This is a genomic window from Caldisericia bacterium (genome assembly GCA_026414995.1).
Lineage (GTDB): Bacteria > Caldisericota > Caldisericia > B22-G15 > B22-G15 > JAAYUH01.
The window spans coordinates 65,378-123,048 of record JAOAHY010000002.1 but is presented as its reverse complement, the minus strand read 5'-3'; the positions used below and the strand labels follow the sequence as shown (position 1 = coordinate 123,048).

Sequence of the window (57,671 nt, the reverse complement as noted above, 5' to 3'; positions counted from 1 at the left end):
TTTGCCTCTTCTTTCTTAGGCATTTTAATTTCTAAAATTCCATCTTTAAATTCTGCTTCAACTTTTTCAGGATCAACTTCTGTTGGGAGGGAGATAACTCTTTCAAATTTTCCAAAACAAATTTCTTTTCTTAAATAATTCTCTTTTTTGGTTTCCATCTCTTCTTTTTTTTCTCCTTTTAAGTGAACTTCATCCTCAGTAACAGTTACCTCAATGTTGTCTTTTTTTAGTCCTGGAAGTTCTGCTTTTAGAATGATTTCATTATCTGTTTCAATTAAATCAACACTGGGTCTGAAGGTAATTTCTCTTTCTCTTCTTAAAGGTATAAATTCTTCAAACATTCTATCAATCTCCCTTCTTAATTTTTCAAAATCTGAAAAGATATCAATATCCCATGGTTCCCATCTTCTTATTGCCATATGCATCACCTCCTTTTCAGAAATTTATTATCAATTATTATTATAATAAATAATTAAAATTTGTCAAGAGGTATTATTAATAAAGAAATTTAAAAGATTTTTTTAAGTTATTGAGGAGGATTAATTTTTATATCTTTATTAATATCTTTAAGATTAAAATTGATTGTTGTTTTTACATTTTTCCCTTCTTCATTTACTCCAGTATCCACAAACTCCATTTTTATAACTATATTATCCTTTTTTCTTAAATAGATTTTTCCTTCTGATGTTGAAAAAAGATCTTCCCATTTTGCGCTAAAAATTAGGACATCTTCATTTTCGATTTTTGTTTCTTTTAAAAATGAAAAAGATGATGGGGTAGATTTAATTGAAAATAGTTCAAAAATATCTTTTAAAGTCAAAACTGGTATATTTTCTTGGAATTTTACTTTTTCTATTTTTTCAAAACTCTTTGTTTCACTATCTCTATAATAAATGAAATCATTAAAAATATAAATTTCTAAAAAGGATTCATTTTCTTTTTTAGAAATAAAATGAGTTGCATCAACTCCTTGATATAGTTCCATTACCATTTTTTCTGTTAAACCATCTAATTCGCTTTGAATTTCATATGTATAATGATAACTTTTGATTGTTCCTAATTTGTTTTTAAAATCAGAAAATATTTCATCAAAAGTGTATGGTTTTATTCCTATCTCAATTATTTGAATTCCAAATTTTGCAGGAAAAACTTCCCTAAATGTTTTGTAACCACTTTTTTCAACAGTAATAACTTTGTTTAATGGAGGTGAATATGCTCTAAACTTTCCATCTATATCTGTTTTAAATTTTATTCCATTAATTGTAACTAAAGCGTCTTCTATTCTTTTATTTGTTTGGGCATCATAAACTATACCTTCTATATGAGTCCCTGTGAAAAAAATGAAACCACCAATTAAAATTAAGGCAATTACAACAATTAAAATAATTATACTTTTTTTCATTTAACTACCCTCTAATTTTTTTAAAAAATTATTCATTATATTTATAATTTTATCCCATGTATTTCCAATTTTAATTCTTTTTTTATAAATTTCCCATAAAGATTTATTAAATTCCTTTATTTTTTCATCACTTTTTTGATAAAGTGCGTCAATTTTAACTAACTCCTTTATTTTTTCAAAATAATTTTTAATCTCCACCTCCTTTAGAGACGAAAGATTTTCTGGTACAGAATCTGTAATTTTAAATATATGAAATCCATATTGACTTTTAACAACTTCAGAAATTTCTCCTTTATTTAAAGAAAAAACTACTTTTGATATCTCTGAATCAGAAATTGTACCTTTTCTAAACCAGAAAAGATCTCCACCTTTATCTTTTGTCGACAAATCTTCTGAATACTCTTTTACAAGGTCTTCAAATTTTTTTCCTTTCAAAATTTCTTCTCTTATTTTTTTCATTTTTTCAAATTTAGAATTTATATCATCAATTGTGTCTTTTTGTGTATCAACAACAATAAATATATGAGAAACTCTTCTTGAACCATCATAAAATTTTACTCTTTTAATGAAATATTCCCATAATTCCTCATCACTTATATTTAAATCTTTTATTACTTCGTAATAAACTTTATCAGCAAGAAGAGCACTTCTTACCATTTCATTAATATCTGATTCAAGAAGTTGGTATTTACTTAATGCTTGTTTATAAACTTCATCTTCAGATAGACCTGTATATTCTCTCATTCTTTGTATTTCGTTTTTTATCTCTTCTTCAGTAACTGTTATATTGTGTTCTTTTGCATATGTATCAAGAAGAACATCTTCAATTAGGTCATTTAAAATTTGTTTTCTTATTGCTGCTATTTCAATATCTGTAAGAGTAATTTTATCACTTTGATACTCTTTAATTTTTCTATTAACTGCTGCTTCTACTTCTCCCTTGTAAATTTTTTCACCACAAACAATTGCTGCTATGTCTCTTTTTGAATAAATATCAAAAGTGAAAATTCCAATTATTAAAACTATAGCTATTGGAACAAAAAATTTCATTAAATTAATTTTTAAAATCTTTCTTCTTTTTACTTTCATAATTTTATTTATGGTTTATTCTCTTCACTATTATTAGATTGATTTTGTGTTGAAGTTGTTCCAGTATTTTGTTGTATTGAACTTCTTAATTTTGATATTATATTTTTAAGGGGATCAAAGAAGGTTTTTTTCATATAATTTGTAACTTCTGTCCACATGCTTCCATATTTTACTCCATATTCACTTTTTCTTTCGCTTAACCATTGATTTTTTAATTCATTTCTTTTTTGGCTCTCAAGTGTTTTTATTATATCATCCTTTACATCTTCAAATTTTGCTTTTTTGAATGGAATTTTTTCGTATACATAAACTATTTCAAGACCCTCATCTGTCTCAAAAGGTTTCGAAAAACTTCCCTTTTTTAAATTAAAAACTACATTATCCCAGGTATCTCCTTTCGTACCTTTTGCAACTTCTCCTAAGTCTCCTCCATTATTTTTTGTATTTTCATCTTCAGAATACTCTTTTGCAAGTTTATCAAAGCTTTCACCTTTTAATAATTTGTTATAAATTTCATTAGCTAAATTTTGTTTTTTCTGAATTTCTTCTTGTGCTGCATTTTTATCAACTTTAATTAAAATATGTTTTGCTTTAACTTTTTCAGGTTGATCATAAGACTCTCCTTTTGTTTTTGTTTCAAGAACTTGAATTATGTGAAATCCATATTTTGTCTTTACTAATTCACTAATTTCTCCAGGTTTTAATGAAAATGCTAAATTTTCAAACTCTTGAACCATCTGACCTTTACCAAAGAAACCTAAATCTCCACCTTTATCTTTTGTTCCCTCATCTTCTGAATACTCTTTTGCTAATTTTGCAAAATCTTCTCCCTTTAAAATTCTCTGTCTAATAGACTCTGCAAGATTTTTCTTCTCTTCTACTGTTTTTTCATCAGCATTTTCATCAACTTTAATTAAGATATGTCTAGCTCTTACTTGAGTAACTTCATTGAAATATTTTAAAGCATCTTCATCAGTAATTTTTATTTGTGAATAAACTTCTTGAAGTGCTTTTGCTTCAAGAATGTCTGGTATAACATACTTTTTTAACTCTTCTCTTAAAGCTTCTTCTGTTTTAAATCTTGATTGTTTGACAGCATTTTGATATTCCTCTTCTGACTTGAAACCACTTTTAATATTCTCAATCTCTTTATCAACTCTTGTTTTTATTTCTTCATCTGTTGGTTTAATATTATTTCTTTTTGCATATTCTTCAAAAATTGCTTGATTAATAAGTTCTTCTTTAACGCTCTCTACTACTGATTCAAAAATTGATTTATATTGTTCATCTTCAGGATCTATTCCATAACTTTTATATTGATTTTTTACTGCTTCAATTCTTGAGTTAAGTTCACTATTTTTAATTACAGTTGAACCTACTTTTGCATAAATATCTCTATCTTTGTATGCGATTAAAAATGTTATACCAAATACTGCTATTATAGCAATTAAAAATAGAGCAATAGATTTAAAAATTATATTTTTTATTTTATTTTTATCTAAAACACCTTCTTTTTTAAGTTTTCTTCTCTCTTCCTTAATCTTTTTAAGTCTTCCCATGATCCTAAATACCTCCTTGTCCATAGAATTATATCACATTATTTTTGTTAAAATATTATTATGAAAGGAAAAATAAAGATTATACCTATAATTGATCCACCTTATTTTATTTTAGAAGAAATCAAAGAAAATTTAAAAGAAATTTTTAATTTTGATGTAATTATCAGTAAAAATTTAACTCCTAAAGACATTCAAAAAAATTATATTAGAAATCAATATTATGCTAGTAAATTAATAAATTATTTAAGAGAGAAACATATAAATGAGGGAGATAAAATTTTAGGAGTTATAAGTGAGGATATTTTCGACGAAGGTTATAATTTTTTATTTGGTAGCGCAGAACTTAATGGAAAATATTCAATAATTTCAATTTTTAGATTATATGATAAAGATATTGATAAATTTGTTGAAAGATGTGTAAAAGAGGCAGTTCATGAAATAGGTCACACTTTTGGTTTAAATCACTGTTTAAATAAAAGATGTGTTATGAGTTTCTCTCTTTCTATTTTGGATGTAGATAAAAAAGATAAAAAATTTTGTAATATTTGTGAAATGAAACTTAGTAGGTTGAAATAAGTTAATATTTTGATAAAATATATAAGTTGATTTTATCTTGAAAGGAGTAACTTAAGATGGCAAAAAGAATTAAATCTGGTATAAAGAATGCAAAAAAGAGTTTAAAAAGAGAAGCAAGGAATAGATATTATAAAACAAGAGTTAAGAATTTAATAAAAGAAGCAATGAAAGCCACAACAAAAGAAGAATTTTTAGAGAAATCAAGAGTTGCTATATCTTTTATTGATCATGCTGTAAGTAAAGGAGTTTTACATAAAAATAGTGCTGCAAGAAAAAAAAGTAGATTAATGAAAGAAGTTTCAAGATTTTAAAGTTATCTTTTAATTGAATCAAGTTCAAGTTTTTCTTTAAGATAACCTTTACTTAATTTAATGCTTTTTTCAATTTCAAGTAAATCTTTTAAGAAATCAAAAAGTTCTTCAAAAGAATATTCTTTTGACTCAAGAGTTAAAGATGAAATTTGAAAAGGAGAGAGTTTTAAACTCTCTCTTATATTTTTTTCACTAACACCTTTTATGTTTGCAATTTTTATATCAATTAAATTTATAATTCTATTAAGCAAGAGATAAAAAATTCTCTCAAATGGTTCACCAGTTTGAATTAAATCGTTTAAAAGATTTAAAAATTTTCTTTTCCTTCCCTTAAGATAACTTGCTATTATTTCATAAATGCTTGGTATATTTATTTTATAAGTGAAATAGTCGATATCTTCTTCAGTAATTGTCTCATTTTCAAGAAGAGAAAGTTTTTCTATTTCTGTATACAAAAGATCTAAATTTCCTTGAAGTTCAAAAATCATTTTAGAAGCAATTTTTTCATCAATTTTTTTACCATTTTCATCAAATTTTTTTAAAACCCACTTTTTTAAAACATTCTCTTCAAGTGGTTCATCAAAAACATATTTTACTTTTTCTTCTAAATATAAAGGAGGCTCCGGAATTTTCCCTTCTTTTGATTCAAAAATTATTATTCTATTTTTTCTCGAACTAAAATCCTCCCACTTGAAATCCTCAATTTTGTCAGCATCTTTTATGTAAAATAGAAGAGAAGAGAAAAAAAAGGACGAAGATTCAAGATAATCAAGAATCGTTTTTTTATCAATCTCTCCATCTATTATATTTATTTTCTCAACTTTTAGAGCAACTTTAATTTTTTCTAATAGTTGATTTTTTAAATAAAAATTATCTCCTAATAAAATATAAAAGGGGAAAAGCTCCCCTTTTATAATTTCATTGATTGTTTTTAAATAATTATCCCTGAGAGATACTTTCTTTTTCTTCAATTTTTCTAAAAGTTAATGAATCAGTATCTTTATCTATAAGGATCGTATCTCCATCTTCAAATTCACCTTTAAGTAGCTTTTCAGAGAGTGGGTTTTCAACCTCCTTGAGGATTGTTCTCCATAAATTTCTTGCCCCAAAGTTTCTATCAAACCCTCTTTCAATAATAAAGTCTTTAGCATCATCAGTCAATTGAATTGTTATGCTTCTATCTTTTAATTCATCTTTTATTCTTTTAAGCATAATATCAAGTATCTTTTTAACATCATCCTTTGAGAGATAGTTAAATATAACAATTTCATCAATTCTATTCAAAAACTCTGGTCTGAATGTATTTTTAAGTTCAGAAAGAACTCTTTGCTTCATCTCTTTATAATCTATTTCATCTTCTTTTACAAAACCAAATTTTTTAGCAGAATCATATGATGTTCCAAGATTTGAAGTAAGAATTATTATTGTATTTCTAAAATCTACCACATGACCTTGGCTATCAGTTAATCTCCCTGTATCTAAAATTTGTAAAAGAATATTAAAAACATCAGGATGTGCTTTTTCAATTTCATCAAAAAGTATTATTGAATAAGGTCTTCTTCTAACTGCTTCAGTTAATTGGCCACCTTCTTCATATCCAACATAACCTGGAGGTGAACCTATGAGTCTAGAAACATTAAATTTTTCCATATATTCAGACATATCAAGTCTAATTAAAGCATCTTCGCTATCAAAGAGAATTTCTGCAAGTGCTTTGGAGAGTTCTGTTTTTCCAACACCAGTTGGACCTAAAAATAAGAATGATCCAATTGGTCTATTAGGGTCTTTAAGACCAGCCTTTGCTCTTCTAATTGCTTTAGATACTGCTTCAACCGCTTCATTCTGATCAACAATTCTTTTGTGTAATTCCTCTTCAAGTTTTAATAATCTTTCTTTTTCTTCAACCATTAACCTTTTAACTGGAATTCCTGTCCACATTGAAACGACTTCTGCTACATCCTCAGGTTTAACTTCTGGTCTTTCAATCTCTCTTGATTTTCTTATATTTTCTTTAACCTCTTCAAGTTTTAATCTTAGTTTACTCTCTTCATCTCTATATTTTGCTGCAAGTTCAAATTTCTGTTCGCTTATTGCTTTATTTTTCTTCTCTTTTGCTTCTTTTATTTTATTCTCAAGTTCAATGATTTCTTGTGGTTTTAGTGACAACCTAAGTCTTACTTTTGCACTTGCTTCATCAATTAGGTCAATTGCTTTATCTGGTAAAAATCTTGAAGTTATATACCTTGTTGAAAGTTTTACCGCTTCAATTAATGTTTCGTCTAAAATTTTAACTTTATGATGATCTTCATATTTACTTCTCAATCCTTTTAAGATTTCAATTGTCTGTTCAGGAGTTGGTTCTTCAACAAAAACAGGTTGAAATCTTCTTTCAAGGGCAGAATCTTTTTCAATATATTTTCTATAATCTTTTAATGTTGTTGCTCCAATACATTGAATCTCACCTCTTGCTAACTCTGGTTTTAAAATATTTGATGCATCTATTGCTCCTTCAGCGCTTCCAGCACCAACAAGAGTATGAATTTCATCTATAAATAATATAACTTCACCTTGACTTCTTTTGATTTCTTGTAAAACTCTTTTCATTCTCTCTTCAAACTCACCTCTATATTTTGTTCCTGCAACAAGAGAAGGAAGGTCTAATGCAATAACTCTTTTATTTTTAAGTGGTTCTGGGACTTCAGATTTTACAATTTTTTGTGCAAGACCCTCAACTATTGCTGTTTTTCCAACTCCTGGGTCTCCAATAAGCACAGGATTATTTTTTGTTCTTCTTGATAGAATTTCAATTACTCTGCTTATCTCTTTTTCTCTTCCAATTACAGGATCAAGCTTATTCTGTTGAGCAAGGAGAGTTAAGTCCCTAGAGAATTGATCTAATGTTGGAGTTTTTGTTCTTTCTTTAGTTCTATCTCTTCTGTCTTCAACTCTCTTTCCATATTTTCTTTCTTCAATTAACTCATAAATCTCTTCTTTTAATTTTTCAGTTTCAACACCAAGTTCTTCAAGAACTTTTATAGCCATTCCCTCCCCTTCTTCTATCATTCCTAAAAGTATATGTTCTGTATCAACATAATATTCTCCAATTTCTTGAGCAATCATTTTAGATAACTCAAGAATTCTTTTAACTCTTGGGGTTAAAATTATTCTTTTAGAAGAATAATAATCTTCCTCAGTAGATAGTCCAGAAACCATCTCTCTTATTTTTGATGCAAGAATTGAATAATCTAAATTAAAGCGAGAAAGTGCTTTTGCAGCAGTTGTATTTTCAAGTCTAATTAAGCCAAGTAAAAGATGTTCTGTTCCAATATAATTATTGTTCAATCTTTGGGCTTCCTCTTGAGCAAGGTAGAATACTTGCCTTGAGTTATCTGTTAGATAATCCCAAAATTCCATGTTCACCTCCAGTTCTCAAATTAATTATAACACTAAATAATTTCTAAATGAGCGAAATTTAAAGATGAAAAATTTAAGAATGATATGTTAATTATAAACCTTTTTCAAGGGGATATATTGCAATAATTAAATCTTTATTTACAAGTGAAAAATCCCCTTTCCCAATTAAATTTTGATTTGAATCTAAAATTTCAGGTTCAACAATTGGTATAAATTTTGTCTCTTTTAAAAATTTATTTAAAGCATCAGAAAATCTCATATCTTCAGGGACAGAAATTTTGCCTTTAATTAAAAAGTTTGACGATGTCAAAATCATTACACCAACCCTTCTTACTCTGGGACCAATAGGTATTCCCATTATTCACCTCATATATAAATATTTTTTATTTTATTGTATAATAACATAAAAATAAAAAAAATGAAGGTGGTTAAGTTATGGAACTGAAAGGAGATATTGGAGTTTTAGGAATTTTAGAATTAATTCAGACTCTTTCAAATATGGGTAAAACTGGAAAACTTGAGATTGTTTTACCCACAAGAGAAAAGGGGGAACTTTTTTTCAAAAATGGAAAACTTATTCATGCACACTCAATTGATAATATAGGAAAAGAAGCACTTATTGAAATTTTAAATTGGAATAAAGGATCATTTAGATTTGTTGAGAATATTATCCTTCCTGCACCAACCATTGATGAGGATACTTCAAAATCTGTTCTAGAAGCAATATCTCTTCAAGATGAATTTAAAACAAAAGAGGATTTATTAAATTTAGTTCCTGTTTTAAATGAGAAGGTAGAAGTTGAAAATTTTTCAATAAATGTTGATGAATGGAGATTTTTAAATTTAATTGATGGAAAAAAGAGATGTTGTGATATAATTGAAGAGATGGGAACAGAAAAGATTAAAATTATTAATATTGTTGAAGGTTTGTATAAAAAAGGTATAATTTCGTTTAGAAAGGAGTAGATAATGGCTGAAGGTTTAAGTTCAGTTATAATTTCAGATGAAGATTTAAAAAGAGTAGATGATTATTTAGCACAAACACTTGCTGATTCTCAAGCAAAACATATATTGCTTTCTGATAGATCAGGACAACTGATAACAAAACATGGATCAATTTCTAGAAGAGATGCTTCAAATATTTGTGCACTTTCAGCAGGACTTTTTTCTGCCACAAATGAACTTGCAAAACTTTTAGGTGAAAAAGAGTTTACAGTAACTTTTCATCAGGGAGAAGAAACTAACATTCATATATCTCTTCTTGTTCCTCAGGTTCTATTAATAATTGTTTTTGATAATAACGCTCCTGTAGGTGCCATAAGATTTTGGTCAAAGAAAATACATTCAGAAATTTCTCCATTTTTAAAGAATGTTACAATATCAAAAGAAAGAAAAATAGAAGAAAAAGAGGGACTAGAAGAAGAGATTGAGAATAAACTCGAAAACCTCTTTTAATATTTAATACACATCAATGGCATTAATTAACTATTCCACAAAAGAGATAACTTTTAAAATTGTATATTATGGTCCTGCAATGAGTGGTAAAACAACAAATTTAAGATTTATTTATGAAAAATTACCACAGGACCTTAAGGGTAAATTTACATCTATTGCTACTCAGGATGAAAGAACTCTATTTTTTGATTTTTTACCACTTGATCTAGGAAATATAAAGGGTTATACGATAAAACTTTCGCTATATACAGTACCTGGACAAGCAATTTACTCTTTAACTAGAAAAACAATTCTCAGAGCAACAGATGGAATTGTTTTTGTTGCCGATTCTCAACAGGAAATTTTTGAAAAAAATTTAGAATCATTTAAAGATATGATTGAAAATATGAGAGAATATGGTTTATCCTTAGAGGATACTCCAATTGTTTTTCAATATAACAAAAGAGATTTACCAAATATTGTTTCAGTTGATGATCTAAATAAAGCATTAAATATCAATTCATTTCCCTTTTTTGAAGCAGTTGCAGTTCAAGGAATTGGTGTTATGGATTGTTTGAAACTCATTTCAAAATTGGTTGTAAAAAAGGTTGTTTAATTTTAATCTAAATTTTCAAATTCAATAAAAACTTTATCACCATCTTTAAAATTTCCCTTATCTCTTAACGAAACATCAGATATAATTTCAAGTGTTTTTTTATGTTTTGTTTTTTCTGGTATTACAATATATGCATTAAAATTATTAACTTTACAAGGAATTATATAAATTGCTCCAAATCCATTAAAACCATCAATTTTAATTTTTTCTTTAAATTTTAAGGTTTTTATATCAAATTCTACTTTAATGTTGAGTGTTCCTTCATAAGGGTTTATTCCAATAGCATTTTTTATTTTATCTTTATAAATTTTTACATATTTAGATCCTTCTCTATAACCTGATGTTATAACTCCTTTTATCTTCATAAAGAATCTTTTGTAAAACTTTTAGAAAGGTCAGTACCAAATGGTAGTTTAATTTTTTTACCGTTTATTGATATATTTATTTCCTTAATATTCATTGAATCAAAAAATGTTAAAACAATTTGCTTAATTAATAATTCTTCTTTTTCTTTTGAATCAATTTTTGATGGATCAAAATTTAAATCCAAAGACAAAATTTCATTTTTAATCGTATAAGAATTTAATTTAGCATCTTTAGGAAGGTATGTCAAAAAAGGATTATTAGGTGTAAGAAGTTTTTCAAATATAAGTTTTACTGCGTCTTTTTTGTTTGTAAAAATAACTTGGGGTGATATAAAAGAGACATCTTTTATTTTTAAAATATAATAAACTGGATATCCATACATATTTTCAGGAGGTGGGTTTAAATCATAATACCATCTAGTGATGGGTTTTAATGTTTCAAAGTTTCCTCCAATTGTTTCAACAATTTTTCCATCAACAAGAAATTGTACTTTTTTAATTCCTGGAATTTCAGTCATTGATAAAGTTATAGAATACATAAATGCTATTTCTGATGAAGAGCCAAAACCTTTATATGAAAGAATATCAGGGTTTAAATTTAGAACTAACTTATCTCCTTCTATTTTTATATCTTTTAAGGTTGCAACATCAGGAATAGTTTTAGAAAGGTAGTTTTCATATTTTAATGGAGGTCCACTTTTCAATTTATCAAAAATTAATTTCGCCCATTCAAGTGTATCTTTTGGTTCTTGAATTTCAGATTGAATAAGAATTGGAAATTCTAAATTTTTATCATAATAATAAAGAAAAATTTTTCTCCCTGAAGGGAGTTTTGATGAAAGAAAATTAAGTGGTGAAGAAATAGATATTGAATCCCAATAAAAATTTTCTCTTTTATTTTCAATAAGAATATCAACGCTCCTTAGTGAACTATTGCCAATTATTGTGTTAACAAATGAATAAATAGATGCTGCCTCACCTGAAATTCCATCTAATACTCTATTTTTTATTTCTTTTGAAAAAGAGATTATTGCTCTATCCTTATCAATATCAATTGATATAACCTTAGTATTAGGATCGACAACTCTTTCAAGTGTCTCAGATTTTGGACCCTTTATAACTTCTTCAGCAAGTCTTTTAATTTTTTCAGGCAAATTTCTAAATTTTGGTATTACTCTTTTTTCAAAAACAAGTTCATTTGATTTTTTGTCATAAAAATAAATTTTAACATTTTCATTTTGTGGGTTAAATGAGAAAAATCTTAATGAAAAAAGAAAAATAACAATAAAAATTAAAATAAGTAAAAGCGCCAATCTTCTTTCTTTGTATACCCTTCTTTTAATTACTTTTTTTCTCATCTAATTAATTATAAAACTTTAAAATATAATTCCAAAAGATTTTAAGACAAGATAGAATAGATATCCACTAAGTATAAAGAAAATTATTGACATAATTAATTTAATTTTTCCTACATTTTCTCTCATCAATTTTCCTAATGCTCTTTGTGAGAGACCAAAATAAACCCCAAGAAAGATGAGAATTAAAGGAACAACAAACATAAAATTATAGATTATTAGATACAATATTCCTTTTGTTTTGAGTTCTGGAATTCCAATTATATAAACAATAGTTGGAAGATATGTTTGACCTGTACATAAAAATTCTATAATGGATATTGGAAATGCAACTAAAAATGCTGAAAGTGATATAAAAGAAGTGTTTAAATTCTTTTTAATCATGTTTCTAGCTGTTTTTTTGAAAAAACCTGGAAGTTGTAGAGTTATTTCTTCACCTTTCCCGCTTTTTATTTTTAAGTAATCTGTATATGAAAGAACAGCAAAAGTAAAAACAAGAACTGCTGTTATAAGATACAAAATCTTTGAAAATATCCCAACTATAGAATATTTTTGTATAACTCTAAATATTCCAACTCCAGAAATAAAATATGCAATAAAAACACCAAGAGTAAAAAAGAAGCCTACTTTTAATATATCTTCTCTTTTTCTTCCTGTTGTCAAAAGAAAAGTTATAAAAAATATTAAAACTGCAAATGCGCATGGATTTACTCCATCAATTAATCCTGCAAAAAGAATTACAAAAACACCAAACTTCTCAAAATACTCTTTTATTTTCTCTTTTCCAGAAATATCTTTTGAAAGTGCTTCAAGTAAAAATTCGTTTTCTGAATAGTCAAAACTTTCTATTTTTTTACTTAAATTATCAAATATATCTTTTTCTCTAATATAGAAACTTCTTCCTATAAAAATTGCTGGAACAACTCCTTTTTTATCATCTGGCACATTGTAGTAGTCGTCAAGTTTTGCTCTTAATTCCTGATTTTTGGTTTCAGCAATATTCAATTTTGTTATATTTAAATTATTAAATCTTGCATCAAGTGTTTCAAGAAAAGGTGTAACTCTAGCACATTCAGGACATCCTTCAATATAAAAATAATAAATTATAACCTCACTATTTTTAGTTAGAAGATAATTTATATTAAAAGAGAAAAATGAAATTAAAATCAAAAATATAACTAATAATATTTTTAGTTTCATTTATTTAAGAAATTCAGTTAATTTTTGTTCTATATCTTGAGAATTAGGAAAATTGTGATAAACAACAGTTCCATCAATATCAACTAATAAAACATCAGGTGTAAATTCAATTGTTAATTTTCTTAGAAGTTCCTGAGAAGTATCAATTATTATTTTCATATTTTTGTTTTTTGTTTTTGTTAAATATTCATTAATAGTTTTATCTTTTGCTGTTTCAGATATGAGTATATAGTTAAAATTTTTATTTTTTCCAACTTTATATATAAGTTCATCAAAAGCATGTGTTTTTTCAATACATGAACCACATGTTGCATTTGTTGAAACTATAACTGTTTTTCTACCTTTTATTAATTCACTTGAAATTTTTTCTCCATTTATATCAGTTGCTTCAAAAGATGGAATTTTATCTCCAATCAGTAATCTTTTTGTTTCATTTTCTGTTTGATTTGTTTTTAAAGATGTATATGCTTCAACACCAAACTGATTTATATAAGAAATTGCAGAGCTCTTTACTAACTTATCTTTAAATGTAGTTGCAAGCTCCCCATTTTCAGCAGGTAGTGGTATTGCAGTTGAGAGTAAATCTTTATAATCTTTTCCTATAAATTTTGAGAAAAATTCATTCCAATTTGTTTCTTTTTCTGTTTTTATTTTGCTTAGAGGTTTTATTTTAGAAATTTTACCATTATCATCAAAACACACAACAACCTTTATGCTGTTATCAATGTTTTTTAATGAAAGATCTTTAATTGTAAGTAAAGAATACTTTCCAACAATTGTTCCTTTTGAATTAACTACTGTGTCAATTGAAAGAGCAAAATTAGGATCATCTGGTAAAGTATAACTTTTGGACTCTAAAACTTTATAATCTTTTCCAAAAATTTCTTTAAGTGCTTTATCAAGGGGGATTTCTCTATTAAAGAAAGAAAATATTGAAATTAATATTACAAAAGCAACTATTATTGCACCTGAAATTATAAAATATGTTTTTAATCCACTCTCTTTCTTTTTAATTTCTTTTTTCTTTTCCATTGTAAACCTCCTTTATCTATCTAAAAGAGTTTTTATTTTTATAACTTCTCCATTCTTTATATAAACTCTTGGCACTCTCTTCCCAATTCTTGTTACAATTTCATAATTTATAGTTTTACATTTTTTTGCTATCTCATCTGCAGTAATTTCTTCCCTTCCTTCTTTCCCCATTATTATAACATCATCACCAACTTTAGCATCTTTAAATTTTGTAAGGTCAATCATGACTTGATCCATAGTTACTCTTCCAACTATTTTTGCTCTTCTTCCCTTAAAAACTACCTCACCTTTATTAGATAAAATTCTTGGATAACCATCTGCATAACCAAACGGAAGTGTACCTATTATACTCTCCTTTTTTGTAATATAGGTTCTTCCATAACTAATTGGAGTTCCTGGAGGAACTTTTTTTAAAAAAATAATTTTCGAATGTAAACTCATTACAGGATAAAGTTTTACTTTTTTAACTTCATCTGATGGTCTTAATCCATAAAGAGATATTCCACATCTTACTCCATCTAAAATATATTCTGGAAGGTCAATTACAGTAGCTGAATTACCATGATGTTTTAAAGGAATTTTTATGTTTTCTTTTTCAAGTTCATTTATAACTTTCATAAATCTTTCATATTGAAGTATTGTGAATGTTTTATCTTTTTCATCTGCTGAAGAAAAGTGAGCATATAAACCTTCAATATAAATGTTTTTAAATTTTAAAACTTCTTTTATAAAAGGAACTGCTTCATTCCAGAGAATTCCTACTCTGCCCATTCCAGTATCAATTTTTATATGTACATTAACTTTTTCTTTTGTTATTTCACAAATATTATTAAGTTCTTTTGCAAAATCAAGTGAATATAAAGTTGGAGTTAATGAAAAATTCACTATATAATCAGCTTGTTTTGGAAAAATATATCCAAAAATAAGTATAGGTTTTGATATTCCTCTTGTTCTTAATTCAATTCCTTCTTCAAGTGTAGCAACAGCAAAATAGTCACTTCCTAAAATTTCAAGCTCACCTGCTATTTCAGGTGCTCCATGACCATATGCATCTGCTTTAACAACAGAAATTAACTTTTTATCTTTAACAATGCTTCTTAGAAAAAGGTAATTTTTCTTTAAATTATCGAGATTAATTTCTGCCCAAAAGGGCCGTAATAAAACATTTTCGTCACTCATGGTTTTACAACATATGTATATTCATCAAAATATAATTCTCTTCCCAAATTAACACTATCAATATATTTCGGTTTCTTTGTTCCAACAACTTCAACCCTATATAGATGAGAGTTATACCAGTAAAATTTTGGATTTTGTATATTGAATGGATTTTCTTTAACAATTAAAAGGTCACTTTTTAAAATATCATCACTTAATTCATAAAATGAGAAATTTCTAACTATATCTGTTATTACAAGATTCATATCATTTAATCCTCTCTGTATCTTTAACCACTTTTCTCCATTTGATTCTATTGATGTAAGCCCAAAATAACCTGCATTGCCATTTCCTTTAAGACCTGCTAAAGTTCTGGAGACAAAAATTAAAAGACCTTCTACTGTTTCAACTGGGTCAGTGAAGAATGTATCAAATTTATCAACAAAATTTTCAGGAAGTTTTTCTCTTGCATCATATTCATAAGCGGTCAAATTATTTAATTTATAATCTTTTTTAATTTCGTTTATAAAATTTACTAATCTTTTGTCTATTTCAAGAACAACAATTTCATCAGTTATATTTGATAATGAAAATAAAATTCCCATTAAATCATCATCACCTAATATCAAAATTTTCTTTTTGTAAACATCTCCCCTTGTTAACATATATAAAAATCTTCCAATTGCAGTTTCAGAATCAATTACCCCTTGATCATAAACTTGAACTGGTTTTGGTCTTAATTTAGCAATTTCTTCATATTTCTTTTTTAGATTTTTCCATAACCCCTCTTTATCATAAACTCTTCTCCCTTTACATTTATCACAAACAAAATCAGTTGAGATTTTAATCTCTATTTTATTTTTTAATTCAAATACTCCATTTTTCTCTTCTATCAAACCCTCATCTTTCATTTTTTTAAGTTCATCCATAACTTCTTTTGCTGTAAAATTACTTTTTGATATTATTTCAAAAAAATCTCCATTTTTTCTTGAGAGTATGAAAAGAATCTCTTCTCTTAATCTATCCATCTCTCACCTCCTTTTCTTTTAGTTTAAATACTACTTTCTATATTTTAACCTATTAAAGCCTTTGATAAAATAGATATTGTTAATGAAGAAAAAATTGTTGTTATTCCAACTGCTTTTGCAATAATTTTTTTATTTAATCCAATTTGTGAACCAAATATAATTGTTGCCATCATAGTTGGCATCATTGATTGAAGAAGTGATACATTTTTTATAATCTCTTCTACTTTAAAAAAATTTGTAACAAAAAAAGTTATATATGGAAGAAGTATAAGTTTTAATATTATTACTGGAATAAGATATGTTAAATCTTTTTTTGTTATATTTAAATCAAGATTTATACCAAGATATAAAAGAACAAGAGGAGTGACTGATTGTTTTAAAACATTGAGGGATTCAATAACAATTTGAGGCATTGTAAAATTTCTTAAGATAAGAGATATAAGAAAAGATATAACAGGAGGTGTTATAAAAGAAGATTTTATGCCTCTATTTTCACTTCTAGAAATATAAGATATAAGAGGATATATGATAATTAAAAAAGTATAAAAGTGAACTTGATCATAGAAAATTCCAAATGGAAGATTTTTTGTACCAAAAAACATTTCAACAAGAGGATATCCTAAAAAAGCAGTATTTCCCATAACACAAATTAAAATTAATGTTGCAAGTTCTTTTTTATCTTTAAAGTAAATTGAACCTAAAATAAATGTTATAAAGAATTGTATTATCATTGAAACTGGAACAATAAAGAAAAGTTTATAAAAACTGCCAGAAAAATTTGAAGTCAATATTGAAAAAATCACAAGAGATGGAAGCGAAACATTGAATAATATTTTTCTTAATAACTCTCCTTCATTTTCATTTAAAAATTTAATCTTTTTTAAAAAAAATCCAAGAAAAATCAAAATTAAAAAAGAAATTATTTTCGTTATCAACTCATTTTACCTCTTTAATTTTTAGGTTTTTTAAGATAAATTCTGAAATATCATTTAAATTTAATTCTACTAAGTTAACTATTTCCAAATCCTTATACTTCATCTTAATTAGATTAATTTCATCTTGAATTTTAAGTAATTCAATTTTTTTAAGAATTAATTTTGTTGAAAAAAGATAAATCTTTTTGTAGTTATAATTTATTGCATTTTCAATTGAAGTTTGTAAATCTGGTTCACAATAATCTAAAAAAGCGAAGAATGTTTTTATTTTAAATTTATTAAAAATTAAATTAGTTAAATCAAATAATGTATGATAATATTCATCATTTCTAAAGTTTCTTTTCCAATTTTTAATTTTTATTTTAAGTTCTTCAAATCTTTTTCTTTCAAATTCATTTAATTCAAAATTAGAATCTATTTTTGATTTTAATGACAAAAACTCTTTGAGTTCAAATTTTGGAAAATCTGAAGGAATGTCTCCTTCACCAATTATAATTAAACAATAATTTTCATCCATTTTTTATTATTTTCAAATACACCTTTCTTTCTCTTGGACCATCAAATTCTAATAAAAATATTCCTTGCCATGTGCCAAGCAAAACTTTTCCATTTTCTATTAAAAGTTGATGAGATATGCCAAAAATAGCTGATTTTATGTGAGAGTCTGAATTTCCTTCAAAATGCTTATAATTTGATACTCTGGGAATAAGTTCACTAGTTTTATTTAAAATATCTTCTATTACACTTGGATCTGCATTTTCATTAATTGTTAAACCGCAAGTTGTGTGAGGAACATAAACTATTAAAATACCATTTTGAATACCGCTTTCCTTAACAAAATTCAAAATTGACTCAGTTATATCAATTGCTTCGACTCTTTTTCTTGTTTTAATATATAATACTTGCACCGTCTTCCTCTATTATTTTTAAAACTTCAATTGCTTTATTTACTATTTCTTCATTAAATTTTGTACCTTTAAGTGATTCTAAATCTCTAATTAATTCTGATATTGTTTTTCTTTTTGTATAATTTCTTCCTTGAAGATTTGCTTCAATATAATCAGAAACTGATACAATTTTCGCTTCTATTGGAATTTTATCTCCTTTTAGTCCAAAAGGATAACCCATTCCATTTTCCCATTCATGATGTAAAAGAATAAAATTAGCAACATCCTTTAAGACATCGCTTTTTGAAACAATTTTATATCCAATTTCTGGATGTTTTTTTATCTCTTCAAATTCATCTTCCCTTAAACTTGATGGTTTAAACAAAATTTGTTCTTTAATAGAAATTTTTCCAATATCATGAAGAAGTGCTGCTATTTCAATATCTTTTATTTTATTTTCATCATTAAAAAATTTTGATGATATCAATTTTGAATAATAAGCGACTCCTTTTGAATGCTCATATGTTTCCTGGTCTTTTACTTTTATCGTTTCAATTAAAATTTTGACAAGTTCATCTTTTAATGTTATATTACTTTGATTTATATAATTTAAAAATCCATTCACTTTATAATAATTATGGTTCTCGTTATCCATTAAATTTAAATATCCTTCCTTTAAATATGTATCAAAGGTAATTTTTACAAAAAAATTTAAAACAGAAATTTCTTTTTCATCAAAATCTTCATTTCTTGCTACTTCAAAAGTTGTATTTTCGTCAATTTTAATTTTATATTTGATAAATCCATTGGATTTTTCTCCAATATAAATTTCTCCATTTTTTGTTTTTAAAGAAATATAATTAAGTTCTAAAAAATCTTTTAAAGAACCTATCTGCTTTTTTAGTATATCTATCATATCCTTCATATTAAACATAAAAAAACAATTTAATATTATAGCATAAATTTTATAAAATGAATTTAGAGAAATGAATGAAGGGATCAATTTAGATGATATAAAACTTACTTATAAACTACTTAATCATAAAGGTCCAACTGAATTAAGGATTCTTAAAGAAGGAGTATATCCTATTGTTAAGTTTGTCAATAATGAGAGTGATTTTTTAAAAGAATGCATTTTATTTAACGGAAAAAGAAATATTTATGCTGGTATTAGAGATAGAAAAATAGACATTAAATTTGCTGCAAGAAAAGAAGATATTGTTGGACTAAATTTGACTGTTATCGATATTGATCCAATAAGACCCAAAAATCTACCATCAGATGATGATGAACTTAATAGGGCAATTTTTTTATCAGAAAAAATAAAGGATTTTTTTAATAATAATAGTTTTAAAAAACTATTCAGAGGTATGACTGGAAATGGGGTGTCGTTGTTTTTTGTAATTCCTTATTATGTGATTAATGATGAAAATAGATATGATATTGAAGATTCTCTTCTTTGGTTTGAAAATTTTATAAGAGATAAATTTAAAAAAGAAATTCAAGAACTTAATTTGAAAATTGATAATATGTATGATCTTCCAAGAATAGTTAAAGTTATTGGAACAAAAAGTATAAAAGGAGTTGAAACTAAAGATAGACCCCATAGAGTTTCATATTGGATTGATAAACCAATTAAAATAGAGGAAGATGAAAAACTTTTAAATTTTATTTTAAATAGAGGAAAAGAAAATAAAGAAAAAATAAAACCAGTTTGGCTTATGCAACCAATTCAATATTTTGGAGAGAATTTAAATGGCGATTGGATTGTTGAACCAAAAATTGATGGATGGAGGCTAGAGGTAATAAAAGACAAAGGAAATGTTTTATTTTTTGGAAGAAGATTAGAAAAAAATCCAGATTGGAGTTATAAATTAAAAATTTCAAAAGATATTTTTGAAAATGTTCCAGATGGAACAATTTTAGATTGTGAGTTATATTCTGATAAAGGAAGAAGGTTTATTCCTTCTCTTTTTTCAGAGACAAACAGAGCAAAACCAATAATTTTTGTTTTCGACATAATCTATTATAAAGGGGATTTTTTAGGAAATTTACCTTTAATTAAAAGAAAAGAGATTTTAAATAAAATAAAATTTGGAGAAGGAGTTGAAATTTTAAAATTTAAAGAATTGTCAGATATAGAAAAAGATTTAAAAGAAGCCATTTCTTTGGGACATGAAGGAATTGTTATAAAAGAAATAAATAGTAAATATATTATAGGAAATAATTCTCCAATTGTAACTTTATATTGGAAAAAAATTAAGGGCTTAAGGAGGTAAAAATGGCAATTGGAAGATTTCAAGTTATGGCAACACTTCAAGCAGCAAGAGCATATGTTTTAGGAAAAGAAATAAACACTGCAAAAAGTTTTGGTTTAAATAGAGCAATTTTTTACGCTGCAGCAAAAAAGGGTTTTAAAGGTGCTAAAGAAATAACTCCAAGTGAATTATTTCTAAAAAGGAAAAGATTAAGTGAAGAAAAATTAAAGAAAATTAAAGAATCTTTTAAAATTGAGACAATAGGTGATGAGATGGCATATGCTGTAGAAATAGATGGAAAAATTTACTATACAATTGGTGGGGAGATTCAAACCGAAGAAGATTTTGAAAAAGAAATTGAAAAAAGATTTAAAGGAAAATTTGATAAAGCTTGGAAAGAAGCAATTGAAATTGTCTCATCATATGATAAGGGTGTTCTTTTGTCTCAAAGATACTTTTTTGAAGCAGTTTATAAACCGAGAAGGGATGAGTTGAGTAAAAAATGGAGTGAAATGATTGAAGAGAGTTAATATAGCAATTTAAAATAATATCAAAACTCTTGACAAAAAAATAATCCCTTTTATAATTTTATATTAGATTTAGCACTCTATATATTAAAGTGCTAATAAGGAGGTGAGCATATGAAATTAAAACCAATTGGTGACAAGATTATAGTTGAGCCTGAAAAAGAAGAAGAAAAAACAAAATCTGGAATAGTTTTACCAGATACAGCAAAAGAAAAACCTCAAAAGGGTAAAGTTATTGCAGTAGGTCCTGGTAAAGTTCTTGATAATGGACAAAGAAGTCCAATGGAAGTTAAAGTGGGGGATACTGTGATTTACTCAAAATATGCAGGAACTGAGGTAAAAATTGAAGATAAGGAATATTTGATTTTATCTGATAGGGATATTTTAGCAATAATAGAGTAGGAGGTGAAATATGGCAGCAAAACAAATTTTATACAGTGAAGATGCAAGAAAAAAATTGCTTGATGGAGTTGATGCAGTTGCAAATACTGTAAAGGTTACACTTGGACCAACAGCAAGACATGTTGTTCTTGAAAGAAAATTTGGATCTCCTGTTGTTTCTGATGATGGAGTTTCGATTGCAAAAGAGATCGAACTTAAAGATCCATTTGAAAATTTAGGAGCCCAACTTCTAAAAGAAGTTGCTTCAAAAACTAATGATGTTGCTGGTGATGGTACAACCACAGCAACAGTTTTAGCACAAGAGATGATTCATGAAGGTCTTAAATTAGTATCTGCAGGTGCAAATCCAGTTCTTCTTAAAAGAGGAATGGATGACGCAGTAAAAGAGGTAGTTGAGTATATTAAAAAAGTCGCAATGAAGGTTGATGAGAAAAAGAGAATTGCAGAAGTTGCAACAGTTTCTTCAAAAGATCCAAAAATTGGTGAAGCAATTGCAAATGCAATGGAAAAAGTAGGTAAAGATGGTGTTATTACAGTTGAAGAATGGCAAGGTTTAGATATTAAAGTTGAACTTGTTGAAGGAATGCAATTTGATAGAGGTTATATTTCTCCTTATTTCATTACAGACCCTGAAAAAATGGAGGTCGAATTAAGAGAGCCATTCATTGTAATTACAGATAAAAAGATTTCAGGAATTCAAGAGTTTTTACCACTTCTTGAAAAAATAGTTCAAACTGGGAGACCATTTTTAGTAATTGCAGAAGATGTTGAAGGTGAAGCGCTAGCAACATTAGTAGTAAACAAAGTTAGAGGAACATTCCAATGTTGTGCTGTAAAAGCACCAGGTTTTGGTGATAGAAGAAAAGAAATGTTAATGGACATTGCAATACTAACTGGTGGTCAAGTCATTTCTCAAGACCTTGGAATTAAATTTGAAAATGTTACACTTGATATGCTTGGTAGAGCAGATAAAGTTAAAGTTGATAAAGATAATACAACAATTGTTGGTGGTAAGGGAGCAAAAAAGGATATTGAGGCTAGAATTGCTCAAATTAAAAAACAGATTGAAGAAACAAAATCTGATTATGATAGAGAAAAACTTCAAGAAAGATTAGCTAAACTTTCAGGTGGTGTTGCAATTATCAAAGTTGGAGCAGCAACAGAAACTGAAATGAAAGAAAGAAAACATAGGGTTGAAGATGCAGTTGCTGCAACTAAAGCGGCAGTCGAAGAAGGAATCGTTCCTGGTGGTGGAGTAATCTATATTAATGCACAAAAGGTTCTTGATAAAATCAAAAATGGTGATACTGATTATATTGCAGGAGTTAATATTGTTAGAAAAGCACTTGAGGCTCCTTTGAGACAAATTGCAGATAATGCTGGTGAAAAGGGAGTTATGATAGTTGAAAAAATAAAAGAGAGCAAAGATGGAATTGGATTTAATGCTGAAACACACAAGATTGAAAATCTACTTGATGCAGGAATAATTGACCCTGCAAAAGTTGCAAGATCTGCTCTCCAAAATGCAGAATCAATTGCATCTCTCCTTTTAACAACTGAAGCATCAGTAACAGAAATTCCAGAAAAAGAAAAAGCATCACCTCCTCCAATGCCTGAATATTAATAAAAATTAAAAAGAAAACTTTTCTTAGGGCTCTGGTTTTAATCCAGAGCCCTTTTTATTTTTAAATTTTTATGTTATAAATTTTCCATGGAACTTATTTTAATTTTTTTAAATCCTAAAAAGTGTTTTCAGGGGGTAAAAGATGGAAAATTTCTTAAAAGTTTAGTTCCATTTTATTTAGCACTTTTTTTGTTTTTAATTTTTTATCTAAACAAATTAATTGAAAATAAAAGGGTCTTTTATGGGGCAACAACACAAATTATTTTTAACATAGTATTCATAATTTTTATTTCTTTATTTATAAAAGTTTTTATAAAAATGTTTGGGATAGATAGGAAATTTATACTTTGTTTAATTGATACATTGCTAATATTTATACCATCTTTTGTTCTTTTCATTATAATGGTTATTTTCTTTTATCCAACTTTAAATAAAATGATGTATGGATTAATTTATTTATTTTCTTACTATAAAGAAGATACTTTTAATAAAACACTATTTTTCTTTTATTATCCTCCAAGAATTTTACTCTTTTTATATACCTTTTTAGGAATAAGATTTATTTATAATCTATCAATTAAAAGAAGTCTATTGGTTACTTCATTAATATACTTTATAATTTTTATAGTATATCTTTTTTAAAAGTAAATGATAAAAGTTTTTTATAATGGAAGAATTTATGATGAAAATTTTGATTTAAAAAAGACCCTTGTGGTTTGTAATGATAAAATTTTATATTTAGGTGACGAGAACGATTTAACCCTTCCATTTAAAAAAGAATTAATAGACTTAAAGGGAAATTTTGTTTTACCCAGTTTTTTTGATTCACATATTCATCTAGGTTTATTTTCAAAATCTCTTTTTGAAATTAATTTAACAAATTTAGATAATTTTGATTTAGTTATAAAAAAACTTAAAGAAAAAGATACAAAAGAAAATGTTATATTTGGATTTGGATGGGATGATGAAAAATGGGAAGTTAAACCTAATAAAAAATATCTTGATGAGATATTTGGTAATAGATTTGTCATTTTAAAGAGAAGAGATGGACATTCTGTATGGGTAAACACATCTGTTTTAAATTTTTTAAATATTACAAAAGACAGTATCTTTAAAGGTGGAAAAGTTGAAATTGATGAAAATGGTGAACCTACAGGAATTTTAAGAGATAGAGCAGGTGATTATGTTCTTGAAAGATTCAAAGATAAAGTTGATTATAAAAATTTTATTGAAAATGGTATTAAAAGACTCTACTCCTATGGAATTACAGCAATATGCAATATGGATGGTGATATTTTAGAGCACCTTATTGAAAAAAAATATAAATTAAGAATATTTAATGCGATTCCTATTAATAAATTTGAAGACTTTTCAAAAATTGGATTAAGAAGTTTCTTTGGTGATGATTTTTTAAAAATTGGTGGAATAAAGATCTTTATGGATGGTTCTTTAGGCTCAAAAACGTGTTTTATGAAAGAAGGCTTTATAGATGAACCTCAAAATAAAGGATTAAGTTATTACGATTATGAAGAATTAAAAGATTTAGTTAAAAAAATAAATGAAAAAGGCTTTTGTTTATGGGTACATGCAATTGGTGATTTGGCAAATGAACTTGTTTTGAAATCTTTTTTAGAGGTTGGAATTAATAAATATAATAGAATTGAACATGCTCAAATAGTTTCAGAAAATTTTTTTAATGATTTAAAAAAAGGTAATTTCTTTTTGTCTGTTCAACCATCACATATAATTCTTGATTTCTATAAAGTAAATAAGTTTTTAGGTGAAAGAGGAAAATATACTTACACATTTAAAACATTTTTAGATTTAAATCAAACTCTTTGTTTTGGAACAGATGCACCAATTGAGGATATTGATCCATTAAGAGGAATAAGAGTTTCTACAGAAAGGATAATCAATGGAAGAGAGTTTTATAGAAATGAAGAGATTGATATAATTTCTGCATTTAAAGCATACACAATTAATCCAGCAAAAAGTGTGAATATGGAAAATAAAATTGGTAGTTTAAAATATGGTAAATTAGGAGATTTTATAATTTTTGAAGGAGATCCATTAAAGTTAAATGCAAAAGTAAAAGAAGTTTACATTGGAGGTGAAAAGGTTTATGGATGAAAATAAAATTTACTATTTTATTATTAATCCAGTTGCAGGCGTTGGGAAATCACTTAAAATTTGGAAAAAGATTAAAAAATTTCTAGAAAAATTAAAAATTAAATTTGAGTATATGATAACAGAGTATCCTGGACACGCTACAGAAATAGCAAAGGAAGCAATAAAAAGAGGTTTCAAGTATATAATTTCAGTTGGTGGTGATGGTACAACAAGAGAAATTGCTCAAGGTATTGAAAATAATGATTGTGTATTAGGAATTATTCCAGCAGGAAGAGGAAGAGATCTTCCAAGAAGTTTAAATATTCCAAAAAACCCATTTAAAGCACTTCAATTAATTTTAGACGATGGAAATATTGTTGAAATAGATCATCCAAAACTTGATAGCACAAGGTTTTTAAATTTTTCTGGAATTGGTCTTGATGCTGAAGTAACATATATTGCAAATAAAAAATTTAGAGGTTTAGGAATTTTATCTTATCTTCTCGGCCTTTTTTATGTTTTATATTATTGGAAATTACCTGAATTTGTATTAAAAATTGATGGAAAAATTAAAAAAGTTAAAGCATATTTAATAACAATTGCAAACGGAAAATATGGTGGAGGAGGAATGCAAATTTCTCCTTTATCTGATATAAAAGATGGTTATTTAGATGTAATTATCTTTCATAAGATGCCAAAATTAAGATTTTTATATCACTTTCCAAAGGTTTATCTTGGTGGAGGTCATATAAAAATAAGCGGGGTGGAATCTTTAAAGTGTAAAAAAATTGAAGTTGAAGGAGAAAATTTTGTTAAAACACAAGCAGATGGTGATCTTTTTGGTGGATTGCCTAAAACATTTGAGATTGATAACAAAAAAATAAAAATATTAACAGGTCTTAATGTTAAATAATGAAAATATTAAGATAAAAATTTTTGATAATAAAGTAGAAATTTTATCAAAAATAGATTGCTTTTTAACTTTAAATTTTGATTTATTCAGAAGTCAAATAGAAGATGCTAAAATAAATTTCTCAAAAGAGGGTTTTATAATAAAAAATGAAAAATTTTTAGAGATAGAAATTATTAAAGAAAATAATTTTTTAAAGTCAAAAATTATAAATATAATTTTCAATAGTGATTTTATTACTTTATGTAATATTAAAAATTTTATCACTTCAATAATTTTGGTTAGAGATGAGATAGATATTAATGATAAAACTCCAGTTGAATTTTTTAATTTTTTAAAAGAATATAAAATTAATTTAGATGAAATTAATTTAACTATTCCTGAAGAAAGCCAAATTTTATCATCAATTGATGAATTGATTATAAAGAGTGATTTTATTCTACTTTTGTATGAAGAGAAAACTAAAGAAAAAATAAAAAAATATTTAAAAGATTTAGGATATATTTTAAAGATAGATGAACTTTTTGTTTTAAAAAGATATAACAAAAAAATTATAATTTTGTCCATTGAGAGATTTAATGATTTGATAAATAATATATTAAAGGAGGTTTATGCTAAATGAAAATTTTTGGAATTGTAATATCGGCAGGAGAGGGAAGAAGAATGGAAGGAAGAATAAAACAACTCCTTCCTTGGAAAAATTCAACTATTTTAGGAACAATAATTGAAACTCTTAAAGATAGCGATTTAGATAAAATTTATATAGTTTTGGGTTATGAGAATAAAAAGATTTATAATTCTATAAAAACATTATTAACAGATAAATTTGATGTTATAATAAATGAAAATTATAAAAAGGGAATGCTAACATCAATACAAGAAGTTTTAAAGATTGTTCCATCTGATTTTGATGGTTTTATAGTTTTTTTAGGGGATCAACCATTTTTAAAAAAAGAGACAGTAAAATTACTTATAGATGAGGTAAAAAAAGATAGTTTTCCAATTATTGTTTCTTGTTATAAAGGTGAAAGAGGTCATCCAACTTTTATTTCTATGAAATTTAAAGATAAAATTTTGTCTCTTGACCCTGAAAAAGAGGGTTTAAGAGATATAATTTATAATGCAAGAAATAAAAATCTTGTTCTTGATTTAGAAACTAATGATCCAGATACAGTTAAAGACATTGATACATATGAAGTTTATATAAAAGAAAAGGAGGAGCATAATGCATGAAGTAGATATTTTCAAAAAGGGAAATGAATTGCTTGAAAAAGGAGAGATTTTTTCAATAGTTACAATAGTTGATTCTCAAGGGTCATCTCCTGGCAAACCTGGTTTTAAAATGCTTGTTACAAAAAATGGAGAAACCTTAGGAACAGTTGGCGGAGGAAATCTTGAATATTTTTTAACAAAAGAGGCAGTAAAAGCAATAGAAGAAGAAAAACCGAAAATTATTACGAAAGAGCTGAGAGAACTTGGAATGAGTTGTGGAGGAAGCATTACAGCATTTATTGATGTAATTGGAATAAAAGATAAAATTTACATTTTTGGCGCAGGTCATGTTGGATATTCACTCTATAATTTTTTAAAATATCTTCCTTTTAAAATAATTGTAGTTGATGATAGAGAGGAATATGCAAAAGAAGACAGATTTCCAAATGCTAAAGTTTTCAAAGAAAATATGATTGAATTTGCAAAAAATATGGAAATAAAAGAAAGAGATTTTATTGTTATAGTTTCAAGAGCACATAACATAGATTTTGGTGTTGTTAAAGAGATTTTGAGAAAAGAAAAAGAGCCATTCTATTTGGGATTAATTGCAAGCAAAAATAAAGCAAATGAATTTAGAGAAAAATTAAAATATGAGGGTTTTCCTGAGGAGAAAATAAATAAAATTCATTCACCTATTGGATTAGAGATAAATGCTATAACGCCTGATGAAATAGCAATAAGTATAATTGCAGAAATTATAAAGATTAAAAATTCTTAAAAGACCATTTTGGCAAAAAGTTTGGTGATTTAGAAATTATATATTGTCTTATAAAAGGTCTAAACAGTTTTATTAAGTATCTTCTATAACTTAATTTTTTCTTTAAATCACATATATAATCATTTAAATCTCTTTTTTGATAATTGAGTAATTTTTCACTTTCTTCAGTATCAAGAAAATCAACAGCAAAATAATTTTTGCTGAAAAGATTTTCTGGCAGCATTCCTATTCCAATGGCTTCAAGAATTTTTGATACAAAATCTTTATAAAGATATTGACATCTTTTTCCACCACCAATGTTAAAAATTTTGCCCCAAAGGTCATTTCTTTCAATTGCATTTGCAATTGCAACTCCTATATCTTCTGGATGAATATACTCGATTCTATTATCAAGTGGAATTTCGAATAAGTCTCTAACAAAATTAATGATTTTTAAATCTTGAGTAATTGAAGCGCCTAATCTCATAATAATATATTTCAAATTAGATTCCTTTATGATTTTTTCGCATAAAACTTTATGATAAGAATATAGATCATTAGGATTTAAATCTTCTTCAACTTTTCTTGGAGGACAAAGGTGTTGAGTAATTCCATAAACATGAACTGATGATGTAAATATAATTTTATCTGGATATTTAAGTTCTTTCATACAACTAATCAAATTTTTTGTACCATATACATTAATTTTTTCTGCAATGTTTGGTTTTTTATCAATATCAATTTCAGTTGAAGAGATTTTAGGAATAATAAATGCAAGATGAACAACATAGTCAACATCTCTTAGTGCATTTAAAATATCAATCTTATTGGTAATATCTCCCCAAAAAATTTCTATTCCAGATAAATTCTTAGCAATTTTTATATTTTTCTTTGTTTTTAAGTCAAATATTTTTACATCTATTCTCCTTTTTATTAATTCTTTGATGACATACTTTCCTATATTTCCAAAACCACCTGTTACAAGTACTTTCATTTTAAATCCTCCTTTTAATTGAATTTAGGATAAAATCAAGTAATTTTTTAGATGAATTCAATGAATCTAATTTATCATTTTTAAAGAGAGATTTTCTAAAAATCATTCCTATAGAAAGGGAAACAATTAATGATGAGAAAAATTTTGAATTAATATCATCTCTAATGCTTCCTTCTCTTTTTCCCTTCTCAATTAAGTTTTCAACATAATTTTCATATTTTTTAAATTGAATTGAAAGATTTTTCATTATTTCTTCATTTTTTTCAGATTGTTTCATAAATTCAAGAAAAATTGTTAATTTGCCTTCTGAAATAATAAATATCTCTTCAAGAATTTTTGTCATTTGTATCATTGCTTGGGGTATATTATCTGATTTTTTCTCAATATCAATCATTCTTTTTTCTAATTTTTCTAAAAATTCATTAAGAATTTCTAAGAACAAAAATTCTTTAGTTGGAAAATGATGAAAAAAGGCACCTTTGCTAACTCCTGCCTTTTCACATATATCTTGAACACTCGTTTTATCATATCCATTATCATTAAAAAGATAAGTAGCAACTTCAATTATTTTCTTTTTAGTGCCTTCACCTTTTAATTTCTTAATATTCATTATTATACTCCTTTATACCGACTAGTTGGTATAATTATAATAGTAAATTTTTATTCTGTCAATAGAGATAAAATATTAAAACATTTTGTCTTTTAGACCTATTGATTCAATGAGAAGTTTTATAGATGCTTCTCTATATAATTTTGATATGGTGCCAATACTTGAAAAAATATAGTTTTTATCAATTAAAATTTTAGGATTTTTTGGAAGAAGAATTCTTTCATCAATAATTCCTTTGAAAATATTTTCCATTTCTTTTTTCATTGATGGTATTTGAGTTAAAACTCCGCCTGTTCCAATAACATATTTAACATTTCTTAAATCTTTTCCATAAATTGCTTTAATTTTTCCTGATTGAGTATATAAAAATCTTATCTCTCCAACATGTCTTATAAGAGAAGTTTTAAGACAAATCTCACCGAGTTTTTTTGTTATATAAATTTCATTTTTTGTTTTGGGTATAGGTTTAAGATATTTCATATACTTATTTAATTTTTCTTTTTCTAAATCAGATATAAGATTTAAAACATTTCCACTTGATATATAAACTCCAAGATCACCTTCAACTGTTCTTTTATTTAAGGGTTCTGGATAAATAACTACCGAATCTTTATCAATTTTACCCTCTGTAACTGAGTGAACATCTGTTGTTGCTCCACCAATATCAAAACCCATCACATCACCAATTTCTTCATATAATAAAATAAAAGCATTCATAACTGCACCTGGTGTAGGAATTATCTCTCCTTCAATGTAATCTCTTATTTTTTCCATACCAGGTGCATGTATTATATGCTCCTCAAAAACTTTTTGAATAACTCTTCTCACAGGTTCTATATTTAATTTATCTATTTCAGGATATACATTTTCTGTTATATAAATTTTAAAATTTTTTTCTTCAAAAATTCTTTTTACCTCTTCTCTAATAGCAATATTTCCAGCATAAATTATTGGTGGTTTAATGTTTAAATTTGATAATCTTTTTGCATTTTCTAAAACTATATTTGTTTCACCATAATCTACACCACCTGAAAGAAGAATTATGTTTGGTTTTATCTCTTCAATTTTTTTCAAGTCATATTGAGAAATAAGACCTGCAGTCACCATTTTTGTAATAGCACCTGCACCAAGAGCTGCTTCTTTTGCCGCTTTTGCTGTCATTTCAGGAACAAGACCATGAACTGTCATTTTAAGTCCACCTGCTGCTGATGAATTCCCATACATATGTTTCCAATTTATTTTAGAAGCATTAAGTTTAATTTTTAAATCCTCAATTGCTCTATTAAGTCCAATTGTTATGTCTCCTTCGTTAACTGTTGTGTAAGAAATACCCTTTCCAAGATAAATTGGATTTTTTGATTTTAAATTTTGGAAAGCAGAAACTTTTGTTATAGTAGAACCAATTTCAACAACAAGAACATCTATTTTCATAATTTAAAATTATATCACAATAAAAATTTCTTCTTTTGTTTAATTTTTAACAAATTTTTTCTCTTGAGTTTTTTAAAAAATCATTTAAAATTATAATTGCATTTATGAACGAAGATAATTTTAAACTTGTTTCTCAATATAAGCCAAAAGGTGATCAGCCTCAGGCAATAGAAAAATTAGTTGAAGGAGTAAAGAAAGGGTTTAGATTTCAAACCCTTCTTGGTGTTACAGGTTCAGGTAAAACCTATACTATGGCAAATGTTATCGCTCAAGTTAATAAACCTACACTTATTATTTGTCATAATAAAACTCTAGCAGCACAACTATACTCTGAATTTAGAGATCTTTTTCCATATAATAGGGTTGAATATTTTGTTAGTTATTATGACTATTATCAACCTGAAGCATATGTTCCACAAAGTGATTTATATATTGAGAAAGATGCTGATATAAATGAAGATCTTGTTAAATTAAGACATAAAACTTTGAGAAGTTTAATGGAAAGAAGAGATACAATTGTTGTTTCCTCTGTTTCGTGTATTTATGGTTGGGATGATCCAACTGAATTTTTAAAGGGACTTATTGAAGTAAGAGTTAGAGAAAAAATTTCAAGAAAAGAACTAATAAAAAATTTAGTAATGCTTCAATATGAGAGAAATGATATTGATTTTTCAAGAGGTAAAATTAGAGTTAGAGGAGATATTGTAGATATTTTTCCAATAGATACTGATTATGCAGTTAGAATTGAATTTTTTGGAGACACAATAGATAACATTTATTTAATTGATCCACTATTATCAACAAAAATTGAAGAAGTCGAAAATTTTATATTTTTTCCAGCAAAACAATTCTTAACTACAGAGGAAAGAATTTTTAAAGCAGTTGAGAGTATCAAGAAAGAATTGAAAGAAAGGGTTGAGTATTTCTTATCACAAGGAAAATATCTTGAGGCAGAAAGGTTGCAACAAAGAACAAATTTTGATATTGAGATGTTACTTGAAACAGGTTATGTTAAAGGAATTGAAAATTATACAAGACACCTATCAGGAAGAAAACCTGGTGAACCACCATATACTATTATAGATTACTTCCCATCAGATTTTCTTATTTTCATTGACGAATCTCACATTACAGTTCCACAACTAAGGGGAATGTATAATGGAGATAGATCAAGAAAAGAAACTCTTGTTGAATATGGATTTAGATTACCATCATGTCTTGATAATAGACCTTTAAAATATGAAGAGTTTTTAGAAAAAGCAAATCAGATAATTTTTGTTTCTGCGACTCCATCTGATTATGAAATTTCAATTTCAGAACAAGTAGTAGAACAACTAATAAGACCTACTGGTCTTATTGATCCTGAAGTTGAGGTTAGAAAGAGCGACAATCAAATTGAAGATTTGATAAAAGAGGTTAATGAGAGAGTTAGTAGAAATGAAAGAGTTTTAGTTACAACTTTAACAAAGAGGGTCGCAGAAGATCTTGCAACATATCTTTATGAAAGAGGAATAAAAGTAAGATATCTTCATGCTGATATCGATACAATAAAAAGAGCTGAAATTATAAGAGACCTTAGAAAAGGTGAATTTGATTGTCTTGTTGGAATAAATTTACTTAGAGAAGGTTTAGATCTTCCGGAAGTGTCACTTGTTGCAATTTTAGATGCTGACAAAGAAGGATTTTTAAGATCTCACACATCTTTAATTCAAATTATTGGTAGAGCAGCAAGAAATGTTAGTGGTAAAGTTATTATGTATGCTGATGAAATAACTGAATCTATGAAAAAAGCTATAGATGAAACTAATAGAAGAAGAAAGGTCCAGATGGAATATAATATTAAACATGGTATAAAACCAGAAAGTGTTAGAAAAGCAGTAAAAGAGTTAATAGATTTACCATATAAAGAAAAAGAAGAAATAGATATTTTTGTTAAAGAGAGCGAAAAAAGTATGAGTTTAGATTATATTGAATCTCTAATAACTCAACTTGAAGAAGAGATGCATCTTAAAGCAGAAACATTAGAATTTGAAGAGGCAGCAAAAATTAGAGACAAAATTTTTGAATTAAAAAAGAGACTAAAAACATTAGTTAAAAGGGAGTGATGTAATTATGATACTATCTGTCATTTTAAACCCTTTTGTCGAGGAAAAAGCAAACCTTAAGAAATTTCAACTTGGTGGTAAAAATCAATTGGAAATTGTTAGTAAAAAACCTGGGGGTAGAGGTATTAATGCTGCAAGATATATTAAAAAATTAGGTGGCAATGTTTCAGTGTTAAGTATTATTGGTGGTAAAAATGGAGAATTCATAAAGGAATCTTTATTTTCTGAAAAAATAGATTTTGATTATATTTTTTCAGACGAGGAAAACCCAGTTCACTTAGAAATTTTTGATGAAAGAGGTGTTGAGACGGATTTTTATGAAAAGGACCCTGTCATTGCTCCAGTAGACATAAAGAATTTTGAGGATAAATTTAGAGATAAAGTTAAAGATTATAATATAATTCTTTTAACAGATGGAACCCCAAATGGAATATGTAAAGACATTTTTAAACACTTAATTCAAATTTCAAAAGATAAAGAAAAATTAGTTATTTTTGATGCAAAAGGTGAGATGCTTAAAGAAGGATTAAGGGCAGAACCAGCTATTGCAAGAATTGATAAAGAAGATTTTGATATTCTTACTGGTTCAAGTTTTATTTCTTTAATTAAAAGGTTTAAAAGTTATAATGATGTAAGACCAGAATATTTCATTATAACTGTTGATAAAGGAAATATTATTTTCAATTATGAAGATAAATTTTTTAATCTTTTATCTAAGGAGATCCTTAAAGACACTTCATATGATTTTATCAGAGATACTTTTATTGCATCACTTTCTTATTATCTAGATGAAGGAATTAACTTTTTTGATAGTTTAAAATTTGCTTTTTATATATCAACAAAAAGTAATTTTGAAAAAATGAAAAAACCTAAAAATATAGTTGAAGTTGAAAGAGAAATTGTTTTAAGAGAAATTTAAATGGAGATTTTTTTATCTCTTGGAAGCAATATTGAGCCAAAAGAATACTTCTTAAAGAGAGCAATTTTTTATATAAGAGAAAAAATCAAAATTAAAAAAATCTCTTCTCTTTATGAAACAGAGCCTTGGGGCTATAAAGATCAAGATAAGTTTTTGAATATTGTAATTCAGGGAGAAACTGAATTAGATCCAGAATTATTAATAAAATTTATTAAAGAAGTTGAGAAAAAAGTTGGAAGATGTGAAAGTTTTAAATGGGGTCCAAGAGAAATTGATATAGATATAATTCTATATGGAGATAAAATAATAGAAAAAGAAAATTTAATTGTTCCACATAAATTTTTTGAAAATAGAGGATTTGTTGTTATACCTCTTTTTGAAATTAATAAATACATAATCAATCCCAAAAACAAAAGGAGAATAGACGAAATTTATGAAAAAGTAGATAAAAAAGGTGTAAAAAAAATTAAATCTTATGCCTTCCTTAAAGAAATTTATAGCGAATTTAATATTGATGTTATAGATGAAAAGGATTATAAAATAGAAATTTTTGATGAGATAACATCAACTCAAGATTATTTAAAAGAAAATTTTTCTCTAAACAAAATTGTTGTTTCAAGAACTCAAACTAAAGGAAGAGGAAGAAAGGGGGCATTTTGGGTTTCTGAAAAAGGTGGACTCTATTTTTCTCTCTCTTTAAAGCCATTCAATTATATATATTTTTTACCAATTTTAGTTACTTATTCTATGGCAAAAGTTTTGAAAAAAATTGGAATAGAGAGTATTAAAATAAAAATTCCTAACGATTTATATTTAAATGATAAAAAAGTTTGCGGTGTAATTTCTGAGGGTTATTTTAAAGATAAATTTCTCTTAGGTGAAATTATAGGAGTTGGTTTAAATGTTAATCAAAATATTGATGATTTTCCAAAAGATTTAATAAATAGAACAACTTCTTTATATATAGAGACAAAAAAATTTTTCTTTATTGATGAAATTTTAAGTCTTTTTTTAAAGGAATTAAAGAAAAATTTAAATAATTTTGAAAATGAAAATTTAAATCTTATTATAGAAGATATAGAACAGAATTTTAATATTTTTGAAGAGCCATTTATTATTAATTTAACTGGAAAAGAGATAAAAGTTTATGGAATAAAATTTATAGATTATAAAAATTTACAAGTTAGAGATTTAGAAGGAAAAATTTTAAATATACCCTTGCATTGTATACCATAGGAGGATATATGAAATTGAATGAATTAATTTCAAATGAGACTGGGAAGAAAGTTTTTCTTCTCGGTAATGAAAGTTTTGCAAGAGGTTTTCTTGAAGGAGGAGGAAAAGTTGCAGCAACTTATCCTGGAACACCATCCTCTGAAATAGGAAATATATTAAGTAAAATAGCAAAAGAGATGAATTTTTATTTTGAATTTTCAATTAATGAGAAAGTTGCATTTGAAGTTGCTGCATCTTCTTCTCTTTCTGGCATAAGAAGCATGACATTTTTTAAACATGTAGGACTTAATGTTGCTATGGATTCATTTATGAGTTCAGCGTATCTTGGAACAATTGGTGGTTTTGTAATTATTTCTTGTGATGATCCAAGCATGTTTTCATCTCAAAACGAGCAAGATAATAGAATTCTTGCTAAATTTGCAGGAGTTCCTATGCTTGAACCAAGAAACCCTGATGAAGGAAGAAAGTTAATTAAATATGCCTTTATGATTTCTGAGAAATATGAGATACCAGTTTTAATTAGATCAACAACTAGATTATCACATATGAGAGGAGTTGTTGAACTTGAAAAAATTGAATATCTTGATAGAAATCCTTATTTTAATAAAAACCCTAATAGATTTGTACCAATTCCTGCAAATGCAAGAGTTTTGCATAAAAATTTAGTTGAAAAAATAAATAATATAAAATATGAAGTAGAAGTTTCACCTTTTAATTTTGTTATCAAAAATAATGGAAAATATGGAATAATTACTTCTGGTATTTCCTCAAATTATGTTGTTGATATTGTGAATAAATATAATTTACCATTTGATATTCTATCTCTTGGATTTACAAATCCAATTCCTGAAGAACAAATTAAAAAATTTTTAGAAAATTATGAAAATATAATAGTTGTTGAAGAATTAGAGCCTTTTTTGGAGAATGAGATAAGAGTTATAAAAGAAAAAAATAATATAAAAACACAAATTTTTGGAAAAGATGAAAAAATATTTACAAATCTTTATGAATATAATCCAGATAGAGTTAAAAATTATTTATTTAATTTCCTAGGAAAAGAAAATGAAAAAAAGTTATTTAAAATTGAAGGAATAACACCACCTTTAAGGCCTCCAGTTCTTTGTCCAGGATGTCCACATAGAGCAACATATTATGCAGTTTTTAAAGTGTTAAGAAAGTTAAAAATAAAGGATGCAATTTTTCCGTCAGACATAGGTTGTTATACTCTTGGAATTGGGAAGCCATTTGATATGGCAGATACATGTTATTCTATGGGAAGTTCAATTGGTGTTGCATGTGGTTTATCAAAATCAACAAAACAAAAAGTTATTGCATTTATAGGAGATTCAACGTTTTTCCATGCAGGAATTCCTCCTTTGGTTAATGGTTTTTATAATAAAGATAATTTTTTACTTATTATTCTCGACAATGAAACAACAGCAATGACAGGTCATCAACCAAATCCAGGAATAGGCATAGACGGGATGGGAGATGTTGCTCCAAAAGTTAATATTGAGGATTTAATTAAAGGAATCGGAATAAAATTTGTAAAGGTAGTTGATCCTTATAATCTAACAGAAAGTATGAATGCAATTGAAGAAGCTCTTAAAGAGGAGGGAGTTAAAGTGATTGTTGCTAGAAGAGAGTGTGCTTTAATTCGCGATGATAGAATGAGAAAAGAAGGGTTCTCTATAAAATATTTAATAAATGATGAAAAATGTAGAAATTGTCTTATTTGTGTAAGACAATTTTCGTGTCCTGCAATTTATATAGAAGATAAAAAAATAAAAATAAATGAAGTTTTATGCGATGGTTGTGGTGTTTGTGCTGAAGTTTGTCCATTTAATGCAATTGAGGTGAGAAAATGAATGAATATAACATTTTAATTGTTGGTGTTGGTGGGCAAGGAGTTTTAAAACTTGCTGAGATGATTTGTGAAGTTTCAATTCTTGAAAATAATAATGCATTAATGAGTGAAATTCATGGTATGGCTCAAAGGGGTGGCTCAGTTTTTTCTGAAGTAAGAATTGGAAATATTTTAAGTCCAATTTTTGAAGATGGAGAAGGCGATCTTTTGATTTCATTAGAACCATCTGAAATCTTAAGATATATTCATAAAATAAAAAACAATTCAATTATTTTAATTAATGATAGTGAAATAATACCATTTACTGTTTCATTAGGAATCTCAACTTATCCTGATAAAGAAAAAATTTATGAATCTTTAAGAAAGATAACTGATAAACTTTATATTATTAATGGAACAAAATTGTTAGAAGAAATGAAAATTGCATATACTCTAAACTCTTTTATTTTTGGTCTTTTTTCATATATAAATCCTCTAAATTTCAAATTGGAAAATTATTATAAAGTCCTTGAAAATAATTTCAAAGGAAAAAGTTTAGAATTAAATAAAATTTCTTTTGAACTTGGAAGAGAAAAGGGTAATATGTTTAAGATATAATAAATTAAAGGAGGAATTGATAATGGAAAAAAGATTATTAACACCAGGAAAATTTAAAGGTTTAAGAAGATTAGCAGATGATTCAGGCAGATTTAGAATGCTTGCAATAGATCAAAGAGGTTCATTAAGGAAAATGTTAGCAAAAACAATTGGTAAAGATTCAAAAGAGATAAAATATGAAGATATGGCTATTGCAAAAAGACTTGTTATAGAATATCTTTCTCCTTATTTTTCTGCAACTCTAACAGACCCACAGTATGGATTACCAGAAGGAATAAAATTTCTAGATAGAGATTCAGCACTTCTTCTTGCTATTGAAGAAAGTGGTACTAAAGATAGTGGCTACAAAAATAGAGAAAAATTAACTCCAATTCTTGAAGGATGGAGTGTAGAAAAAATTAAAAGAACTGGAGCTGATGCAGTAAAACTTCTTTTATACTACAGACCAGATTCTTCTCCTGAAATTAAAGAAAATCAAGAAAATATAGTTAGAATGATAGGAAGTGAAGCCAGAAGATTAGATTTTCCATTTGTTTTAGAACCAATGAGTTATCCATTTAAAGATGATGAAATAGAAAATGAAACAAACTTTATTAGAAAAAAACCAGAAATTGTTTTGAAAACTGTTGAGGAGTTCTCAAAAGAAGAATATGGTGTTGATATTTTAAAACTTGAATTTCCAGTTGATCTTAAATATGTTGATGATTTTTCTTGGGGTGCTTTTGATGGGAAAGAGAGAGATGCAGTTTTTACAATTGATGATGCATATGAATTTTGTGAGTCAATAACAGATGTTTCAAGAATACCATGGGTAATTTTATCAGCAGGTGTTGATATTGAGGAGTTTTTAATTAATGTTGAAATTGCAAGCGAAAGTGGTGCTAGTGGTTTTCTTGCTGGAAGAGCAGTTTGGAAAGAATTTACAAAATTTTTCCCTGATACAGCAAGCATGAGTTTATGGCTTAAAACAACAGGTGTTGAAAGATATTACAAACTTTTTGATGCATCAGTTAAGGCTGTACCATTCTTTGAACATCCTTATTTCCAGAGTTTTGCGAATATTGAAATAGAAGATCAAGGTGAAAATTGGTACTTAAAATATAAAAACTTTAAAGGAGAAGAATCGAAAGAAGCAAAAAAGGAAAAAGAAGAGTATTAAAAATAGAATTTTGTCTTAATATAATTTTTTAATAATTAAGATAAATATTTTATTATAAAAATTCATTTAAGTTGACAAAAATATTTTATATGCTAATATAATTAATTTAATACCCAAGTAAGGAGGGCACCATGAGGAGGTTAACTTTAATTTTAGTTGTTTTAGTTTTAATTTTAGGAGTTGCAGGCTTAAATAATGCTTGCAAACCAAAAGAGGAGAAACCACAGGTCCAAGAAGAAATTAAAATTGGTGGAGTTGGACCTATTTCAGGTGAGGCAGCAACTTTTGGACTCTCAACAAGAGAAGGTGAAGAGTTAGCAGTTGAAGAGTGGAATGCAAAAGGTGGTGTTTTGGGCAAAAAAATTAAACTTATTTTTGAGGATGACAAAGGAGATCCTACAGAAGCAGCCACAGTATTTACAAAACTAATTGAGCAAGATAAGGTTGTTGGAATTGTTGGAACAGTTATGAGTAAGTGTTCTCTTGCAGGTGCGCCAATTTGTCAAGCAAAAGGAGTTCCAATGATTTCACCAACATCAACAAATCCAAAAGTTACTGAAGTTGGTGATTATATTTTCAGAGCATGTTTCATTGATCCATTCCAAGGAACAGTTGGTGCTAATTTTGCTTATAAAGATTTAGGTGTAAGAAAAGCAGGTTGTGTTTTTGATATTGGAAATGATTATACAAAAGGTTTAGCAGAGTTCTTCAGAGATCAATTTATAAAACTTGGAGGTAAAATTGTAGGTTTCGAATCTCACCCAACAGGAGCTACAGATTTTAAAGCACAATTAACTAAGTTAATTCAAGCAGGCGCAGAATTGATTTATATATCTGATTATTATAATGACGCAGGTTTAATAATGAAACAGGCAAGAGAACTTGGATTTAAAGGGTATTTCTTAGGTGGTGATGGATGGGATTCACCAAAGTTAGTTGAAATTGGAGGTCAAGCAGTTGAAGGTGGTTTCTTTACAAACCACTTCTCAAAAGATGACCAAAGAGCAGAAGTTCAAGATTTTGTTAAAAGATACAAAGCAAAATTTGGAAAAGACCCAGATGCTTTAGCAGCACTAGCTTATGACGCAATGAATTTAATGCTCACAGCTATTCAAAATGCTGGTTCAACAGATGGAGCTAAAGTAAGAGATGCAATGAAAAACATTAGTTTCAAAGGTGTATCAGGTTTAATTACATTTGACCAAAATAGAAACCCTGTTAAATCAGCAGTTATTATTGAAATTAAAAATGGTCAACAAGTTTATAAGACAACTGTAAACCCATAATTTTTTCAATTTAGGGAGGGCAAGAAGCCCTCCCTATTTATTATAAGGAGCACTATGGAAAAAATTTTTAATTTACAACAATTAATAAATGGTATTCAACTTGGAAGTATTTATGCATTAATATCACTTGGATATACTATGGTTTATGGTATAGTTAGGCNAATTAATTTTGCCCATGGTGATTATTTCATGATTGGTGCATTTGCTGCATATTTTACTGTTATTTTATCTACTGCAAGAGGTTTAACCATTCCTGTTTATATTGTATTTTTGATAAGTATGGCAGCAGGAGCAGGTATAGCAGCGCTTGCAAATCAGGTTGCATATAAACCATTAAGATATAAACCGAGATTATCAGCTTTAATAACTGCAATTGGAGTATCAATGTTTATAGAGTATATATTTTCTGCCCTTCCTTTTATTGGTCCATCATATAGAGCTTTTCCAAATGATAAATTAATTAAAAACAAAATATATGAATTTGGTAAAACAACTTTATCAAATTATGCAATTATTGATGTTCTTGTAAGTATTGGACTTATGATATTTTTAACTTATCTTGTTAAATATACAAAAATTGGAAAAGCAATGAGAGCAGTGTCACAAGATAAAGACGCTGCAAAACTTATGGGAATAGATATAGAGAAAATAATAATGATCACTTTCGTTGTTGGAGGTGCATTTGCAGGAGCAGCAGGAATTTTAACTGGTATTTCTTATCCAAGAATATTTCCTTATATGGGTATTCTTCCTGGACTTAAAGCATTTATTGCAGCAGTTTTAGGTGGAATTGGAAACATACCTGGTGCAATGCTTGGAAGTTATATTATGGGGATATCAGAGACATTTGCAACATCTTACAATTCATTGTTAGGTGAAGGAATTGCTTTTGCTATCTTGATAATTGTTTTGATTTTCAGACCTCAAGGTCTTTTAGGTGAAACAGTAGCTGAAAAAGTTTAGGAGAATAAAAATGAAATTACCAAGAAACATACAATTAATAATTTATGCTTTAATTTTTTATCTTTTTGTTTTTTTGTCACACAGATTTGGAATTTTAATTAATGATTATATTTTACATATAATAAATGTATCTCTAATATATGTTATACTCACTGTTAGTTTAAATTTGATAAATGGATTTACAGGTCAATTTTCAATTGGACACATGGGTTTTGCTGCAGTTGGTGCATATGTCTCAGGAATTTTAACAACTCTTATTTGGAAAATAAAACCTGTTAATATACAAAGCTATTTTTTGTTCATAATAGCAATGTTAATTGGTGGTATTTGTGCTTTAGGAATAGGTTATCTTATAGGACTTCCAACTTTAAGATTAAGAGGAGATTATCTAGCAATAGTTACACTTGGATTTGGTGAAATAATAAGAACAATTATAAACAATGTTGATTATGTTGGTGGACCAAGAGGTCTTCTTGGAATTCCAAAATTTTCAAACTTTACTATTATATTTGTAATAACATTAATTTCTGTCATTATAATGAGAAATATAGTATATTCAACTCATGGAAGAGCTTTTAAATCGATAAGGGAGGATCCAATTGCCTCTGAACTTGTTGGTGTAAATACAACTAAATATAAAGTGATGATTTTTACAGTTGCATCTTTCTTTGCAGGAATAGCTGGTTCTCTACTTTGTCATCTCCTTCAAATAGCGCATCCAACTCAATATGGATTTTTAGGTACTATTTTAGTTCTTGTTATGGTTTATGCTGGAGGAATGGGAAGTATCTCTGGATCAATAATAGCAGCATTTGGTTTAACATTTATGTCTGAAGGTTTAAGACTTGTTTTGAGAGCACTTGATGATATAACTCCTACCATACAGATTGGAATAGAATGGAGAATGGTAATTTACGCTCTTCTTTTGATTTTAATAATGTTATTTAGAACAGAAGGTCTTATGGGAAAAAGGGAGCTAAAGATTCTTGTTCCAGAAGAGGAGGAAAGATAAATGGATGTAATTCTTTCTCTTAAAAATATTACTCACTATTTTGGTGGTTTAAGAGCTGTTTGTAATTTTAATATAGATTTACCAAAAGGTGCTTTATGGGGTTTAATTGGACCAAACGGAGCAGGTAAAACAACAATATTTAATTTAATAACAGGAGTTTATACACCAACCCAAGGTAAAATAATTTTTGAAGGACAAGATATAACTGGTTTAAAATCTCACCTTATAATTGAAAGAGGAATTGCAAGAACATTCCAAAATTTAAGAATTTTTAATGAACTTACTGTACTTGATAATATAAGAGTTGCAAGACATTTTAGAACTAATTACTCAATATATGATGCAATTTTAAGAAATAGAAAATATTTTGAAGAAGAAAAGAAAATTAAAGAAGAAGCACTTGAACTCCTTGAGATTTTTGGTTTAAAACATAGAGCAAATGATCTTGCTAAACACCTTCCATATGGAGAATTAAGAAAACTAGAAATTGCGAGAGCGCTTGCTACAAAACCAAAACTACTACTTCTTGATGAACCAGCAGCAGGTATGAATCCTAAAGAAGTTGGAAATTTGATGGAACTAATTCATTCAATAAGAGATACATTTAAAGTAACAATTTTTCTCGTTGAACATCAAATGAGAGTTGTTATGGGAATTTGTGAAAGAATAAAGGTTATGGATTTTGGAGAAACAATAGCAGAAGGAACACCAGATGAAATCAGAAATGATAAAAAAGTGATTGAGGCATATCTAGGAAGTGAAGGAGGAAAATGTAATGCTTGAAGTTGTAAATCTTGAAGTAAATTACGGAGCAATTAAAGCACTTAAAGGTATATCTTTTAAAGTAAAACCTGGAGAAATTGTAACTTTAATTGGTGCAAATGGTGCTGGTAAAACAACAACTTTGAGAACAATTAGTGGTCTTATAAAACCTTCTGATGGAAAAATCTATTTTAAAGGTCAAGATATAACAAACCTTGATGCTCATAAAATTGTTGAACTTGGAATTTCTCATGTACCAGAAGGAAGGAGAGTTTTTGCAACTTTAACTGTTATGGAAAATCTCGAACTTGCAGCATGGACAATTAAAGATAGAAAAATAAGAAATGAAAGATTTGAAATGGTTTTTGAAATTTTTCCTAGACTTAAAGAAAGAAGAAAACAATTAGCAGGGACACTTTCTGGTGGAGAACAACAGATGCTTTCAGTTGCAAGAGCATTAACAACCGGAGGAGATATAATGCTCCTTGATGAACCTTCAATGGGACTTGCTCCAATTCTTGTTGATGAAATTTTTGAAATTCTTGAAAAAATTAATAAACAAGGAACAACAATTCTTTTAGTCGAGCAAAATGCAAGAAAGGCACTGAATCTTGCTCATTATGCATATGTTCTTGAAGTTGGAACAATTGCACTTGAAGGTGATGCTAAAGAACTTTTGAATGACCCTAGAGTTAAAGAAGCATATCTTGGAGGTTAAGACTTAAATAGAAAAATTTTCAAGGAGAAGACCTTCACCTGGTTCATAAATATCAATTACTTTTTTATCTTTATTTAAATAAACTTTTAATTTAAAAAATTTTTTATTATCTTTTTCTGAAAATTTCTTTATATCAAGTTTAATTAAAATAGATCCTTCTCCAAAATTAAAAAATAAAGATGAAACAAAAATTTCACCTACATATTTATTATTGAGCCCATCTAAAATAAAAATAAAAAGTGATTTATCACTAAAATTAAACAAAGACCACTTCATTTTTATCTTTAAAAAATAAAAACTATTAATTTTTATTCCACCAATTCCTGTAATTACAATATTTTCCTTTAAATATTTATTATTAACAATTTCTTCATATGGATAAATTCCAGTAATATTATTTTTATTTTTTTTGAGTTCCCCTCTTACTCCAGCAAAAAATGATTGAAGTGTAGTTAAATTTCTTACCTCTTTTACATAATAACCATCATATTTATTTATAAATCCATATGTTGGGTCAAGGTTTATCCATTTACCATTTATAAATGATTCAATAAAAACATGGTCAACTGGAAAACCAGAAGCAAAAACTAATCTAGATGGTATTCCAACACTTCTTAAAAGTGAAATAAGAACTATTGATCTTTCAGAGCATACTCCATATATGGAACCCTCTTTCTCAAATTTTTCTATATAATGGAAATCTGGATAATCACCTGTGAATGTTACATTTATGCCTGAAGCAAAAATTTTCATAACAAAATTTAAATATTCTTGAGCTGTTTCAAATTCACTAATTTTTTTAAATTTTTCTGCATAATATTTAATTTTTTCATTAAAAGGATGAATCCCGCCCTCTTTCTCTAATGTTGGGGTTGTTATTCCATATTCAAAATTATATCCAACAATATAAGGAATTAAATTTTGATTTGGATTTTCAAAATAGAATTTATCAACAGTTCCCATCACTATTTTTAATTCATATGGTTTAAGGTAATGTGTAAAAGTTAATTTTCCATTATAAACACCTGTTAAAGAATTTGTTTTAATTTTTAATTTAAGAAAAATTTCTCTTTTAGGCAAGATTCCATCGAGGTGATAAAATCCATTCTCAAAAATTGGTTTTATCCAATTAAAATTGTTGTTTTGTCTTTCTCTTTCACCAAGAGCCCACTCAATTATTTCAATATTTGCATTTAATGGATTTTCAATTTTAATTTTTAAATTGAAACTGTAATCTCTTTCAAAATAAAGTTTATTTATAATTTCAAATTCTTGATTTACCTTATAATAATGAATAATAGGAAATGGAAGTTCTTGAGGATTTTCAATTAAAGACAAAAAATATATATAGTTATAATATATAAGCCAGATAAAAAATAATACAATTATTAAAAATAAATATCTTTTATAATGCTTCTTTATATGTCTTTTTATTTTTAAATATCTTTCAATAACTTTTCAAACTCCTCTAACCTCTCATTTATAACTTTAATATTGAAATCTTTAATAATATTAATTGCAATTGAGAAATCACCAACATAATATGAAAAGTGAGCATCTGAGGAAATAAAAACTTTAACTTTATATTTTTCGCATAAATATAACATCTCTTTATAATAATTTACCCAAGTTTCTCCTCTTTTTAAAACATTGTTGTTTAACTCTAAAAATTTTCCTAAGTCTCCTGCAACTTTTACAATCTCTTCTAAATTAATTGGATATGGAAAATATGGATCTCCTGGATGTGCTATACCTTTTATATATTTTCTTTTAAGAGCATTTATCATACTTTTTGTATTTTTATCTATTGAATTTGAAGAGTACGGAGTTTGATTATGAAATGCAATTATATTAAAATCAAGATTTTTTATTATTGACTCTGGAAGGTCAACATCACCTTCATCAGAAATAATATTTAATTCAACCCCAGTAAAAATTTTTATTCCATCTATATATTCAGGAAGATACCTCGATGCAAGCATTTTAAAATATTCAATACTTGGGCTATCAGGTCTTAAAGGTCCATGATCTGTAATACATAAACCCTTAAGACCAATTTTTTTAGCATATTCAATATTTTCAAGTAAAGTTGAAAAAGCATGACCTGTTAAAATTGTATGAGTATGCGTATCAACTTCAATTTTCATCTTTTTGCCTCCTCAATTGGAATAAACCCTTCTCCTATAACTTCTCTTGCATCTCCGATTACAACAAATGCTTTTGGGTCTTCTTCATGTATTATCTCTTTAAGTTTTGAAATCTCTCTTTGATGAACTACGCAAATAAGGGCTTTTTTCTCAACACCTGTGTATGCACCAGTTACAGTAAGTTCTGTAACACCTCTTTCAAGTTCATCCATAATTCTCAATTTAATTTTGTCAACTGAATCTGAAATTAAAAAAACTGTTTTTGCTGTTAAAAAACCCTCTTGTACTGCATCAACAACTTTAGAAGATATAAAAAGAGAAAGCATTCCATAAAGAGAGTATTCGAGCGCTTTGAAGACAATACCTGCAATTAAAACTATTGTTGTATCTAGAATAAACATAGATGTGCCAAAAGAAAGACCTGTAAAACTATATATTAATTGACCTAATAAATCTGTTCCACCTGTGCTCCCCCAGTTTTTAAAAACTATTCCAACTCCAACACCTACAAGAACTCCTCCATAAATTGAAGCAAGTAAAGGATTTGAGGTTAAAGAAGCAAAATATATTGAAAAAAAGTCAATAAAAAAAGATGACATTATTACTCCAAAAAGAGTTAATCCTATAAAATTAAACCCCCATTTTTTTCCTGCAATAATAAAAAGAGGTACATTTAAAATAAAATACATTAAACCAACTGGGAAACCTGTTAAGTGAAATATAATAATAGAAAGACCAGAAAAACCACCTGGGGCAATTTTGTTAGGTGATAAAAATAATACAATTCCAAGAGCTTGAATGATTGATCCTAATGTTATACCTAATAATCTTTTAATTAATTTCTTTATTGGTATCTTTGTTTTTTTCATCTTTTATATATTTTAAATAACTCCATATAAAATCATCAATATTTCCTGAAATAACTTCTTCAACATTATAGATTTCAAAACCTGTCCTATGATCTTTTACAAGAGTATATGGATGAAAAACATAACTTCTTACCTCATATCCCCATGAGGCAGAAACAAACCCACCTTTAAGTTCATAAAGTTTTTTCTCTTTCTCTTGTCTTTTAAGTTCAATTAATTTTGCCATAAGAATCTTCATTGCAGTTTCTTTATTTTTTAGTTGAGATCTTTCATTTTGACAAGTTACAGTTATTCCTGTTGGAATATGAACAATTCTAACTGCTGAATCAGTTTTGTTAACATATTGACCACCATGTCCACTTGCTCTAAAAACATCAATTCTTAATTCGTCATCTTCGATTTTCAACTCTTCATCTTCAATTTCAGGAATAACCTCAACTAGGGCAAAAGAAGTATGTCTTCTTCTATTCGCATCAAATGGTGAAATTCTTACTAATCTATGAACACCACTTTCGCCTTTGAGAAGTCCATATGCATATTTTCCCTTTATCAATATTGTTGCACTTTTTATGCCCGCTTCCTCTCCATAAGATATATCTACTACTTCAGTTTTAAAACCCTTTTTATCGCTCCATCTTAAATACATTTCAAATAAAATTTGAGTCCAATCCATTGCATCAACTCCACCTGCGCCAGAAGAAAGAGAAAGAATAGCATTTTTATCATCATATTCCCCAGAGAGAAAATATGCTTTTTTGTATTCTTCAAGATTATCAAATAATTTTATGATATTTTCTCTTAATTCTTCCCTTAAACTTTCATCTTCTTCTTTTTGAAGGAGTTCTAAAATAAGTTCGCTCTCTTTAAATAAAGATATTATATTTTCACCCCTCTCTTTTTCTTCTTTTAATCTTTCGATAGAAGATAATATCCTTTTTGCCTCTTCACTCCCCCAATCTTTTATATTAAAGGTTTTTTCTTCAAACTCTTTTAATTTGTTATTAATTTTTTTTAGTTCTTCCTCTAAAGAGAGGTTTTCAAATTCAATTTTTAGTTTTTTTAAGTTCTCTTCTTCTTTCCTCTCTATTCTTTTTTCGTTCAACTGTTATCTCCACTCTAAATAAAAATTTGATCCAATCTTCTCTAATAGACTTCATCATAGTTTGGAATAATTCAAAACCTTCAAGTTGATAAGCAATTAATGGCTCTTGTTGACCATATGCTCGAAGACCAATACCTTCTTTTAAATGATCCATATTATAAAGATGTTCTTTCCATTTATTATCAATAATTCTTAAAAGAAGATATCTTTCTATTTCTCTTAATGGATCTTCTCCAAAAGAAATTTTTATCTCTTCAATATTTTTTGATAACTCTCTTAGCCTATTTTCCTTTTCAATGTATCTTTTTTGTGCAACATCAAACAAAACTTTTTTAATTTCACTTTCTTTTATTTTAGAGAATTCATGAGGAGGAATTAAAATTTGAGTTAAATCTAAAAAAGCTTTTGATAAACCATCATAATCTTTTTCTTCTAGAGTCTTTGATAAATGTATATCACATATCTCATTTATAATTTCATCTAAAAATTTAAAAACATCCTCTCTTAAATCTGCTTTCTCTAAAATTCTTCTTCTCTCTTTATAAATAATTTCTCTTTGTTTATTTAAAACATTATCATACTCAAGAAGGTGTTTTCTTATTTCAAAGTGATATGCTTCAACTCTTTTTTGAGCATTTTCTATTGTTTTAGAGAGTAGTGGATGTTCAAGAGGAGTTTCATCCATTTTGAAGAAATCCATAAGTTTCTTAATCATATCTCCACCAAAAATTCTTAAAATTTCATCTTCAAGAGACAAATAAAATCTTGAACTTCCAGGATCTCCTTGTCTCCCTGCTCTACCTCTTAATTGATTATCTATTCTTCTCGATTCGTGTCTTTCTGTTCCAATTATGTGTAAACCACCCAACTCTTTAACTCCTTCACCTAAAACAATATCAACTCCTCTACCTGCCATATTTGTTGCTATTGTTACCATTCCTTTTTCACCAGCATGTTTTATTATTTCAGCCTCTTTTTCATGATATTTCGCATTTAAAACTTGATGTGGAATTCCCTCTCTTTTTAGCATAGAAGAAAGAATTTCAGATTTTTCAATTGATCTTGTTCCTACAAGAACTGGTCTACCAATTTTATACCATTCCTTTATCTCTTCGACTATCTTTTTAAATTTTATCTTTTCTGTTCTATATACAACATCTGGATAGTCAATCCTTATCATTGGTTTATTTGTAGGTATAACAACAACCGGAAGACCATAAATTTCAATAAATTCATCTTCCTCTGTTTTCGCTGTTCCAGTCATTCCTGCAAGTTTTTTATACATTCTAAAATAGTTTTGGAATGTTATTGTTGCAAGTGTTTGACTCTCTTCTTTTACTCTTAATCCCTCTTTTGCCTCTATTGCTTGATGGAGACCATCTGAATATCTTCTACCAAACATTAGTCTTCCTGTAAATTCATCAACAATAATTACTTCACCATCTTTTACAATATAATCAACATCTTTTTTAAAATGAATTAATGCTCTTAATGCCTGAATAACATGTGATACAAGTTCAACATTTTCACTTGCATATAGATTTTCTACTCCAAAAAACTTTTCAACTTTTTTTACTCCAGATTCTGTTAAAGTTACATTTTTTTCTTTTTCATCAGATGTGAAATCTTCGTTAATTTTTAATTGTTTTGCAATTTGTGATGCTTTGTAATAAACTTGTGTGCTTTTTTCACTTGGTCCTGAAATAATTAGTGGTGTTCTTGCTTCATCAATTAAAATTGAGTCAACCTCATCAACAATTGCATAGAAAAGTTCTCTTTGAACAATCTGTTCAAGTGAGATTGCCATGTTATCTCTTAAATAATCAAACCCAAATTCATTGTTTGTTCCATAAGTTATATCCGCTAGATATGCATCTCTTCTTGAACATGGAATAAGTTTCACAGTAAATTTTTGAGGATCATCCCACTCAACAAGAAAAGATGATTCATGTTGAATCACTCCAACTGTTCTTCCTAAGAATTTATAAATTGGACCCATCCATAAAGCATCTCTTTTAGCAAGATAATCATTTACAGTGACAAGGTGAACCCCTCTTCCTAAAAGAGAGTTAAGGTAAATTGGAAGAGTTGCAACAAGAGTTTTTCCTTCACCTGTTTTCATTTCTGCAATTTTTCCTTCATGAAGAACAACTCCACCCATTAATTGAACATCAAAATGCCTTAAGCCAATAGTTCTAACTGAAACTTCTCTTACAACTGCAAATGCTTCATATAATATATCTTCAAGAGTTTCACCATTTTCAATTCTCTTAATAAATTCAGATGTTTTATTTTTTAATTCATCATTTGTTAATTTACTTACATCGCTTTCATAAGAGTTAATTTTTTCAACATATGTTGATAATCTTTTTAGTTCTCTTTCTTCTCCAGAAAATAGTTTTTTCAAAAAATTTGCCATTTTACTCCTTATCTAATGATAAAATTGTTCCAACAAATCTTACTTTATCAGTTTCAAATATTATTTTACCCCCAACTCTAACTGTTGTTCTATTGTATGATAAAATTAATTTTTTTGATTTATTTACACTTTTTACTGTTAAAATAATACTTTTAAAAATTGGATGAGGTGATTTTACAATTTCGCCAGTTGAAGTTTCAACAGGATGTTCTGCATCTTTTACAATCTTATCAACAATTACAAAAATTTTATTCCCACTACTATCTATTAAATAATCTCCTATTTTTAAATTGTCGCAAACCTCTTGAAGAACATTTGAAACTGACATTTTTGCAATTACATAAAATGTCTTCTCTTTTCCTTCAGAAAATTTTCTTGATAAAAGAAGAATTGAAAAGATAATTATTAAAAAAATTAATGAATAAATAATAATTTTTTTCATAATTTATTCTGGTTCAATTAAACCATAATTACCATCGTTTCTTTTATAAACAACATTTATTTTATCTGTATTTGAATTTAAGAAAACAAAAAATGTGTGACCTAGCAGTTCCATTTGCATAATTGCTTCTTCTTCATCCATAGGTTTTAGAACAAATTTTTTAACTTTAACAATTTTTGGTATATCTTCAACAACAGTTTCTGAAGTGGATGTTTCTGCTTTATCTAAAAATTTCTTTGTTTCTCTTCTTCTTTCTACAAAACTCTCTTTATATTTTTTTATTTGTCTTTTAATTTTGTCAAGAACATCATCAATTGAGGCATAAATATCTTGAGTTTTACTCTCTCCTCTAATTACTGTTCCAGACATGGAAATAGTAACTTCTGATTTAAAAAGGCCCCTCTCTTTTGAAATTATTAAATTCGCTTCTTGTATGTTTTCAAAGTATCTTTCTGCTGTTGCAAATCGTTTTTCTGCATAATTTATTACATCATCTGTTAAGTTAATACCTTTTCCTTGAACAATAAGTTTCATAATATCCTCCTAAATATGTTTTAATTATTAATAAGAATCTAATCTAACTTTTTATCAGTATAATATTATTTCCTTATTCTGTCAAATTTTTTATTTATTATTGAAAAATCAATGAAATTTTATTATGCTTAAATGTAATGTATGCAAGAGTAAAAAGTTTGGTAAATGTTGGGCTAAAAGTTTATGATATACTTGTTGAGGTTGATATATCTTCTGGTCTTCCATCATTTACAATTGTGGGTCTCCCTGATACTTCAATTCAGGAAGCAAAAGAGAGAGTAAGAGCAGCAATAAAAAATTCTGGTTTTGAATTTCCTGTCAGAAAAATAACTGTAAATCTTGCTCCTGGTGAAATCAAAAAAGAAGGAACACTATTTGATCTTCCAATTTCAATTGGAATTCTTACTGCTTCAGGTCAAATTAATCAAGAGATTGTAGAAAAATATTATTTTGTTGGAGAGCTCACTCTCGAAGGAGAACTTGGAAAAATAAATGGAGGTCTTTCTTTGTCATTATTTTTAAAAGAAAAAGAGGAGCCATTAATAATTCCTCAAAAAAACCTATATGAGTGTGCTTTATCAAAAGAAACAAAACTTATTCCTTTTAGAAATTTAAGTGAAGTTGTTTTATTTTTAAGAGGAGAAATTCAAAAAGATATAATTAAAAATTATCCAGTTGAGTTCAGTGAGGAAAATTTTGACATAGATTTTTCAGATGTTAAAGGTCAGACTTTTGTTAAAAGAGCAATGGAAATTTCTGCAGCAGGAAGACATCATCTTATTATGGTTGGAGCACCTGGTTCTGGAAAAACAATGCTTTCTCAAAGAATGATAACAATTATGCCAGAACTCTCTTTTGATGAAGCAGTTGAAATAACAGAAATTTATTCTATTGCTGGAATTCTAAAAGAAGATGAAGAAATAATAAAAAGAAGACCATTTAGATCTCCACATCATACAATTTCTTATGCTGGTCTTGTTGGAGGAGGAACAAATCCAAAGCCTGGTGAAATAAGTTTAGCGCATAAAGGAATACTCTTTCTAGATGAACTTCCAGAGTTTAGAAGAGATGTTTTGGAAGTTCTAAGACAACCTATTGAGGAAGGTTTTGTTACTATTTCAAGAGTAAAAACCTCACTTACTTACCCGTCAGATTTTCTTTTAATTGGAGCAATGAATCCATGTCCTTGTGGTTATTTTGGTGATTCTGAAAAAAATTGCACCTGCTCTTTAAGTGAAATAAAAAGATACAGAAGTAAAATTTCAGGACCACTTTGGGATAGGTTTGATATAAAAATTAAAGTTCCTAGAGTAAAAGAAAACGAAGTTTTTAGTAAAGAGAGTGGAGAAAGTTCAAAGGTTATCAGAGAAAGAGTAAAAAGAGCTTGGGAAATACAAAAAGATAGATATAAGAATGAAAAAGTAAAATTTAATGGAAAATTAACTCCAATGTTAATTAAAAAATATATTCCCATAACTCAAGATGGAGAAAATACATTAAAAAATGCATTAAAAACCCTTAATTTAACTTTAAGAAGCTTTCATAAGATAATAAAACTTGCAAGAACGATAGCAGATTTAGAGGGCAATGAGAAGGTAAATACATCACACCTTCTCGAAGCGATTAGTTATCAAAGATACGGACTTATGGATGAAATATAAATTGAAATTAATTTTAAGAATAATAATTTTATTTTTTATACCTTTAATTTATGAATATATTGGAATAAATTATGGTGGACCACTTAGAGTAAGATATTATTACAGTCACTCATTTAAACCACAAATTTTAGGCTTACCAATTTTTGTTTGGATTTTCTGGGCAATTTTTATATTAATTTCATATTATTTATCAAGTTTAATATTAATAAATATTCTCAAATTAGATTATAATGCTTTTATAAAAGATAAGTTAAATTTTATTTTGATTTCTCTTTTTGATGGGTTTATTGTAACAACTTTTGATCTATTTATTGATCCTATTGCTATAAAATATGGATTATGGAGATGGGAAAATTTTAAGTTTTCGTATTTTGGAGTTCCGATTGGAAATTTTGTCGGGTGGTTCATAATTGCAACATCAACTTCATTTCTTTTAAGAATATTAGATTATTTTATGCCTACAAAATTAAATCTTAAAATATTAAAATTTATACCAATAATTTATCTATTTATAATATTTATCCTCTCATTATCATCAACTTTTTTATTAGACATAGAGTTATCTTTGATGAGTTTACTTGTTTCTTCGCCAGTTAATATTTTATCAATCTATTCAATTAGAATATATTTATCTAAAAAGTATTTATAAAAATTTTCAAATTGAGTCTTTTTTGAAAAGTAAAAGTATAAAAATAAAAAGCCCTCCTTGGTAATCTAGGAGGGCTTAATCAAAATTTTTTTAAATTAAGAATCTTTATAAGTCACCCATTGTTAAAGCCATAACTGCCTTTTGTACATGGAGTCTATTTTCTGCAATATCATAAATAATTGATTTTGGTGAACTTGCTACTTCATCTTCAACTTCATTTCCTCTATCAACTGGCATTGGATGGATGAAATATGCATCATTTGTTAGTTTCATAAGTTCTTTGGTTAAAATCCAATCTTTAAATTGATTTGCCATCTCTATTTCTTTTTCCTTTCCCCAATCATATCTTTTTGGACTCATCCAGTTTCTTGAATATACAACATCTGCATTCTCAATTGCTTTCTTTAAATCTTCTGTTGTACCAGTAATTATTTCGAAACTTCCATTTGATTTTTTAGAATTATCTCTAACCATATCCATAACTTCTGGATCAAGATCATATCCTGGTGGATAAACAAGTTTTATATCCATTCCAAACATTGAAGAGATAAGTAAATTTGCATGAACTGAAGACCAACTTCTTACCATTGTTGAATATCCCCACATCATAACTAATTTTTTCTTTTTCACGCAACGCATATGTTCAAGCATTCCCATCATATCAGCAAGTGCTTGACAAGGATGACATTTGTCATGCGCCATTGATATAACTGGTATATCTGCATATTTTGCGTACTCTCTTAAAATAAAATCTCCATCTCCATATCTTTCGATAGAGTCTTCAAGAATTCTTATTCCTATTCCTACTCCATAACGGCTCATAACTTTTGCAGCATCTTCGATTGTTTCTCCTGCTTTACCTTTTTCTCTTAATCTCATTGTTTTTGGTTCAAGAAATTGAGCATGTCCTCCAAGTTCTGTTGCTGCTGTTTCAAAAGATTGTCTTGTTCTTACGCTAGGGTTATAAAACATCATAAAGAATGTTTTATTTTTTAATGAATCCTTATATGGATTTGTGTATCTTGCTCTCTTCATCTCTCTTGCCACTTCAAGTGTTTCTTCGATTTCTTGAAGTGACCATTCTTGTATTGTTATTAAATCTCTCCCATGTAATTTATGCATAATTTTCTCCTTGATTTTGATAAAAAATTACTCTCTTACAATTGTTGTTCCAGCTTTACCCTCAAGTGTTTCAAGATACTTTTCTGTTAATGAAATATAGGCAATTTTTCCACCACCTTCTAGGAACTTTATTATTGCTAAAATTTTTGGACCCATGCTTCCGGGTGGAAAATGACCCTCATTATAATATTTCTTTGCTTCTTCAAGAGTTAATCTCCTAAGGTCAACTTGTTGTGGAGTTTGATAATAAAGTTTTGCTCCATCTTCTCCAGTGAAAATTGTAAATGTTACATCAACATCTTCTCCTCTTTCTTTTGCTCTTTGAATTAACATTCTACCAAGAAGTGAGGTTGCTAAATCTTTATCAATAACTGCTTCAACCCCATTATAAATTTTTGTCCCCTTTCCATTTCTAAATACAATTTCGTAATTGCATCTAAACTCTCCTTTTTCATCTGGTTCAACCTCTACAACTGGAATTCCTCCACCACCCACAGTAATTGGAATAAATCCTTTTTCAATTGCTGCTTCTATAGCATCTATTTCTACAATATCGAGTGGTTCAGGTGATGGAACAACTTTTCTCCAAATTTCATTTCCTTTATCATCCTTTTTATAAAGCTTCATAGCCCAACCATCTTTTTTCATTCTTTCTTCTGCTTCTTCTCTTGTATAAGATGGGCCAATATATTTTGTAGGATTTTGAAATCCTGGATCATTTTTATCAACAACAACTTGTGTTACGATTCCTACTACAGTTTTGTTGATTCCATTTGCTCTTAATTCATTTCCTAAAATTTGACCAATCATATATCCCATTGAACCTTGTGTATCTGAACCACAAACATCAAGTGGAATTGGAGGTAAAATTGGTCTTGAATATTCAGATCTTAAGAAAACATTTCCAACTTGAGGGCCATTACCATGTGTTATAACATAAATGTCATCTGGAAATTGTTTCATGATTTTTACTATATGTTTACAGGTTTCAGAAGTTCTTTTCCATTGCATTGCAATGTCTGGAATAATTGGTTTACCTTTTTCATCGGTTAAACCAACTGGCGAAACTTCATTTCCACCAAAAGCAAATATTCTAATGTGTTTCTTTGCCATTCTTTAATCCTCCTTTAAATGTAGTTTTTAATAAGTCCAACTCTCTCATTAAACTCTCTTATTTTCTCATCCCAAATTTTGTAGGAATTTAATTTTTCCTTAAAATAATTTTCATTATTCCATTGCTCTTCTAACTCTTCAACACTCTTTCCCCTCTGTTCAACCCATGTGAAATATTTTAAATTATGAATTCTTCTCTTTTCATAATAAGAAAGCTCTAGCATCCAGTTTGTATTTTGATTTAGTAAAGCTTCAATAAAATCTTTTTCTGCTTGATTAATTGTATATTCTCCTCTTTGTTCTCTCAATTCAATAATCCTTGATCCATAAAGTTCCATTGAATCAGTTGCAACAGTCATAATTATATCATTTTCTTTAAATTCATAATATTTTGAAATTTTAATTGAACCTATAAGATTTGCTATGCTAGAGATACCTAAAAGGTTAAGATTTTCTATTAATTTTTCATCAATTTTTAAACTTTTAAGAAATTCTTTACCTTTTTCTTCATTGAATAATCTCAATACTCTTATGCAATCTTCATCATCAATATCAACTACAATGTCAAGATTTTTAACATCCATTACCCAGGGAACATGTTTGTCTCCTATTCCTTCAATTCTATGAGAACCATATCCATTCATTAGAAGTGTTGGACATTGAAGTGCTTCACCTGCTCCAATTTTAATTTTAGGAAATTTTTCTTTAAGGTAATTTCCAGATCCAAGAGTCCCTGCTGAACCTTGAGTTAAAAAAAGTGCAGATAGTTTATCACTATCCTTCTTAATATTATAAAAAACTTCTTCCATATTAGGACCTGTTACTGCATAGTGCCATGTTGGGTTTCCAAAATCATCAAATTGATTTAATACAACAACCTCATCTGGATAAATTCTTTTTAGTTCTTCACTCTTATCAAAAACTTCTTTTACATTACTCTCGCTTCCTGGAGTTGGATAAATTTCAGCACCCATATTTTTTAGCCATTCAAATCTCTCTTTACTCATTCCTTCAGGTAAAACAGCAATACTTTTGCAACCAAGTAGGTTTGAATTAAATACACCTCCTCTGCAATAATTTCCAGTTGAAGGCCATAATGCCTTATGTTTTGTTGGATCAAATTGACCTGTTACAAGAAGAGAGACAAGTGGTCCAAATGTGGCTCCAACTTTATGTGACCCAGTTGGAAACCATTTTCCAATTAAAATAATTATTCTTGCTTTGACTCCTGTTAATTCTTTTGGGAATTCTATAAAATTTATTCCATTAAATCCACCACCAAATTTTTTTGGTTCATTTTTCCATGTTATTCTAAATAAATTTCTTGGATGAGTATCCCAAAGCCCTATATTCTTTAATTCATCTTTAATTTTTTGAGGGATCTTATCTGGATCCCTCATTTCTTCATATGTAGGTATAATTATGTTTCTCTCTTTTGCTCTATCTATTGCTTTTTTTAATACCTCTTCATTTTTTATTTCCATAAATTTACCTCATAAGTAAAGCCATAATTGCTTTTTGAACATGCAATCTATTTTCTGCTTCATCAAAAACTACTGATTGAGGACCATCAATTACATCATCATCTACTTCAAAACCCCTATCTGCTGGAAGACAATGCATATATATAGCATCCTCTTTTGCTAGTCTCATCATTTCTTTTGTTGTTTTCCAATGTTTATTTTTCTCAAATAGTTCTTGAGTTTTTTCTAACATCGGTTTATCTACTTCTGGAGGTATAAAGTGTTTACTCGTCCATGATTTTGGATAAACAATATCAGCATCTTTAAATGC

The 57,671-nt window shown here is 27.4% G+C and carries 59 protein-coding genes (1 of these 59 cut by a window edge); 28 read left to right on the top strand and 31 right to left on the bottom strand.

Annotated elements, in window-relative coordinates; genetic code table 11:
* The 4 genes from N3D74_01555 to N3D74_01540 form a co-directional block, all read right to left on the bottom strand.
* Positions 1–419 carry the 5' portion of an Hsp20/alpha crystallin family protein gene (locus tag N3D74_01555; GenBank protein MCX8094866.1) on the bottom strand. Its footprint begins 31 nt before the window's first position, so only the first 419 of its 450 coding nucleotides appear in the window; the start codon lies at positions 417–419; its stop codon lies beyond the left edge, outside the window.
* A 107-nt stretch (positions 420–526) separates the two neighbouring features.
* Positions 527–1,402 (bottom strand): hypothetical protein, encoded by an 876-nt coding sequence (locus tag N3D74_01550; GenBank protein ID MCX8094865.1) that lies wholly within the window; start codon positions 1,400–1,402, stop codon positions 527–529.
* On the bottom strand, positions 1,403–2,491 hold the full coding sequence (locus tag N3D74_01545; GenBank protein MCX8094864.1) for a peptidylprolyl isomerase: 1,089 nt from the start codon (positions 2,489–2,491) through the stop codon (positions 1,403–1,405).
* A gap of 8 nt (positions 2,492–2,499) precedes the next feature.
* Complete coding sequence (locus N3D74_01540; protein MCX8094863.1) at positions 2,500–4,050, bottom strand: peptidylprolyl isomerase; 1,551 nt, start codon at positions 4,048–4,050, stop codon at positions 2,500–2,502.
* 60 nt (positions 4,051–4,110) lie between these two features.
* On the opposite strand from N3D74_01540, the gene N3D74_01535 reads away from it, so the two are divergent.
* Together N3D74_01535 and rpsT are read left to right on the top strand one after the other, a co-directional pair.
* Positions 4,111–4,626 carry an archaemetzincin family Zn-dependent metalloprotease gene (locus N3D74_01535; protein ID MCX8094862.1) on the top strand — a complete coding sequence of 172 codons (516 nt, stop codon included), beginning with the start codon at positions 4,111–4,113 and terminating at the stop codon, positions 4,624–4,626.
* Between the two features lie 56 nt (positions 4,627–4,682).
* Positions 4,683–4,937 carry a 30S ribosomal protein S20 gene (gene rpsT, locus N3D74_01530; protein MCX8094861.1) on the top strand — a complete coding sequence of 85 codons (255 nt, stop codon included), beginning with the start codon at positions 4,683–4,685 and terminating at the stop codon, positions 4,935–4,937.
* 2 nt (positions 4,938–4,939) lie between these two features.
* On the opposite strand, the gene N3D74_01525 is transcribed toward rpsT, so the two are convergent.
* From N3D74_01525 to N3D74_01515, 3 genes are all read right to left on the bottom strand, one after another.
* Positions 4,940–5,908 carry a hypothetical protein gene (locus tag N3D74_01525; GenBank protein ID MCX8094860.1) on the bottom strand — a complete coding sequence of 323 codons (969 nt, stop codon included), beginning with the start codon at positions 5,906–5,908 and terminating at the stop codon, positions 4,940–4,942.
* The gene (locus N3D74_01520; protein ID MCX8094859.1) at positions 5,877–8,351 is read right to left on the bottom strand and encodes an ATP-dependent Clp protease ATP-binding subunit; all 2,475 of its coding nucleotides are present in this window, start codon (positions 8,349–8,351) and stop codon (positions 5,877–5,879) included. Before N3D74_01520 ends, N3D74_01525 begins: the two co-directional genes overlap by 32 nt.
* Before the next feature lie 91 nt (positions 8,352–8,442).
* Complete coding sequence (locus tag N3D74_01515; GenBank protein MCX8094858.1) at positions 8,443–8,709, bottom strand: hypothetical protein; 267 nt, start codon at positions 8,707–8,709, stop codon at positions 8,443–8,445.
* 77 nt (positions 8,710–8,786) lie between these two features.
* Here N3D74_01515 and N3D74_01510 point away from each other — a divergent pair, with 77 nt between their 5' ends.
* Genes N3D74_01510 through N3D74_01500 form a run of 3 tightly spaced genes read left to right on the top strand, consistent with a single transcriptional unit; the run spans position 8,787 to position 10,401 of the window.
* The gene (locus N3D74_01510; protein MCX8094857.1) at positions 8,787–9,317 is read left to right on the top strand and encodes a DUF4388 domain-containing protein; all 531 of its coding nucleotides are present in this window, start codon (positions 8,787–8,789) and stop codon (positions 9,315–9,317) included.
* Between the two features lie 3 nt (positions 9,318–9,320).
* On the top strand, positions 9,321–9,806 hold the full coding sequence (locus N3D74_01505) for a roadblock/LC7 domain-containing protein (protein MCX8094856.1): 486 nt from the start codon (positions 9,321–9,323) through the stop codon (positions 9,804–9,806).
* A 16-nt stretch (positions 9,807–9,822) separates the two neighbouring features.
* Positions 9,823–10,401: an ADP-ribosylation factor-like protein gene (locus tag N3D74_01500; GenBank protein ID MCX8094855.1), complete on the top strand. Its 579-nt coding sequence runs from the start codon at positions 9,823–9,825 to the stop codon at positions 10,399–10,401.
* Positions 10,402–10,403: 2 nt separating this feature from the next.
* Here the strand turns inward: N3D74_01500 and N3D74_01495 are convergent, their stop codons facing one another.
* The 10 genes from N3D74_01495 to N3D74_01450 are packed head-to-tail and all read right to left on the bottom strand — an operon-like array spanning position 10,404 to position 19,277.
* On the bottom strand, positions 10,404–10,766 hold the full coding sequence (locus N3D74_01495; protein ID MCX8094854.1) for a CTP-dependent riboflavin kinase: 363 nt from the start codon (positions 10,764–10,766) through the stop codon (positions 10,404–10,406).
* Positions 10,763–12,124, bottom strand: a complete 1,362-nt coding sequence (locus tag N3D74_01490; GenBank protein ID MCX8094853.1) for a GerMN domain-containing protein — start codon at positions 12,122–12,124, stop codon at positions 10,763–10,765. Before N3D74_01490 ends, N3D74_01495 begins: the two co-directional genes overlap by 4 nt.
* A gap of 18 nt (positions 12,125–12,142) precedes the next feature.
* The gene (locus tag N3D74_01485) at positions 12,143–13,321 is read right to left on the bottom strand and encodes a hypothetical protein (protein MCX8094852.1); all 1,179 of its coding nucleotides are present in this window, start codon (positions 13,319–13,321) and stop codon (positions 12,143–12,145) included.
* Positions 13,322–14,353: a redoxin family protein gene (locus N3D74_01480; GenBank protein MCX8094851.1), complete on the bottom strand. Its 1,032-nt coding sequence runs from the start codon at positions 14,351–14,353 to the stop codon at positions 13,322–13,324.
* Between the two features lie 12 nt (positions 14,354–14,365).
* Complete coding sequence (alr, locus tag N3D74_01475; protein ID MCX8094850.1) at positions 14,366–15,532, bottom strand: alanine racemase; 1,167 nt, start codon at positions 15,530–15,532, stop codon at positions 14,366–14,368.
* On the bottom strand, positions 15,529–16,539 hold the full coding sequence (locus N3D74_01470; protein ID MCX8094849.1) for a bis-aminopropyl spermidine synthase family protein: 1,011 nt from the start codon (positions 16,537–16,539) through the stop codon (positions 15,529–15,531). Before N3D74_01470 ends, alr begins: the two co-directional genes overlap by 4 nt.
* A 44-nt stretch (positions 16,540–16,583) precedes the next feature.
* Positions 16,584–17,474 carry an AEC family transporter gene (locus N3D74_01465; protein ID MCX8094848.1) on the bottom strand — a complete coding sequence of 297 codons (891 nt, stop codon included), beginning with the start codon at positions 17,472–17,474 and terminating at the stop codon, positions 16,584–16,586.
* 1 nt (position 17,475) lies between these two features.
* On the bottom strand, positions 17,476–17,991 hold the full coding sequence (locus N3D74_01460) for a hypothetical protein (GenBank protein MCX8094847.1): 516 nt from the start codon (positions 17,989–17,991) through the stop codon (positions 17,476–17,478).
* Positions 17,984–18,382, bottom strand: coding sequence for a secondary thiamine-phosphate synthase enzyme YjbQ (locus N3D74_01455; GenBank protein MCX8094846.1), 399 nt, complete (start codon positions 18,380–18,382; stop codon positions 17,984–17,986). Before N3D74_01455 ends, N3D74_01460 begins: the two co-directional genes overlap by 8 nt.
* Positions 18,363–19,277 (bottom strand): HD domain-containing protein, encoded by a 915-nt coding sequence (locus N3D74_01450; protein MCX8094845.1) that lies wholly within the window; start codon positions 19,275–19,277, stop codon positions 18,363–18,365. Before N3D74_01450 ends, N3D74_01455 begins: the two co-directional genes overlap by 20 nt.
* A 70-nt stretch (positions 19,278–19,347) precedes the next feature.
* On the opposite strand from N3D74_01450, the gene N3D74_01445 reads away from it, so the two are divergent.
* From N3D74_01445 to N3D74_01400, 10 genes are all read left to right on the top strand, one after another.
* Positions 19,348–20,640 (top strand): hypothetical protein, encoded by a 1,293-nt coding sequence (locus N3D74_01445; protein ID MCX8094844.1) that lies wholly within the window; start codon positions 19,348–19,350, stop codon positions 20,638–20,640.
* A 2-nt stretch (positions 20,641–20,642) separates the two neighbouring features.
* Complete coding sequence (locus N3D74_01440; protein ID MCX8094843.1) at positions 20,643–21,149, top strand: hypothetical protein; 507 nt, start codon at positions 20,643–20,645, stop codon at positions 21,147–21,149.
* Positions 21,150–21,260: 111 nt separating this feature from the next.
* Positions 21,261–21,548: a co-chaperone GroES gene (gene groES, locus N3D74_01435; GenBank protein ID MCX8094842.1), complete on the top strand. Its 288-nt coding sequence runs from the start codon at positions 21,261–21,263 to the stop codon at positions 21,546–21,548.
* Between the two features lie 10 nt (positions 21,549–21,558).
* Positions 21,559–23,172 carry a chaperonin GroEL gene (gene groL, locus N3D74_01430; protein MCX8094841.1) on the top strand — a complete coding sequence of 538 codons (1,614 nt, stop codon included), beginning with the start codon at positions 21,559–21,561 and terminating at the stop codon, positions 23,170–23,172.
* Between the two features lie 87 nt (positions 23,173–23,259).
* Complete coding sequence (locus N3D74_01425) at positions 23,260–23,814, top strand: hypothetical protein (GenBank protein MCX8094840.1); 555 nt, start codon at positions 23,260–23,262, stop codon at positions 23,812–23,814.
* Positions 23,815–23,820: 6 nt separating this feature from the next.
* Entirely contained in the window at positions 23,821–25,302 is a 1,482-nt protein-coding gene (locus N3D74_01420; protein ID MCX8094839.1) for an amidohydrolase, read from the top strand.
* A complete protein-coding gene (locus N3D74_01415; protein MCX8094838.1) occupies positions 25,295–26,194 on the top strand; it encodes a diacylglycerol kinase family lipid kinase in 900 nt (299 codons plus the stop codon). Before N3D74_01420 ends, N3D74_01415 begins: the two co-directional genes overlap by 8 nt.
* Entirely contained in the window at positions 26,184–26,813 is a 630-nt protein-coding gene (locus tag N3D74_01410; GenBank protein ID MCX8094837.1) for a hypothetical protein, read from the top strand. The genes N3D74_01415 and N3D74_01410 overlap by 11 nt, the downstream gene beginning before the upstream one ends.
* Positions 26,810–27,424 carry a nucleotidyltransferase family protein gene (locus tag N3D74_01405; protein MCX8094836.1) on the top strand — a complete coding sequence of 205 codons (615 nt, stop codon included), beginning with the start codon at positions 26,810–26,812 and terminating at the stop codon, positions 27,422–27,424. Before N3D74_01410 ends, N3D74_01405 begins: the two co-directional genes overlap by 4 nt.
* Positions 27,417–28,181 (top strand): XdhC/CoxI family protein, encoded by a 765-nt coding sequence (locus N3D74_01400; GenBank protein ID MCX8094835.1) that lies wholly within the window; start codon positions 27,417–27,419, stop codon positions 28,179–28,181. The genes N3D74_01405 and N3D74_01400 overlap by 8 nt, the downstream gene beginning before the upstream one ends.
* On the opposite strand, the gene N3D74_01395 is transcribed toward N3D74_01400, so the two are convergent.
* The 3 genes from N3D74_01395 to N3D74_01385 form a co-directional block, all read right to left on the bottom strand.
* Positions 28,168–29,154: an NAD(P)-dependent oxidoreductase gene (locus tag N3D74_01395; protein ID MCX8094834.1), complete on the bottom strand. Its 987-nt coding sequence runs from the start codon at positions 29,152–29,154 to the stop codon at positions 28,168–28,170. The two genes, N3D74_01400 and N3D74_01395, sit on opposite strands and share 14 nt — an antisense overlap.
* A 1-nt stretch (position 29,155) precedes the next feature.
* The gene (locus N3D74_01390) at positions 29,156–29,764 is read right to left on the bottom strand and encodes a TetR/AcrR family transcriptional regulator (GenBank protein MCX8094833.1); all 609 of its coding nucleotides are present in this window, start codon (positions 29,762–29,764) and stop codon (positions 29,156–29,158) included.
* A 75-nt stretch (positions 29,765–29,839) separates the two neighbouring features.
* Positions 29,840–31,195, bottom strand: a complete 1,356-nt coding sequence (locus tag N3D74_01385) for a GlmL-related ornithine degradation protein (GenBank protein ID MCX8094832.1) — start codon at positions 31,193–31,195, stop codon at positions 29,840–29,842.
* 104 nt (positions 31,196–31,299) lie between these two features.
* On the opposite strand from N3D74_01385, the gene uvrB reads away from it, so the two are divergent.
* The 11 genes from uvrB to N3D74_01330 all read left to right on the top strand — a co-directional run bounded on the left by uvrB (position 31,300) and on the right by N3D74_01330 (position 43,819).
* Positions 31,300–33,300, top strand: a complete 2,001-nt coding sequence (uvrB, locus tag N3D74_01380; protein MCX8094831.1) for an excinuclease ABC subunit UvrB — start codon at positions 31,300–31,302, stop codon at positions 33,298–33,300.
* Positions 33,301–33,307: 7 nt separating this feature from the next.
* Positions 33,308–34,219 carry a PfkB family carbohydrate kinase gene (locus N3D74_01375; GenBank protein MCX8094830.1) on the top strand — a complete coding sequence of 304 codons (912 nt, stop codon included), beginning with the start codon at positions 33,308–33,310 and terminating at the stop codon, positions 34,217–34,219.
* Positions 34,220–35,455 carry a biotin--[acetyl-CoA-carboxylase] ligase gene (locus N3D74_01370; GenBank protein MCX8094829.1) on the top strand — a complete coding sequence of 412 codons (1,236 nt, stop codon included), beginning with the start codon at positions 34,220–34,222 and terminating at the stop codon, positions 35,453–35,455.
* Positions 35,456–35,463: 8 nt separating this feature from the next.
* Complete coding sequence (gene iorA, locus N3D74_01365; GenBank protein MCX8094828.1) at positions 35,464–37,323, top strand: indolepyruvate ferredoxin oxidoreductase subunit alpha; 1,860 nt, start codon at positions 35,464–35,466, stop codon at positions 37,321–37,323.
* Positions 37,320–37,919 carry an indolepyruvate oxidoreductase subunit beta gene (locus tag N3D74_01360; GenBank protein ID MCX8094827.1) on the top strand — a complete coding sequence of 200 codons (600 nt, stop codon included), beginning with the start codon at positions 37,320–37,322 and terminating at the stop codon, positions 37,917–37,919. The genes iorA and N3D74_01360 overlap by 4 nt, the downstream gene beginning before the upstream one ends.
* A gap of 22 nt (positions 37,920–37,941) precedes the next feature.
* Complete coding sequence (locus tag N3D74_01355) at positions 37,942–39,078, top strand: tagatose 1,6-diphosphate aldolase (protein ID MCX8094826.1); 1,137 nt, start codon at positions 37,942–37,944, stop codon at positions 39,076–39,078.
* Between the two features lie 131 nt (positions 39,079–39,209).
* Entirely contained in the window at positions 39,210–40,364 is a 1,155-nt protein-coding gene (locus tag N3D74_01350; GenBank protein MCX8094825.1) for an ABC transporter substrate-binding protein, read from the top strand.
* A 54-nt stretch (positions 40,365–40,418) separates the two neighbouring features.
* Positions 40,419–41,327: a branched-chain amino acid ABC transporter permease gene (locus tag N3D74_01345; protein MCX8094824.1), complete on the top strand. Its 909-nt coding sequence runs from the start codon at positions 40,419–40,421 to the stop codon at positions 41,325–41,327.
* Positions 41,328–41,337: 10 nt separating this feature from the next.
* Positions 41,338–42,339 (top strand): branched-chain amino acid ABC transporter permease, encoded by a 1,002-nt coding sequence (locus N3D74_01340; protein ID MCX8094823.1) that lies wholly within the window; start codon positions 41,338–41,340, stop codon positions 42,337–42,339.
* Positions 42,340–43,122 carry an ABC transporter ATP-binding protein gene (locus tag N3D74_01335; GenBank protein ID MCX8094822.1) on the top strand — a complete coding sequence of 261 codons (783 nt, stop codon included), beginning with the start codon at positions 42,340–42,342 and terminating at the stop codon, positions 43,120–43,122.
* Positions 43,115–43,819 carry an ABC transporter ATP-binding protein gene (locus N3D74_01330; GenBank protein MCX8094821.1) on the top strand — a complete coding sequence of 235 codons (705 nt, stop codon included), beginning with the start codon at positions 43,115–43,117 and terminating at the stop codon, positions 43,817–43,819. Before N3D74_01335 ends, N3D74_01330 begins: the two co-directional genes overlap by 8 nt.
* A gap of 3 nt (positions 43,820–43,822) precedes the next feature.
* Here N3D74_01330 and N3D74_01325 read toward each other — a convergent pair whose 3' ends face one another.
* The 7 genes from N3D74_01325 to raiA all read right to left on the bottom strand — a co-directional run bounded on the left by N3D74_01325 (position 43,823) and on the right by raiA (position 51,332).
* Positions 43,823–45,157 carry a transglutaminase domain-containing protein gene (locus N3D74_01325; GenBank protein ID MCX8094820.1) on the bottom strand — a complete coding sequence of 445 codons (1,335 nt, stop codon included), beginning with the start codon at positions 45,155–45,157 and terminating at the stop codon, positions 43,823–43,825.
* A gap of 98 nt (positions 45,158–45,255) precedes the next feature.
* Positions 45,256–45,966, bottom strand: coding sequence for a PHP domain-containing protein (locus N3D74_01320; GenBank protein ID MCX8094819.1), 711 nt, complete (start codon positions 45,964–45,966; stop codon positions 45,256–45,258).
* Complete coding sequence (locus N3D74_01315) at positions 45,963–46,835, bottom strand: YitT family protein (protein MCX8094818.1); 873 nt, start codon at positions 46,833–46,835, stop codon at positions 45,963–45,965. Before N3D74_01315 ends, N3D74_01320 begins: the two co-directional genes overlap by 4 nt.
* Positions 46,798–47,937 (bottom strand): peptide chain release factor 2, encoded by a 1,140-nt coding sequence (gene prfB / locus N3D74_01310; GenBank protein ID MCX8094817.1) that lies wholly within the window; start codon positions 47,935–47,937, stop codon positions 46,798–46,800. The genes N3D74_01315 and prfB overlap by 38 nt, the downstream gene beginning before the upstream one ends.
* Positions 47,879–50,356, bottom strand: coding sequence for a preprotein translocase subunit SecA (gene secA, locus N3D74_01305; protein ID MCX8094816.1), 2,478 nt, complete (start codon positions 50,354–50,356; stop codon positions 47,879–47,881). Before secA ends, prfB begins: the two co-directional genes overlap by 59 nt.
* Before the next feature lies 1 nt (position 50,357).
* Positions 50,358–50,798 (bottom strand): DUF4330 domain-containing protein, encoded by a 441-nt coding sequence (locus tag N3D74_01300; GenBank protein MCX8094815.1) that lies wholly within the window; start codon positions 50,796–50,798, stop codon positions 50,358–50,360.
* A 3-nt stretch (positions 50,799–50,801) separates the two neighbouring features.
* Positions 50,802–51,332 (bottom strand): ribosome-associated translation inhibitor RaiA, encoded by a 531-nt coding sequence (gene raiA / locus N3D74_01295; GenBank protein ID MCX8094814.1) that lies wholly within the window; start codon positions 51,330–51,332, stop codon positions 50,802–50,804.
* A 137-nt stretch (positions 51,333–51,469) separates the two neighbouring features.
* Between raiA and N3D74_01290 the strand changes: the two genes are divergently transcribed.
* Complete coding sequence (locus N3D74_01290; protein MCX8094813.1) at positions 51,470–52,993, top strand: YifB family Mg chelatase-like AAA ATPase; 1,524 nt, start codon at positions 51,470–51,472, stop codon at positions 52,991–52,993.
* Between the two features lies 1 nt (position 52,994).
* On the top strand, positions 52,995–53,642 hold the full coding sequence (locus N3D74_01285; GenBank protein ID MCX8094812.1) for a carotenoid biosynthesis protein: 648 nt from the start codon (positions 52,995–52,997) through the stop codon (positions 53,640–53,642).
* Positions 53,643–53,747: 105 nt separating this feature from the next.
* Here the strand turns inward: N3D74_01285 and N3D74_01280 are convergent, their stop codons facing one another.
* From N3D74_01280 to N3D74_01265, 4 genes are all read right to left on the bottom strand, one after another.
* On the bottom strand, positions 53,748–54,764 hold the full coding sequence (locus N3D74_01280; protein MCX8094811.1) for an ornithine carbamoyltransferase: 1,017 nt from the start codon (positions 54,762–54,764) through the stop codon (positions 53,748–53,750).
* 27 nt (positions 54,765–54,791) lie between these two features.
* Entirely contained in the window at positions 54,792–55,877 is a 1,086-nt protein-coding gene (locus N3D74_01275; GenBank protein MCX8094810.1) for a carbamate kinase, read from the bottom strand.
* Between the two features lie 14 nt (positions 55,878–55,891).
* A complete protein-coding gene (locus N3D74_01270) occupies positions 55,892–57,361 on the bottom strand; it encodes a pyridoxal-phosphate dependent enzyme (GenBank protein ID MCX8094809.1) in 1,470 nt (489 codons plus the stop codon).
* A 4-nt stretch (positions 57,362–57,365) separates the two neighbouring features.
* The coding region (locus tag N3D74_01265; protein MCX8094808.1) for an ornithine carbamoyltransferase at positions 57,366–57,671 on the bottom strand (306 nt) is incomplete at its 5' end.

Bases quoted from the DNA above. Each gene is read 5' to 3' on its own strand.
- N3D74_01510 (MCX8094857.1), top strand. From the start codon at position 8,787: ATGGAACTGAAAGGAGATATTGGAGTTTTAGGAATTTTAGAATTAATT.
- N3D74_01370 (MCX8094829.1), top strand. From the start codon at position 34,220: ATGGAGATTTTTTTATCTCTTGGAAGCAATATTGAGCCAAAAGAATAC.
- N3D74_01335 (MCX8094822.1), top strand. From the start codon at position 42,340: ATGGATGTAATTCTTTCTCTTAAAAATATTACTCACTATTTTGGTGGT.
- iorA (MCX8094828.1), top strand. From the start codon at position 35,464: ATGAAATTGAATGAATTAATTTCAAATGAGACTGGGAAGAAAGTTTTT.
- N3D74_01425 (MCX8094840.1), top strand. From the start codon at position 23,260: ATGGAACTTATTTTAATTTTTTTAAATCCTAAAAAGTGTTTTCAGGGG.
- N3D74_01520 (MCX8094859.1), bottom strand. From the start codon at position 8,351: ATGGAATTTTGGGATTATCTAACAGATAACTCAAGGCAAGTATTCTAC.
- N3D74_01385 (MCX8094832.1), bottom strand. From the start codon at position 31,195: ATGAAAATAGATGTTCTTGTTGTTGAAATTGGTTCTACTATAACAAAA.
- N3D74_01300 (MCX8094815.1), bottom strand. From the start codon at position 50,798: ATGAAAAAAATTATTATTTATTCATTAATTTTTTTAATAATTATCTTT.
- N3D74_01350 (MCX8094825.1), top strand. From the start codon at position 39,210: ATGAGGAGGTTAACTTTAATTTTAGTTGTTTTAGTTTTAATTTTAGGA.
- N3D74_01505 (MCX8094856.1), top strand. From the start codon at position 9,321: ATGGCTGAAGGTTTAAGTTCAGTTATAATTTCAGATGAAGATTTAAAA.
- N3D74_01315 (MCX8094818.1), bottom strand. From the start codon at position 46,835: ATGAAAAAAACAAAGATACCAATAAAGAAATTAATTAAAAGATTATTA.
- N3D74_01415 (MCX8094838.1), top strand. From the start codon at position 25,295: ATGGATGAAAATAAAATTTACTATTTTATTATTAATCCAGTTGCAGGC.
- N3D74_01275 (MCX8094810.1), bottom strand. From the start codon at position 55,877: ATGGCAAAGAAACACATTAGAATATTTGCTTTTGGTGGAAATGAAGTT.
- N3D74_01320 (MCX8094819.1), bottom strand. From the start codon at position 45,966: ATGAAAATTGAAGTTGATACGCATACTCATACAATTTTAACAGGTCAT.
- N3D74_01375 (MCX8094830.1), top strand. From the start codon at position 33,308: ATGATACTATCTGTCATTTTAAACCCTTTTGTCGAGGAAAAAGCAAAC.
- groL (MCX8094841.1), top strand. From the start codon at position 21,559: ATGGCAGCAAAACAAATTTTATACAGTGAAGATGCAAGAAAAAAATTG.
- rpsT (MCX8094861.1), top strand. From the start codon at position 4,683: ATGGCAAAAAGAATTAAATCTGGTATAAAGAATGCAAAAAAGAGTTTA.
- N3D74_01460 (MCX8094847.1), bottom strand. From the start codon at position 17,991: ATGGATGAAAATTATTGTTTAATTATAATTGGTGAAGGAGACATTCCT.
- N3D74_01535 (MCX8094862.1), top strand. From the start codon at position 4,111: ATGAAAGGAAAAATAAAGATTATACCTATAATTGATCCACCTTATTTT.
- N3D74_01495 (MCX8094854.1), bottom strand. From the start codon at position 10,766: ATGAAGATAAAAGGAGTTATAACATCAGGTTATAGAGAAGGATCTAAA.
- N3D74_01280 (MCX8094811.1), bottom strand. From the start codon at position 54,764: ATGCATAAATTACATGGGAGAGATTTAATAACAATACAAGAATGGTCA.
- N3D74_01445 (MCX8094844.1), top strand. From the start codon at position 19,348: ATGAATGAAGGGATCAATTTAGATGATATAAAACTTACTTATAAACTA.
- secA (MCX8094816.1), bottom strand. From the start codon at position 50,356: ATGGCAAATTTTTTGAAAAAACTATTTTCTGGAGAAGAAAGAGAACTA.
- N3D74_01340 (MCX8094823.1), top strand. From the start codon at position 41,338: ATGAAATTACCAAGAAACATACAATTAATAATTTATGCTTTAATTTTT.
- N3D74_01550 (MCX8094865.1), bottom strand. From the start codon at position 1,402: ATGAAAAAAAGTATAATTATTTTAATTGTTGTAATTGCCTTAATTTTA.
- N3D74_01450 (MCX8094845.1), bottom strand. From the start codon at position 19,277: ATGATAGATATACTAAAAAAGCAGATAGGTTCTTTAAAAGATTTTTTA.
- N3D74_01485 (MCX8094852.1), bottom strand. From the start codon at position 13,321: ATGAAACTAAAAATATTATTAGTTATATTTTTGATTTTAATTTCATTT.
- N3D74_01515 (MCX8094858.1), bottom strand. From the start codon at position 8,709: ATGGGAATACCTATTGGTCCCAGAGTAAGAAGGGTTGGTGTAATGATT.
- N3D74_01500 (MCX8094855.1), top strand. From the start codon at position 9,823: ATGGCATTAATTAACTATTCCACAAAAGAGATAACTTTTAAAATTGTA.
- N3D74_01410 (MCX8094837.1), top strand. From the start codon at position 26,184: ATGTTAAATAATGAAAATATTAAGATAAAAATTTTTGATAATAAAGTA.
- raiA (MCX8094814.1), bottom strand. From the start codon at position 51,332: ATGAAACTTATTGTTCAAGGAAAAGGTATTAACTTAACAGATGATGTA.
- N3D74_01390 (MCX8094833.1), bottom strand. From the start codon at position 29,764: ATGAATATTAAGAAATTAAAAGGTGAAGGCACTAAAAAGAAAATAATT.
- alr (MCX8094850.1), bottom strand. From the start codon at position 15,532: ATGAGTGACGAAAATGTTTTATTACGGCCCTTTTGGGCAGAAATTAAT.
- N3D74_01395 (MCX8094834.1), bottom strand. From the start codon at position 29,154: ATGAAAGTACTTGTAACAGGTGGTTTTGGAAATATAGGAAAGTATGTC.
- N3D74_01480 (MCX8094851.1), bottom strand. From the start codon at position 14,353: ATGGAAAAGAAAAAAGAAATTAAAAAGAAAGAGAGTGGATTAAAAACA.
- N3D74_01545 (MCX8094864.1), bottom strand. From the start codon at position 2,491: ATGAAAGTAAAAAGAAGAAAGATTTTAAAAATTAATTTAATGAAATTT.
- N3D74_01440 (MCX8094843.1), top strand. From the start codon at position 20,643: ATGGCAATTGGAAGATTTCAAGTTATGGCAACACTTCAAGCAGCAAGA.
- N3D74_01290 (MCX8094813.1), top strand. From the start codon at position 51,470: ATGTATGCAAGAGTAAAAAGTTTGGTAAATGTTGGGCTAAAAGTTTAT.
- N3D74_01470 (MCX8094849.1), bottom strand. From the start codon at position 16,539: ATGGATAGATTAAGAGAAGAGATTCTTTTCATACTCTCAAGAAAAAAT.
- N3D74_01270 (MCX8094809.1), bottom strand. From the start codon at position 57,361: ATGGAAATAAAAAATGAAGAGGTATTAAAAAAAGCAATAGATAGAGCA.
- N3D74_01400 (MCX8094835.1), top strand. From the start codon at position 27,417: ATGCATGAAGTAGATATTTTCAAAAAGGGAAATGAATTGCTTGAAAAA.
- N3D74_01405 (MCX8094836.1), top strand. From the start codon at position 26,810: ATGAAAATTTTTGGAATTGTAATATCGGCAGGAGAGGGAAGAAGAATG.
- N3D74_01490 (MCX8094853.1), bottom strand. From the start codon at position 12,124: ATGAGAAAAAAAGTAATTAAAAGAAGGGTATACAAAGAAAGAAGATTG.
- N3D74_01360 (MCX8094827.1), top strand. From the start codon at position 37,320: ATGAATGAATATAACATTTTAATTGTTGGTGTTGGTGGGCAAGGAGTT.
- uvrB (MCX8094831.1), top strand. From the start codon at position 31,300: ATGAACGAAGATAATTTTAAACTTGTTTCTCAATATAAGCCAAAAGGT.
- groES (MCX8094842.1), top strand. From the start codon at position 21,261: ATGAAATTAAAACCAATTGGTGACAAGATTATAGTTGAGCCTGAAAAA.
- N3D74_01355 (MCX8094826.1), top strand. From the start codon at position 37,942: ATGGAAAAAAGATTATTAACACCAGGAAAATTTAAAGGTTTAAGAAGA.
- N3D74_01420 (MCX8094839.1), top strand. From the start codon at position 23,821: ATGATAAAAGTTTTTTATAATGGAAGAATTTATGATGAAAATTTTGAT.
- N3D74_01330 (MCX8094821.1), top strand. From the start codon at position 43,115: ATGCTTGAAGTTGTAAATCTTGAAGTAAATTACGGAGCAATTAAAGCA.
- N3D74_01540 (MCX8094863.1), bottom strand. From the start codon at position 4,050: ATGGGAAGACTTAAAAAGATTAAGGAAGAGAGAAGAAAACTTAAAAAA.